52 protein-coding genes and 3 tRNA genes (1 of these 55 only partly in view) are annotated in these 57,671 nt (G+C 71.1%); 19 read left to right on the plus strand and 36 right to left on the minus strand.

From position 1 onward, the window contains the following. Positions 1-2,107: the 5' portion of a putative inorganic carbon transporter subunit DabA gene (locus VMI11_09710; protein ID HTY72684.1), read on the minus strand. The gene continues 1,841 nt to the left of window position 1, outside the view; 2,107 of the gene's 3,948 nt are visible here — the first part of the coding sequence; it begins with the start codon at positions 2,105-2,107; its stop codon lies beyond the left edge, outside the window. Positions 2,108-2,214: 107 nt separating this feature from the next. Here VMI11_09710 and VMI11_09715 point away from each other — a divergent pair, with 107 nt between their 5' ends. Further along, positions 2,215-2,529 (plus strand): winged helix-turn-helix transcriptional regulator, encoded by a 315-nt coding sequence (locus tag VMI11_09715; protein HTY72685.1) that lies wholly within the window; start codon positions 2,215-2,217, stop codon positions 2,527-2,529. 152 nt (positions 2,530-2,681) lie between these two features. Here VMI11_09715 and VMI11_09720 read toward each other — a convergent pair whose 3' ends face one another. After that, positions 2,682-3,146 (minus strand): hypothetical protein, encoded by a 465-nt coding sequence (locus VMI11_09720; protein HTY72686.1) that lies wholly within the window; start codon positions 3,144-3,146, stop codon positions 2,682-2,684. Between the two features lie 163 nt (positions 3,147-3,309). Between VMI11_09720 and VMI11_09725 the strand changes: the two genes are divergently transcribed. The 3 genes from VMI11_09725 (at position 3,310) to VMI11_09735 (ending at position 6,026) form a co-directional block, all read left to right on the plus strand. Continuing rightward, positions 3,310-4,482, plus strand: a complete 1,173-nt coding sequence (locus VMI11_09725) for a histidine kinase (protein ID HTY72687.1) — start codon at positions 3,310-3,312, stop codon at positions 4,480-4,482. A gap of 7 nt (positions 4,483-4,489) precedes the next feature. Then, positions 4,490-5,140, plus strand: a complete 651-nt coding sequence (locus VMI11_09730) for a response regulator transcription factor (protein ID HTY72688.1) — start codon at positions 4,490-4,492, stop codon at positions 5,138-5,140. Positions 5,141-5,282: 142 nt separating this feature from the next. Further along, positions 5,283-6,026 carry a class I SAM-dependent methyltransferase gene (locus VMI11_09735; protein HTY72689.1) on the plus strand — a complete coding sequence of 248 codons (744 nt, stop codon included), beginning with the start codon at positions 5,283-5,285 and terminating at the stop codon, positions 6,024-6,026. A 6-nt stretch (positions 6,027-6,032) separates the two neighbouring features. Here VMI11_09735 and VMI11_09740 read toward each other — a convergent pair whose 3' ends face one another. Beyond that, positions 6,033-6,437, minus strand: a complete 405-nt coding sequence (locus tag VMI11_09740) for an EamA family transporter (GenBank protein HTY72690.1) — start codon at positions 6,435-6,437, stop codon at positions 6,033-6,035. Next, complete coding sequence (locus VMI11_09745; GenBank protein ID HTY72691.1) at positions 6,427-7,407, minus strand: glycosyltransferase family 2 protein; 981 nt, start codon at positions 7,405-7,407, stop codon at positions 6,427-6,429. Before VMI11_09745 ends, VMI11_09740 begins: the two co-directional genes overlap by 11 nt. Before the next feature lie 127 nt (positions 7,408-7,534). On the opposite strand from VMI11_09745, the gene VMI11_09750 reads away from it, so the two are divergent. Further along, positions 7,535-8,272: a sugar phosphate nucleotidyltransferase gene (locus VMI11_09750; GenBank protein HTY72692.1), complete on the plus strand. Its 738-nt coding sequence runs from the start codon at positions 7,535-7,537 to the stop codon at positions 8,270-8,272. Next, positions 8,269-9,486: a polysaccharide biosynthesis protein gene (locus VMI11_09755; protein ID HTY72693.1), complete on the plus strand. Its 1,218-nt coding sequence runs from the start codon at positions 8,269-8,271 to the stop codon at positions 9,484-9,486. The genes VMI11_09750 and VMI11_09755 overlap by 4 nt, the downstream gene beginning before the upstream one ends. Position 9,487: 1 nt before the next feature. On the opposite strand, the gene VMI11_09760 is transcribed toward VMI11_09755, so the two are convergent. The 3 genes from VMI11_09760 to VMI11_09770 form a co-directional block, all read right to left on the minus strand. Beyond that, on the minus strand, positions 9,488-10,357 hold the full coding sequence (locus VMI11_09760) for an NAD-dependent epimerase/dehydratase family protein (protein ID HTY72694.1): 870 nt from the start codon (positions 10,355-10,357) through the stop codon (positions 9,488-9,490). Between the two features lie 23 nt (positions 10,358-10,380). Then, positions 10,381-12,024, minus strand: a complete 1,644-nt coding sequence (locus VMI11_09765; GenBank protein HTY72695.1) for a hypothetical protein — start codon at positions 12,022-12,024, stop codon at positions 10,381-10,383. A gap of 80 nt (positions 12,025-12,104) precedes the next feature. Beyond that, positions 12,105-12,188 (minus strand) — tRNA-Leu (locus tag VMI11_09770). Between the two features lie 159 nt (positions 12,189-12,347). Here VMI11_09770 and VMI11_09775 point away from each other — a divergent pair. From VMI11_09775 to pknB, 6 genes are all read left to right on the plus strand, one after another. Next, complete coding sequence (locus VMI11_09775; GenBank protein ID HTY72696.1) at positions 12,348-13,106, plus strand: DUF3662 and FHA domain-containing protein; 759 nt, start codon at positions 12,348-12,350, stop codon at positions 13,104-13,106. Positions 13,107-13,118: 12 nt separating this feature from the next. Beyond that, on the plus strand, positions 13,119-13,598 hold the full coding sequence (locus VMI11_09780; GenBank protein HTY72697.1) for an FHA domain-containing protein: 480 nt from the start codon (positions 13,119-13,121) through the stop codon (positions 13,596-13,598). A 6-nt stretch (positions 13,599-13,604) separates the two neighbouring features. Then, positions 13,605-14,831: a PP2C family serine/threonine-protein phosphatase gene (locus VMI11_09785; protein HTY72698.1), complete on the plus strand. Its 1,227-nt coding sequence runs from the start codon at positions 13,605-13,607 to the stop codon at positions 14,829-14,831. Continuing rightward, a complete protein-coding gene (locus VMI11_09790) occupies positions 14,828-16,315 on the plus strand; it encodes an FtsW/RodA/SpoVE family cell cycle protein (GenBank protein HTY72699.1) in 1,488 nt (495 codons plus the stop codon). The genes VMI11_09785 and VMI11_09790 overlap by 4 nt, the downstream gene beginning before the upstream one ends. Beyond that, positions 16,312-17,760 (plus strand): penicillin-binding protein 2, encoded by a 1,449-nt coding sequence (locus VMI11_09795; GenBank protein HTY72700.1) that lies wholly within the window; start codon positions 16,312-16,314, stop codon positions 17,758-17,760. Before VMI11_09790 ends, VMI11_09795 begins: the two co-directional genes overlap by 4 nt. Positions 17,761-17,842: 82 nt before the next feature. Further along, entirely contained in the window at positions 17,843-19,624 is a 1,782-nt protein-coding gene (gene pknB, locus VMI11_09800; protein ID HTY72701.1) for a Stk1 family PASTA domain-containing Ser/Thr kinase, read from the plus strand. 156 nt (positions 19,625-19,780) lie between these two features. Here the strand turns inward: pknB and VMI11_09805 are convergent, their stop codons facing one another. The 3 genes from VMI11_09805 to VMI11_09815 are packed head-to-tail and all read right to left on the minus strand — an operon-like array spanning position 19,781 to position 21,439. After that, complete coding sequence (locus VMI11_09805) at positions 19,781-20,422, minus strand: aminodeoxychorismate/anthranilate synthase component II (GenBank protein ID HTY72702.1); 642 nt, start codon at positions 20,420-20,422, stop codon at positions 19,781-19,783. After that, positions 20,419-20,613, minus strand: coding sequence for a hypothetical protein (locus VMI11_09810; protein ID HTY72703.1), 195 nt, complete (start codon positions 20,611-20,613; stop codon positions 20,419-20,421). Before VMI11_09810 ends, VMI11_09805 begins: the two co-directional genes overlap by 4 nt. 7 nt (positions 20,614-20,620) lie before the next feature. Next, on the minus strand, positions 20,621-21,439 hold the full coding sequence (locus VMI11_09815; GenBank protein ID HTY72704.1) for a class E sortase: 819 nt from the start codon (positions 21,437-21,439) through the stop codon (positions 20,621-20,623). A gap of 100 nt (positions 21,440-21,539) precedes the next feature. Between VMI11_09815 and crgA the strand changes: the two genes are divergently transcribed. Next, positions 21,540-21,794 carry a cell division protein CrgA gene (gene crgA, locus VMI11_09820; GenBank protein ID HTY72705.1) on the plus strand — a complete coding sequence of 85 codons (255 nt, stop codon included), beginning with the start codon at positions 21,540-21,542 and terminating at the stop codon, positions 21,792-21,794. Between the two features lie 71 nt (positions 21,795-21,865). On the opposite strand, the gene VMI11_09825 is transcribed toward crgA, so the two are convergent. The 3 genes from VMI11_09825 to VMI11_09835 form a co-directional block, all read right to left on the minus strand. Beyond that, positions 21,866-22,792 (minus strand): rhomboid family intramembrane serine protease, encoded by a 927-nt coding sequence (locus VMI11_09825; protein ID HTY72706.1) that lies wholly within the window; start codon positions 22,790-22,792, stop codon positions 21,866-21,868. 5 nt (positions 22,793-22,797) lie between these two features. Beyond that, positions 22,798-23,325, minus strand: coding sequence for a peptidylprolyl isomerase (locus VMI11_09830; protein ID HTY72707.1), 528 nt, complete (start codon positions 23,323-23,325; stop codon positions 22,798-22,800). 61 nt (positions 23,326-23,386) lie between these two features. Continuing rightward, complete coding sequence (locus tag VMI11_09835; GenBank protein ID HTY72708.1) at positions 23,387-23,884, minus strand: hypothetical protein; 498 nt, start codon at positions 23,882-23,884, stop codon at positions 23,387-23,389. Positions 23,885-24,029: 145 nt separating this feature from the next. Here VMI11_09835 and VMI11_09840 point away from each other — a divergent pair, with 145 nt between their 5' ends. Next, on the plus strand, positions 24,030-24,290 hold the full coding sequence (locus VMI11_09840) for a hypothetical protein (GenBank protein HTY72709.1): 261 nt from the start codon (positions 24,030-24,032) through the stop codon (positions 24,288-24,290). Between the two features lie 41 nt (positions 24,291-24,331). Then, the gene (locus tag VMI11_09845; protein ID HTY72710.1) at positions 24,332-25,435 is read left to right on the plus strand and encodes a mannosyltransferase family protein; all 1,104 of its coding nucleotides are present in this window, start codon (positions 24,332-24,334) and stop codon (positions 25,433-25,435) included. A gap of 84 nt (positions 25,436-25,519) precedes the next feature. Here the strand turns inward: VMI11_09845 and VMI11_09850 are convergent, their stop codons facing one another. Next, positions 25,520-26,416, minus strand: coding sequence for an undecaprenyl-diphosphate phosphatase (locus VMI11_09850; GenBank protein ID HTY72711.1), 897 nt, complete (start codon positions 26,414-26,416; stop codon positions 25,520-25,522). A gap of 297 nt (positions 26,417-26,713) precedes the next feature. Here VMI11_09850 and VMI11_09855 point away from each other — a divergent pair, with 297 nt between their 5' ends. After that, on the plus strand, positions 26,714-28,228 hold the full coding sequence (locus VMI11_09855; protein ID HTY72712.1) for a glycosyl hydrolase: 1,515 nt from the start codon (positions 26,714-26,716) through the stop codon (positions 28,226-28,228). A 216-nt stretch (positions 28,229-28,444) separates the two neighbouring features. On the opposite strand, the gene VMI11_09860 is transcribed toward VMI11_09855, so the two are convergent. The 14 genes from VMI11_09860 to VMI11_09925 form a co-directional block, all read right to left on the minus strand. Further along, positions 28,445-28,517, minus strand: a tRNA-Ala gene (locus VMI11_09860). 235 nt (positions 28,518-28,752) lie between these two features. Beyond that, complete coding sequence (locus VMI11_09865) at positions 28,753-30,132, minus strand: hypothetical protein (protein ID HTY72713.1); 1,380 nt, start codon at positions 30,130-30,132, stop codon at positions 28,753-28,755. A gap of 70 nt (positions 30,133-30,202) precedes the next feature. Beyond that, on the minus strand, positions 30,203-31,354 hold the full coding sequence (locus tag VMI11_09870; protein HTY72714.1) for an Ig-like domain-containing protein: 1,152 nt from the start codon (positions 31,352-31,354) through the stop codon (positions 30,203-30,205). A gap of 134 nt (positions 31,355-31,488) precedes the next feature. Next, positions 31,489-32,397, minus strand: coding sequence for a hypothetical protein (locus VMI11_09875; GenBank protein ID HTY72715.1), 909 nt, complete (start codon positions 32,395-32,397; stop codon positions 31,489-31,491). Further along, the gene (locus VMI11_09880) at positions 32,394-33,536 is read right to left on the minus strand and encodes a DUF916 domain-containing protein (protein ID HTY72716.1); all 1,143 of its coding nucleotides are present in this window, start codon (positions 33,534-33,536) and stop codon (positions 32,394-32,396) included. Before VMI11_09880 ends, VMI11_09875 begins: the two co-directional genes overlap by 4 nt. A 112-nt stretch (positions 33,537-33,648) precedes the next feature. Continuing rightward, positions 33,649-35,457 carry a hypothetical protein gene (locus tag VMI11_09885; protein ID HTY72717.1) on the minus strand — a complete coding sequence of 603 codons (1,809 nt, stop codon included), beginning with the start codon at positions 35,455-35,457 and terminating at the stop codon, positions 33,649-33,651. 102 nt (positions 35,458-35,559) lie between these two features. After that, complete coding sequence (locus VMI11_09890; protein ID HTY72718.1) at positions 35,560-36,867, minus strand: substrate-binding domain-containing protein; 1,308 nt, start codon at positions 36,865-36,867, stop codon at positions 35,560-35,562. 175 nt (positions 36,868-37,042) lie between these two features. After that, positions 37,043-37,987, minus strand: a complete 945-nt coding sequence (locus tag VMI11_09895) for a class E sortase (GenBank protein ID HTY72719.1) — start codon at positions 37,985-37,987, stop codon at positions 37,043-37,045. Further along, the gene (locus VMI11_09900) at positions 37,984-40,713 is read right to left on the minus strand and encodes a hypothetical protein (GenBank protein HTY72720.1); all 2,730 of its coding nucleotides are present in this window, start codon (positions 40,711-40,713) and stop codon (positions 37,984-37,986) included. Before VMI11_09900 ends, VMI11_09895 begins: the two co-directional genes overlap by 4 nt. Beyond that, positions 40,710-42,419 carry a substrate-binding domain-containing protein gene (locus VMI11_09905; protein ID HTY72721.1) on the minus strand — a complete coding sequence of 570 codons (1,710 nt, stop codon included), beginning with the start codon at positions 42,417-42,419 and terminating at the stop codon, positions 40,710-40,712. Before VMI11_09905 ends, VMI11_09900 begins: the two co-directional genes overlap by 4 nt. Then, complete coding sequence (gene pstA / locus VMI11_09910; GenBank protein HTY72722.1) at positions 42,416-43,504, minus strand: phosphate ABC transporter permease PstA; 1,089 nt, start codon at positions 43,502-43,504, stop codon at positions 42,416-42,418. Before pstA ends, VMI11_09905 begins: the two co-directional genes overlap by 4 nt. An 11-nt stretch (positions 43,505-43,515) precedes the next feature. Beyond that, entirely contained in the window at positions 43,516-44,532 is a 1,017-nt protein-coding gene (pstC, locus tag VMI11_09915) for a phosphate ABC transporter permease subunit PstC (protein HTY72723.1), read from the minus strand. Further along, positions 44,516-45,346 carry a phosphate ABC transporter ATP-binding protein gene (locus tag VMI11_09920; GenBank protein ID HTY72724.1) on the minus strand — a complete coding sequence of 277 codons (831 nt, stop codon included), beginning with the start codon at positions 45,344-45,346 and terminating at the stop codon, positions 44,516-44,518. Before VMI11_09920 ends, pstC begins: the two co-directional genes overlap by 17 nt. Positions 45,347-45,380: 34 nt before the next feature. After that, a complete protein-coding gene (locus tag VMI11_09925) occupies positions 45,381-45,851 on the minus strand; it encodes a hypothetical protein (protein HTY72725.1) in 471 nt (156 codons plus the stop codon). A gap of 196 nt (positions 45,852-46,047) precedes the next feature. Here VMI11_09925 and VMI11_09930 point away from each other — a divergent pair, with 196 nt between their 5' ends. Both VMI11_09930 and VMI11_09935 read left to right on the plus strand, forming a co-directional pair. After that, on the plus strand, positions 46,048-46,977 hold the full coding sequence (locus tag VMI11_09930) for an ABC transporter ATP-binding protein (GenBank protein HTY72726.1): 930 nt from the start codon (positions 46,048-46,050) through the stop codon (positions 46,975-46,977). Continuing rightward, a complete protein-coding gene (locus tag VMI11_09935; GenBank protein HTY72727.1) occupies positions 46,974-47,795 on the plus strand; it encodes an ABC transporter permease in 822 nt (273 codons plus the stop codon). The genes VMI11_09930 and VMI11_09935 overlap by 4 nt, the downstream gene beginning before the upstream one ends. A 3-nt stretch (positions 47,796-47,798) precedes the next feature. Here the strand turns inward: VMI11_09935 and VMI11_09940 are convergent, their stop codons facing one another. The 5 genes from VMI11_09940 to gyrB all read right to left on the minus strand — a co-directional run bounded on the left by VMI11_09940 (position 47,799) and on the right by gyrB (position 53,454). After that, positions 47,799-47,930 (minus strand): DLW-39 family protein, encoded by a 132-nt coding sequence (locus VMI11_09940; protein HTY72728.1) that lies wholly within the window; start codon positions 47,928-47,930, stop codon positions 47,799-47,801. 100 nt (positions 47,931-48,030) lie between these two features. Next, positions 48,031-48,104, minus strand: a tRNA-Ile gene (locus tag VMI11_09945). A 71-nt stretch (positions 48,105-48,175) separates the two neighbouring features. Then, positions 48,176-48,790: a DUF3566 domain-containing protein gene (locus tag VMI11_09950; GenBank protein ID HTY72729.1), complete on the minus strand. Its 615-nt coding sequence runs from the start codon at positions 48,788-48,790 to the stop codon at positions 48,176-48,178. Further along, positions 48,787-51,423 carry a DNA gyrase subunit A gene (gene gyrA / locus VMI11_09955; GenBank protein HTY72730.1) on the minus strand — a complete coding sequence of 879 codons (2,637 nt, stop codon included), beginning with the start codon at positions 51,421-51,423 and terminating at the stop codon, positions 48,787-48,789. Before gyrA ends, VMI11_09950 begins: the two co-directional genes overlap by 4 nt. Before the next feature lie 42 nt (positions 51,424-51,465). Continuing rightward, entirely contained in the window at positions 51,466-53,454 is a 1,989-nt protein-coding gene (gyrB, locus tag VMI11_09960) for a DNA topoisomerase (ATP-hydrolyzing) subunit B (protein ID HTY72731.1), read from the minus strand. Positions 53,455-53,832: 378 nt separating this feature from the next. On the opposite strand from gyrB, the gene VMI11_09965 reads away from it, so the two are divergent. After that, entirely contained in the window at positions 53,833-54,495 is a 663-nt protein-coding gene (locus VMI11_09965) for an FMN-binding negative transcriptional regulator (protein ID HTY72732.1), read from the plus strand. Here the strand turns inward: VMI11_09965 and VMI11_09970 are convergent. The 3 genes from VMI11_09970 to dnaN form a co-directional block, all read right to left on the minus strand. Continuing rightward, positions 54,486-54,863, minus strand: coding sequence for a DciA family protein (locus tag VMI11_09970; GenBank protein ID HTY72733.1), 378 nt, complete (start codon positions 54,861-54,863; stop codon positions 54,486-54,488). The two genes, VMI11_09965 and VMI11_09970, sit on opposite strands and share 10 nt — an antisense overlap. Before the next feature lie 241 nt (positions 54,864-55,104). Then, entirely contained in the window at positions 55,105-56,226 is a 1,122-nt protein-coding gene (gene recF, locus VMI11_09975) for a DNA replication/repair protein RecF (GenBank protein HTY72734.1), read from the minus strand. 38 nt (positions 56,227-56,264) lie between these two features. Next, positions 56,265-57,407, minus strand: a complete 1,143-nt coding sequence (gene dnaN / locus VMI11_09980) for a DNA polymerase III subunit beta (GenBank protein HTY72735.1) — start codon at positions 57,405-57,407, stop codon at positions 56,265-56,267. Positions 57,408-57,671 lie beyond the last annotated feature (264 nt).

Below are 57,671 nucleotides of genomic sequence, written 5' to 3' on the forward strand. Positions count from 1 at the left end.
GCAACCGGGTCAGGTACTCGACGATCATCGTTTCGTCGATGCCGGCGCGGCTGCACAGGAGGGCAAGCGCCTCGGCGGGATCCTCGGGGAGGCCCTCGATGAGGCGACTGGCCCCGCGCAGGCCCAGAGCCCCGTCGTACGCGCTGTGCACGCACGTCTGGCGGAGCCGCACCCACGGGCCCGAGCCGTTCGACGCGGTCCCCGACCACGCGCGCTGGCACCACCAGGCGGCGTGCTCGTCGGATGTCTCGGAGGAATCGGGTCGGCGCTTCGCGTCCGCGGGAGCGGGCTCGCGGGACGCGGCGCAGCGAGCGGTGCGGACGAGCGACTCGACCATGGCGTCGAGGTTGGCCCCTGGGGCCGGGATCCCTCGGTCCACGAACTGCTCGACCAGCGCCTCTCTCAGGTCGGCGCGGGTGATCCTCCCGGCGTCGAACATCGTGATGAAGTCGCTCTCGCCGAGGTACCCCCGCACTCCCAACACCCTTGATGCGACGTGAGCGGCGTCGGTGACGTCGAAGTTCTCGAGAAGGGCGAGCGGGTTCGACGCCACGATCTCCCGCAGCGGCCACGCCGGGCCGATCAGCCGGGCGGCGGTCGTCACGGCGTCGGTTGCCAGCTCCGGGGTGATGACGGGCCTCGGGGCGGGGACGGTGGGCCATCCCGCATCGCGCGTCCTGGCGCGGGCCCACGGTGGCAAGGCGGTGGCAGCGAGCCTGACCGCGAAGGGCCCACTGGCTCGACGGGGCAGCGCAACCGCGGTGATCGCCAGCACCGCGCCGCCCACGATGGTCGCGGCGACGAGCGCCACGGCGACCTCGCTGCTCCAGACCGGGGCGAGCGGCAGGGTGGTGGCCAGCAGCCGCTCCCAGGCGGCCAGGCCCGTCGCGTACGCGCCGGCCAGCAGGGCGCCACCAGCGGCGACGAGAGCGATACCGGTGCGGGACGCGAGGCGAGAGAGCGAGGCGAGGACCGTGGCCACAACCGCGGTGATGATCGCGAAGACAGCCGGGATGACGGCGACTGGGCCGAGACCACCGACCGAACGCACCAGCGATGGTGCCGCCAGCATCGATGCTCCGACGATGCAGCCGACCGCCGCCACAGTGCCGGTCGTCACTGCTCTCCGTGAGGTCCGGAGCGGGGTTCCGCGCCATCGGCTGCGAGTCACCGCACCACCCGCCCGCAGGAACAACCAGGCCTTGTAGAAGCCATGGCCGATGAGGTGCAGGACGGCGGCAGCCGGGAGCCCAAGGCCGACCTGCAGCGTCATGTAGCCCATCTGCGCGATCGTCGAGCAGGCCAGCCGACCCTTCACGTCGGCCCGCAGCCGCCCGGCCAGTGTCCCGAACACGACGGATGCTGCGCCGACACCCATGAGGACGAGAAGCGACACGCGGCTGGCGCGAAACAGCGGCCAGAACAACGCCGCCAGGATGCCTGTGCCGTTGACCAGTCCGGCATGCAGCAACGCCGACACGGGGGATGGGGCCTCGGCTGTCTCGGGCAGCCAGCGCCAGACTGGGAACAGTGCGGAGCGGATCACGCACGCCCCGACCAGAAGGAGAACGACGACGTCCGTGCCTCGTCCACCGGCGATGTCGCCCACCTCGGCTCGGTCGAGGCTGGGAAGGACCACCAGCCCGAGGAGGACGGCCGTCCACATGAGAAGGTCCCCGAGCAGAAGACGCCGGCGGACGTACCCAGCGGCTCGGATGGCGCGCGGCGTACCCGCGTGGGCAACCAGCGCCGCCATGCCGAGTCCGCTGACCGTCCACCCAAGGGCGAAGACCGGCAGGCTCGCGGCGCTCACCATGACCGCCAGCGCGCCCAACGTGCCCATCAGCAGGGCACCGAAGCGACCCGTTCCAGACTGGCCACGCAGGTTCCTGCCGGCGTAGGACGAGACCACCCACCCGATGCAGCCGACGAAGCAGAGCAGGACCGCGCTGAGCACGTCGATGCGCAGCCCGAGGGCCGAGGCGCCGACGTGTACCGGCGTGGCTTCGAGCGGGGCGACGCCGGCGCCGAGCGCGACCAGACCGGCTCCACCGGCGATCAGGAGGGCCAGGGCGAGACGGGCGGCGCCGGTCATCCGGAAGGTCATAGGAAGCATATTACCGGAAGTTGGATTCGTGTCTACTGAGACCTGCTTCGGGCTGCCGATACCATCGGCTCGCCCGGGAGAGCCGGGCTCGGGTGCGGGAGGCGGTCATGACGGCGACGTCGGGGCTCGGCGCGGACACGGGGACCCCAGCGGCGCGAGCGTGGACCTTCCTGACCAACCACGGGCACGTCATGGTGTTCCTGAGCCGACAACCGGACGCGCGCATCCGCGACGTGGCGGCCGCGGTGGGCATCACGGAGCGCGCGACGCAGGCGATCCTCAGCGAGTTGGAGGCCGACGGCTACCTCACGAGGGTGAAGGCGGGGCGCCGCAACCGTTACGAGCTGCACCCAGACCTCACCTTCCGCCACCCCATCGAGGCCAGCCGACCGATCGGTGAGCTGCTGCGCATCTTCGGCTAGACCCGTCGGTGGGAGTTGTCAGACGCAACGGGCGGCCGAGCGCCCGAACCGCCTGACAACACGTCCGTGGACGCCGTCATCACGTTGCGCCGGCGGAGCTGTCATGCGTTTCGACAAGGCCCCTTGCCGAAACGCATGACAGCCCGAGGCGGTCAGGACACGAAGTAGTGGATGACCGAGGCAAGGCTGAAGACGACGCCCACCAGCAGGCCGAGCCCGCCGAGGACGAGAGCGCTCATGGTCATGCGTGGACGTACGTGTGCGTCGCGCGCCCGGAGCGCGAGCGCGATGGCTCCGATACCGAGCACGGGCTGGCTCAGGCTGAACCACACCGGCGTGGCGAGCACCAGCAGGATGCCGAGGGCGAGACCGGCTTTGGCGCACCGATCGGGGTTGCCCCAGACCGCGCGGGCGACCGCGTACACGATGGCGGCCATGCCCACGATGAACGCGCCGACGTAGAGGTCGGTGCTGGCGATGTCATCGTGGTTGGGCCGGTTCATGGACAGGTTGATGATCACCATGCAGGCGCCGCCGAACACGAGCGACGTTGCGGCGACGGTGCCGGGCGTCCAGCGCGAGGTTCGACCCGGGGCGGTGGTGGTGAGTGCGGTCATGTCAGTTCCTCCGGTTGATGGTGGGCGGGACTCGCCCAACCGTGGCCGGTGAGGAGTGGGCACGTCGTCCGTGCTGCGGCCGATCCGGATCCTCCGTGAGGCAGATTTCGGGGTCCCTCTCAAGGGGGAGGACTGGCGCCGGTCCCGCGCATACAGTTCCCGCGTGAGCGATCGACTGGAGGCCCGGTGGGCGCGGCTCACCGTGCGCTCGCAACGGTTCAAGACCTATCCCGGCGACGTCCTCCTTGCCCTGGTCCTGGGCGTCCTGGTGCAGTTCGACATCCACGGCGATCCCCAGTGGCGGGGGCCGATCTGGGTGAACTCCCTGTGCATGCTGTTCGCCGCGCTCGCTCTGGTCTGGCGGCGCGCGTACCCGACCGTGACCTGCGCCGTCGTCGTCGGTGCCGTGGCGATCCCGGCCGCCCTCTACGGGGCCTCTGACTCGCCGGTCGCGCTGTTCATGATCCTCGTCGTGGCCTACACCTCTGCGGCCCGCTCCAGGTCGCCCCTGCTGGCTTCGTTGATCCTCGCGTCGGGCATCGCCCTGCACGACGTCAGGGACCCACAGATCAAGTCCATCGGCGACTGGACGTATGACTCGACGATCCTCGGTCTGACCTTCCTCGTCGGGCTCACGAGCCGTTGGCGGCAGCGCCGGCTCGAGAAGGCGGAGCACGCCATCGGCGAACGCGCGCTCGAGCTCGAGGCGCTGGCAGCCGAAGCCAGCGCAGAGGAACGTCGCCGGATGGCCCGCGAACTCCACGACATCGTGTCGCACAGCCTGGGCATCGTGGTCCTGCAGGCCGGCGCGGCGGAAGCGGTGCTCGACACCGATCCCGCACAGGCCCGTCAGGCGATGGAACTCATCCGTCGTACCGGACTCGAGGCCATCAACGAGATGAGCCGCCTGCTGGGCCTCCTGCGTGGGGAGCCGGAGGCGTCACGAAGCCCCCAGCCGTGCCTGTCCGATGTGGCCGGTCTCGTCGAGCGCACCCGCGTCGCCGGGCTCGACGTACGGCTCGACATCGAGGGGACGCCCGTGGAGCTGCCGGCCGCCATCGAGCTCTCGGCCTATCGCGTGGTGCAGGAGGGTTTGACGAACGTGCTCAAGCACGCGGCCGGCTCACCGACTCGGGTCGTGCTCCGCTACACCGAGGACGAGCTCGAGGTCAGCGTCCGCAATGAGTCGCACGGACAGTCGGCCGGAGCAGCGCCCAGCGGAGGGCGCGGACTCCCCGGCCTGCGCGAACGCGTCGCCGTCTTCGGAGGCCGCTTCGACGCCGGACCGGTCGACGGCGGCTGCTGGCGCCTGCAGGCCGCACTTCCAGTCACATGAGTGGACGATGAGCGTTCGCGTCGTCCTGGTCGACGACCAGCCGGTCGTCCGCAGCGGGCTGCGGATGATCCTGCAGGCCCAACCAGACCTCGAGGTCATAGGGGAGGCCGCCGACGGTGTCGAGGCGATCGAGGTCATCGCGGCGTCGGACCCCGACGTGGTGCTCATGGACATCCAGATGCCGACGCTGGACGGCATCGAGACCACCCGACGACTCCGGGCCTCGGGCTCGCGGGCTCGCGTTCTCGTCCTGACGACGTACGCGCTCGACGCCTACGTCTTCGACGCGCTTCAGGCCGGCGCTGCTGGCTTCCTGCTCAAGACCGACCCACCGCAGACGATCGTGGACGGCGTCCGTACCGTCGCCGCAGGGGACGCGCTTCTCGCGCCGCAGGTGACTCGGAGGATCATCGACACCTTCGTGGCCCGGGCTCCGGCAGCACCGCAGGAACCGCCCGAGCTGAGCCGCCTGACGGAACGGGAGCGCGACGTGCTCAAGGAGCTCGCGCGCGGACTCTCCAACGCCGAGATCGGGCAGGCCTTGTTCATCAGCGAGGGAACGGTCAAGACGCACGTCGCGCGGATCCTCGACAAGCTCGGCCTGCGCGATCGCGTCCAGGCGGTCGTGTACGCCTACCAGCACGGTCTCAGCGGCTGAGACCACGGTCACGCCCCGTCCGATCTGGTGCGCGAACCGGGTCGACACCGCCATCGTGACCGTCGAGGAGGCCGGCCACACCCCGTCCGGTCGGCAATACAGTGGGGATAGTGATCCGGCGTCATCAGGCGCCGCGGACACGATGACCGACAGCCACGCGGGAGCGATCGTCATGACCGTGGGCGGGACCCCACCCGGAGGCGACGTCGAGGATCCGGATGCCGTCGTCCGGGAGTGGTACGACCAGCACTACTCGCTGATCTCCGCCTCCGCAGACGGATCGTTCTTCTCCCGGTACATGCACCGCACGATGGAGCGGCGATACGGCATCGCGAGCTCCTTCGATCGAGTGCTCGAGGTGGGCGGCAACCGAGCAGAGCACCTTCCATTCGTGCGGCACGGCTATCGCGAGTACGTCGTCAGCGACCTGTTCCCCCCGATCCTGGACGGCGCCGCCGCTGCCGACCCGCGGGTGAGCGCCGTGTCGTGCGACGTCGCTCGACTGCCCTTCCGCGACACCGCCTTCGACCGCCTGATCGCGACCTGCCTGCTCCACCATGTCGACAGCCCGATGCGGGCCGCGCAGGAGATGCGTCGCGTCACCCGGGTGGGAGGAGTCATGACCATCCTGGTGCCGACCGATCCCGGACTGGCCTACCGGTTCGGCAAGGCGGTGACCTCGGGCCGGGCGGCCCGGCGCGCCGGGTTGGCGGAACGGCATCGCCTGGTGGCGGCGCTCGATCATCCGAATCACTTCGGCTCGATCAAGGAGCAGCTGCGTCACGTTTTCCGCAACGACGCGCTGACGATCGACTGGTGGCCCTGGCGGATGCCGAGCATGAGCCTCGAGGCCTTCGCGGTGTTCACGGTGGTGCGGTCCTGCTGAGTCGGGTCAACGTCTCAATCCGCTGCCGATCAGGGCGATGCCGAGCAGGACGAAGGCACTGCCGAGGAGCTGGACGGCGGTGGGACGCTCCTTGAACAGCCAGAGGCTGGCCACCAGCGTGAGGCACAGCGTCGCCCCCACCGCCACGGGATAGGCGACGCTCAGCGGTGCACGCGTCAGCAGCACCATCCAGAGCAGGAAGCTCGAGACGTACGCCGTCGCGCCCACGGCCGACCACCACACGGGCGCCGTGTTCCACCGCCCGGCTCCGACGTCGGTCTGCGCCTCCGGGAGCCACTTCTTGACCAGCACGATCCCCGCCACGCTGAGCAGGGTGTAGCCGACGAACAGGATCGCCACCAGGGCGACCGGGCCACGCAGCGCGTTCGCGCTCGTCTGCTCAGCCAACATGCTCGCCCTGTGCGCCGCCGGCCGGGCCGGGGTCGCCGATCGTCCTCGCGATGAGGTACCGAGGCCGGCCCTTCACCTCATCGAAGATCTGGCCCACGTACTCGGCGATGACGCCGAGGAAGAGAAGCTGCAGGCCACCGATGAAGGAGATCACGGCTAGCAGGCTCGTCCACCCGGGTGCGACGTAGTTCTGGGTGAAGTACGCGGCGATGGCGATGCACCCGTAGACGACGCTGAGCGTCGACATCACGACACCGATCCCGGCCGCGGCCCGCAGCGGGAACTTCGAGAAGGAGGTCACCCCGGTCGCCGCGAACTCGATCAGCAGTCGCAGCGAGTACTTGCTCGTGCCGGACTCGCGATCCCTGGACGTGAAGCCGACGTAGGCGACGGTGAAGCCGACCCAGCTCGTCAGCCCGCGGATGAAGGGGTTCCGCTCGGGGAGCTGGTCGCGGAAGACGTCCACCACGCGCCGGGACAGCAGCCGGAAGTCGGCCGAGCCGACTCGCAGATCGATGGAGGCGAGCCGGGACATGAGCCGGTAGAAGAGCTCGCTGGTCTTGCGCTTGAACCACCCGGTCCTCGGCGCATCCTGTCGGACCGCCTGCACGACATCGGCCCCGCGTTCGAACGCCTCCAGCAGATCGAGGATGACCTCCGGCGGATGCTGGCCGTCCGAGTCCAGCATCACCGCGGCGTCCCCATGGCAGTGCTCGAGCCCGGCGACGAGCGCCGCCTGGTGGCCGAAGCGCCTCGAGAGCACGAGAGTTCTCACTCGCGGATCGCTCGCGCAGATCTCCTCGAGGCGCCGCTCGGTCTCATCCGACGAGGGGTCCATGACGTACAGCACCCGGCTCGTGTACCGATCAGCGATCTTGTCCAGCACGCCCGAGAGCTCGGCGTGAAAGGCCTGGATCCCTTCCGCCTCCCGGTAGACCGGGCAGATGACCTCGATGTGACGCTCGCTCACGTCTGACGGCACCTCGATCCGTCGTCTCCGAGCCGCGCGTGACGACTCGAGGGTGAGGCGCAGCCGGCGCTTCATACTAGGCTGCAGGAGCGAGTTCCTCTCTCGACGTCCCGGAGGCGCTGGACAGATGATGGCGGTCCTCCTCGCCGGAGGGCTCGGTACGCGGCTGCGCCCGTACACGATGAACATCCCCAAGCCGCTGCTCCCGCTGGGGGACGTACCGACCATCGAGATCGTGGTCCGTCAGCTCGCCGAGCAGGGCTTCGACCGCGTCGTCGTGACCCTGGGGCACCTCCCCCAGCTGCTCATGGCCTTCCTGGAGGACGGCTCTCGCTTCGGTGTGGCTGTCGAGTACGAGGTCGAGAACCAACCGCTCGGCACCGCCGGGTCGCTGCGCCTGGTGCACGGACTCGATGAGTCGTTCATCGTGATGAACGGCGATCTCCTGACGACGGTCGACTTCGCCTCGCTGCTGACGCAGCACGAGCAATCGGGCGCTGCGGCGACCGTGGTCCTCACGCCTCGGCAGGTGCACATCGACTACGGCGTCGTGCACGTCACGACCGACCGGCGACTGGTCCGCTACGAGGAGAAGCCGACACTGGACTACCTGGTCAGCACCGGGATCTACGCCTTGAGCAGGAGCGTCGTGGGACACGTTCCCGAGGGACGCTTCGACATGCCCGACCTGGTGACGGCGCTGCACGAGTCCGGCGCGGACGTCCGTTGTCAGGTCAGCGACGCGTACTGGCAGGACATCGGGCGCTTCGACGACTACCAGCAGGCGAGCGCCGACTTCGTCGCCGACCCCGGCCGGTTCCTGGCCCCTCAGTCACTGGCCAGCATCCACGCGGGCCAAGCATGAGTTCGCTGCCACCCTCTCGTGCCAGTCTCGCTGCCCTCGTCGCACAGCGAGAGCGTTCGCTGTTCGCCCACGACGTCCTCGCCCATGCCGACGCGCTCCGCGAAGCGCTGCACGGGCGGCGGGTCCTGGTCATCGGCGGCGCGGGCAGCATCGGCTCGGCCACGGTCCACGAGATCGCGCGGGTCGGTCCCGCCGCGCTGCACGTGGTGGATGTCGACGAGAACGGCTTGGCCGAGGTCGCGCGCGACCTGCACAGCTCCGGCACCCTCGATGAGGACACCGCGTTCCGCACGACGCCACTCGACTTCGGCGGCCGCACGATGCGACGCCTGCTGGACGGGGACGAACGCTACGACCTGGTGTTGAACTTCGCGGCGATCAAGCATGTGCGCTCCGAGAAGGACGTGCTCTCTCTGCTGCGCATGCTCGAGATCAACGTGGTGGCCGCACGACGCTTGTTGGAACGGCTCGCGGAGCTCGGGGTGCCTCGATACTTCGCGGTGTCGACCGACAAGGCCGCCAACCCGGTCAACCTGATGGGGGCCAGCAAGCGGGCGATGGAGCTGGTCATGCTCGACGACCGCCTTCCCCAGGAGGTCACCTCTGCACGGTTCGCCAACGTCGCGTTCTCCAATGGCTCGCTCCTCGACGGCTGGTTGAGACGGCTCGACAAGCGGCAGCCCTGGGCGGTCCCGGTCGACACGCGGCGGTACTTCGTCACCCCTGAGGAGGCCGGGCAGCTGTGCTGCCTGGCGGCATCAGTGACGACCGACCGGCGCGTCGTCATCCCGGCCCTCGACCCCGACCGGCACTTGCGCGACCTGGTCGAGGTCGCGGTCGAGGTCATGGGCGCGCTGGGCCTGGAGCCGGACTTCTGCGACACCGAGGAGCAGGCTCGTGACCACATGCAGCGCGTCGGGGGAACCAAGCGCTGGCCGCTGCTTCTCACGCCGCTCGACACGGCCGGCGAGAAGGCGTTCGAGGAGTTCGTCGGGACGCATGACACCGTCCACGACGGGGAGTTCAGCGAGCTGAGAACGTTGACCACGACCTTGCGGGATGCGCGAGCGGTCGATGACTTCCTGGGCCGAGCGAACGACTTCCTGGACGGCGCTGCCGAGGCCACCGCCGAGGCCATCGGCGCCGCCCTTCAGGAATTCGTGCCTGAGCTTCAGCACAGACGCAGTGACAACAGCCTCGACCAGCGGATGTGAGTCACCGAGAGCCCAACATCTGCTCCGCCAGGTCCTCGAGTGACTCTGCGGGCAGGCCCGCAACCAGTCGACGCAACAACGAGGGATCGCCGACCACCCGAGGGATCCCCCCGGGCGAGGTGCTCTGGATCGTCACGGGGACACCGCGGTGATCGGCAAGGGCGGTGATGACGTCGTGGAAGCTGTGGCCGACGCCGGAGCACACGTTGACGACGTGGGGAGGGTCCTCGACCTCGCCCAGGGCCAGCAGGGCGTGCGCGACCCATCGGAGACCGACGAAGTCGCGCACCAGGCTGGCGTCCCGGACGGTGACGACGCCGTCGGCGTCGGGCAGGGCGCGTACCGCCTCGACGAACTCCCCCGTCGGTGTGGTTCGGGGCTGGTCGGGTCCCACCACGTTGAAGACTCGCGCGACGACGACGTCGAGTCCCCGCTCCGACAGGTCGAGCAGTGCCTGAGTGCCCGCGAGCTTCGACGTCCCGTACGAGGAGACCGGGCTGGTCGGGTCCGTCTCGGCCACGAGAGTCCGTACGGGCACGCCGTACTCCGCGGCGGAACCGACGTGCACCAGCGGCACCGACCGGGCGAGGCAGGCTCTGCCCACCAGGTCGGGCAAGGCTGAGTTCGCCGCGTGCAGGGCGGCCTCGTCTCCGGCGATCAGGCCGGCGCAGCTGACGACCAGGCGTACGTCATGGTCGTGAAGCGTGCGCTCCAGCTGGTCCTGGCTCGTGACACGCACAGTGCCCGGTGACGCGGGCCGCCGGGACCCGATGACGACCGGACCGCGTCGGGCGGCCTGGGCGGCAAGCTCACGCCCGATCCAGCCGGTCCCCCCGATCACCATGGTCGCGCCGGGCCGGGGCGTGCTCACCGCAGCAGTCTCGCACCGGCCAGCTAGCTGCTGCTGTAGGTGTAGGGCAGGTCCGCCGGGATCGGCACCGTCGAGCAGAACGGTCGACCGAAGCGGTGCTGGTACACGAGATACGCGCCACGGATGATCTGGTTGCGTGTGTACGCCGAGCCGCCCACCCCCTTGTTCACGAGGGCCACGGCCGCGCACCGCCGCCGATCACCCGCGGCTGTCGGGTCCCCGAGGAGGATCTCCCGATAGACCGAGTCCACGATCTGGTCGGAGGGGCTGACCCGTTCAGCCCGCGTGGCCTCGAAGTTCACCGTCAGCAGGCTCGCGCCGAGGATCGCGATGAGCAGCGAGGCGACCGCCCAGAGCCCGATGCCGCCCCGTTCGGTGAGCCACAGGTCCGCGGCGACGAGCAACGACACGACGGCGACCGCGAACCCGACCCACGTCACGACCGTGTGGCGATAGGGCAGGCCGATCCCCGCGATGACCTGCTGTGCCTGGACCGAGACCGACATCACCGCCGCGCTGCCCAGGGCGAGCGTGGCCGCGAGCCCGGCCGCCTGCAGGAGCGCCACGGTCTGAGCGCGACGCGCATCGGCGCCGGTGGCGACCCGGGGCAGCAGGAGCCGGATCGCCAGCAAGCCCACCCCGCCGACGAAGCACCAGAGGACGAGCGGTGAGGCGAACGGGCCCGGCAGACCCCCCAGCCCGGCGTGGGACACGTCCCGTGCGGCCTGCGCGCGACCCGTCCCGGGGATGCTCGAGGCGACGTTGTTCCACCATGTGCGCAGCAGCCCGACCCCGAAGGAGGGCTTGATGCCGACGTACTGCTGGGTCGTCTCCGCCGACACCAGGGCGTGGACCAGGACGTAGGACACCGCGAACGCAGCGAGCAGGCTGCCGCCCACGACCAGCTTTGCCCGTCGGCCCGCAGCCGAGCGGGCGCTGGCCGAGACCGGCTGGAGGACCAGGGCGAGGAGAGCAACCGGGACCGCGACGTAGAACAGCTCGTACGCCGTGTTGAGGGCGACGCCGACAGCCACCATCGTCCCCACGGCCAGCACGACCGAGGACCTCCGAGGAACCCGTACGAGCCGCTGGGACAGCCAGAGAGCGAGGGCCGGGACCCCGAGACCCACGACGACGGCCCCGTAGGTCAGGACCGCATACGAGGTCCAGCCGTTACGGAACTGGGCCTGTGCCTGCACCCCGGCCGCACCGAGCAGCAGCGCACCGGCGCTGATCAGCCCGAGGGCGCGCGGGTCGAGGCTCACGAGAGCGCCCGCAGACGTACGTCCGCGCAGGCAGGCGGCGAACAGCACGACCGCGAGGACGGCGAGGGCAACCAGAACTACCTTCTGCATGCCCTGGACGACGGCCTCCGGCGTCCCCGTCGCGAGACTGGTGTTGGTCACGCCCGTGTAGGAGAGGAACTGCACGAACTCGGAGAGCGGGTCGAAGCGGCCCTCGTGCAGACGCGTCGGGATGTTGTGCCACGGGATCGTGACCAGCCGCAGCCAGTGGCTGCCGGTGCGCCCGGGCGCGGTCAGGTAGAGGTAGCGCTGATCGGCGTTCACGGGCGCGACGAGGACCGGCCACAGCATCACCAGGGCACCACTGATGAGGGCGAACAGTGCCGCCGCCCAGGCCAGACGACGTCGAAGCGAGGTCGTCACCTGGTCGCTGCTCCTTGGGGTTCAGTGCTCCTCGGGCTCAACGCTGATCGGGAGTCGGACCAGCCGGGGGGAACGGGGGGTGCGCGAGGGGGGAGTTGAACCCCCACACCCTTCCGGGCACACGGACCTGAACCGTGCGCGTCTGCCTATTCCGCCACTCGCGCGAGTGAGTCCCCCAGGGTACACGTGCCGGCGTGGCCCGAGCGTCGCGACCACGGGTCCCGGGGCCGCCGCGGTCTACGATCGAGGCCAGGCACGACCGGCGCGGCTCCTGCCCGGCCGACGTCGCCGTGGACTCGACGAGCGCCGGGAGGAGGACCGCCATGGGTGTGCTCGACCGCTTCGAGAAGCGGCTCGACCGCCTGGTCAACGGCGCCTTCGCCCGCACCTTCAAGGCCGAGGTCGAACCGGTCGAGGTGGCCGCGGCGCTGCAGCGCGAGTGCGACGACCGAGCCGCCATCGTCGACCGCAACCGCCGGGTCGTCCCCAATGTCTTCACCGTCGAGCTCGGCCCGCACGACTACGAGCGTCTCCAGCCCTACGCCGCCCCGCTGGGGGCGGAGTTCGCCACGATGGTGCGCGAGCACGCCGAGGAGGCCGGCTACACCTTCTTCGGCCCGGTGGACATCGAGCTGTCCCGCGCGGAGGACCTCGACACCGGCTTGTTCCGTATCCGCAGCGACGTACGTGCCTCCGCCGATGCCTACCCGCCCGCGCCGGCCGCGCCGGCCACTCCCCTCGCTCCGGTGGCCGCGACGGCGCGCCAGCCCCAGGCGCCGACCGCCCAGCCGACGGGGGCCCGCGAAGGAACCCCATCGCTCGAGCACGACGGGCAGCGATGGGCCCTGCGCTCCCCGGCGACCACGATCGGCCGGGCGCCGGAGTGCGACATCCAGATCGACGACCCGGGGATCTCCCGTTCCCACGCCCGCATCGAGCTGGACCCCGACCCGGTCGTCATCGACCTCGGCTCCACCAACGGGACCTGGGTCGATGGTCGCCGGGTCCAGCGGGCCCCGCTGCGGGACGGGTCATCCCTCGCCCTGGGCTCCACGACCTTCCTCGTGCGGCTCGGGCGCTAGGAGCCACCGACGGTGTCGGACTTCTCGCTGCTGCTGGTCAAGGTCAGCTACCTGGCCCTGCTGTGGCTGTTCGTCCTCGTCGTCGCCTCCGTCATGCGCCGCGATCTGTTCCCGCGTCGGCGCGCCGCGACCACGAAGACCGCGACCGCACCGCCGGCGCGGACGACGAAGGCCCCCAAGCCGGGGAAGGCCGCCCGGGGCGCCCCGCGCACCCTGGTGGTCACCAGCGGGGCGCTCACCGGGACCACGCTGCCGCTGGCCGACCAGCCCATCACGCTCGGCCGGGCGCCGGACAACACGATCGTGCTCGACGACGACTACGCCTCCGGCTATCACGCCTGCCTTCGCCCCTACGAGGGCCGGTGGCTGGTCGAGGACCTCGGGTCCACGAACGGGACCTACCTGGCCAAGCAGAAGGTCACCAGTCCGACCGTGGTCCCGCCCGGCGTACCGGTCAAGGTCGGCAAGACCTTGCTCGAGCTGCGGAAGTAGCCGGCGGTGACGCTGACCCTGCGCACGGCCGCCCGCTCAGACGTGGGCCTGGTCCGCACCAACAACGAGGACGCGGCGTACGTCGGCCCGCACCTGCTCGCCGTCGCCGACGGGATGGGCGGGCACGCGGCGGGGGAGATCGCGAGCAGCACGGTGGTGGCCGCCCTGCTGCCCCTCGACGAGCAGGAGCCCGGTCCGGACCTCGACGTCACCCTGCGGCGAGGCATCGACGCGGCCAACGAACGGCTGCGGATCGCGGTGGAGAGCAGCGAGGCGTACGAGGGGATGGGCACGACGCTGACCGCGATGCTGTGGGACGGCACCCGGCTCGGGGTCGCCCAGGTCGGTGACTCGCGTGCGTACTTGCTGCGCGACGGGGAGCTGCGCCAGATCACCTCCGACCAGACCTTCGTCCAGCGCCTGGTCGAGGAGGGCCGCCTCACCCCCGAGGAGGCCGAGCACCATCCCCAACGCTCGTTGCTTCTGCAGGCCCTCGACGGGCGCAGCGACGTCGAGCCGGCCGTGCAGGTGACCGTGCCGCAGGTGGGGGACCGCTTCCTGCTCTGCAGCGACGGGCTGTCGGACTACGTCGACTTCGAGGCCATCGCCGGGTCCCTGTCACTGGACTCACCGGACCTGGCCGCCGACGCGCTCGTCGCGCGGGCCCTGGACAACGGGGCACCGGACAACGTCACGGTGATCGTGGCCGACGTGGTGGAGGACGGCACGGTCGACGTCGGCCGGCGCCTGCTCGGCGCCGCGGCGCGCGAGACCCCGGCCGGCCCGCCCGGCAGCCCTGTCGAGGAGGAGGCGGCCGCGGCGGAGCGGGAGGGGGCGGAGCCCGTACCGGGCCGGACCACCGGCGCCCACGCGGGCGATCTGACCCGCAGCCGTTGGGTGTGGCTGGCGACCCTGGGGGTCGTCGTGGTCATGGCCGTCGGCGGCATCGTCGTCTTCTGGCACTGGACGCAGAAGCAGTGGTTCGTGGGGATCACCGACGGGGTGGTCACGGTGTCCCGAGGGATCGACGTCGACCTCCCCGTGCTCCGCCTGCACCACGTGGTCGAGCGCACCGACCTCACCGCCGCGAGCCTGCCCCAGTACGAGCTCGAGCAGGTGAGCAGCGGGATCCCCGCCCGCGACCGGGCCGCCGCCGACCAGACGGTGGAACGCCTGCGGGAGGCGGCGCAACACTGCCTGCAGTCTCCGACCACCCAGGGCTGCCCATCGTGAGCACCACCGCCACCGCGACGAGGACACCCCCGTCGGCCCCGCCCGCGGGTGTGGGTGGCGCCGGCCGGCTCGCCGAGCTCGTCCTGCTCGTGCTGGCCGTGGCCGTCGGCGCAGGCGCCTACGCCCAGGTCCGGCTCGCCGACACCGGCCGCCTGCCGGTCGGCTTCTGGGTCTGGGTGGCGGTCGGCGCGGCGATCGCGCTCGCCGCGCACGTCGCGGTACGTCTGCTCGCACCGTACTCCGACCCGGTCATCCTCCCCGTCGTCGTGGCCCTCAACGGGCTCGGTCTCGCGCTGATCTATCGCCTCGACATCGCCGCGCAGGACCGGGCCACCAGCCGCGGCGGTGCCCCGCCCACCAGCTATGCCGAGCACCAGGTCGTGTGGACGCTGCTCGGGGTCGGCCTGTTCGTCCTCGTCCTGCTCCTCGTTCGCGAGCTTCGGGTCCTGTCGCGACTCACCTACACGGCGATGCTCGTCGGCCTGGTGCTCCTCGTCCTCCCGTTGCTGCCGCACGTCGGCGTGACCATCAACGGCGCCCGCATCTGGATCCGCGTCGGCGGCCTGTCCTTCCAGCCCGGCGAGGTCGCCAAGCTCGCCCTCATCGTCTTCTTCGCCGGCTACCTGGTGGTCAAGCGCGACGTCCTCTCCCTCGCCCGCAGCCGGGTCCTCGGCATCGACCTGCCCCGCGGACGTGATCTCGGCCCCATCGTGGTCGCCTGGCTGGCCAGCCTCGCCATCCTCGTGTTCCAGAAGGACCTCGGCACCTCGCTGCTGTTCTTCGGGCTGTTCGTAGCGATGCTCTACGTCGCCACCGAGCGAGTTGGCTGGCTGGTCATCGGTGCCGTGCTGTTCCTGCTCGGGTCGACCGCCGCCTACCTGCTGTTCGCGCACGTCCACGACCGCGTCCAGGTGTGGCTGCACCCCTTCGCCGACCCGAACACGAAGGGCTACCAGATCGTCCAGGCTCTGTACGGCCTCGCGGACGGCTCCATCCTCGGGTCGGGGATCGCGCAGGGCCACCCAGACCTCGTGCCCTTCGCCAACTCCGACTTCATCGTCTCGACCGCGGGTGAGCTGCTGGGGCTCACCGGGCTCATGGCGCTGATCACGCTGTACGCGATCCTCGTCGAGCGCGGCCTGAAGGCGGCCGTCCAGGTACGCGACCCCTTCGGGCGCCTGCTCGCGTTCGGACTGGCGTTCGCCGTGGGGCTGCAGGTCTTCGTGGTCGTCGGCGGGGTCACCCAGCTGATCCCGCTGACCGGGCTCACCACACCGTTCATGTCGCAGGGCGGCTCGTCCCTCGTGGCCAACTGGGTGCTCGCCGGGCTGTTGCTGCGGGTCAGTGACACCGCTCGCCGGCCCCCGCCGTACGTCGCTCCGCTGGAACACGTACCGCCGGCCCCGCCGCCCGGCGTCACCGCGCAGCCCACCCCGCGCGACGGGGGCGACCCGCTGGTGGACACCCAGGTGGTGGGGTCGTGATCCGCCCGCTGCGCCGGATGACGCTGCTGCTCGGTCTGCTGTTCTTCTCGCTGCTCGTGCAGGCGACCAGGGTGCAGGTCATCGAGGCCCGGCACCTGCAGACCGACACCGGCAACATCCGGCCGATCATCGCCCAGTACGGACGCGAGCGCGGCGCGATCCTCGTCGGTCCGGCACCGGTCGCGCGATCGGTGGACACCGGCGACGCGCGCCTGCGCTACGAGCGGCGCTACCCGATGGGTCCGTTGTACTCCGCCGCGACCGGCTTCTACTCCCTGGTGTACGGCGCCACCGGCATCGAGCGGGCGGAGGACCCGATCCTGTCCGGGACCGACCCCCGGCTGCTCGGCAGCCAGTTCAGCGACCTCATCCAGGGGCAGGCCCGCAAGGGCGGGTCGGTCCTCCTGACGCTGAACGCGGCCGCCCAGCAGGCCGCCTACGACGGGCTGCGCAAGTACCGCGGCGCGGTCGTCGCCATCGAGCCCTCGACCGGGCGCATCCTCGCCCTGGTGTCGAGCCCCTCCTTCGACCCCAACCCCTTGTCGGCGAACAACGCCAAGACCGAGACCACCGCCTGGAACGCCTACACCAAGGACTCCAACCAGCCGCTGCTGAACCGCCCGCTCGCGAAGACGTACCCCCCCGGCTCGTCCTTCAAGATCGTTACCGCCGCCGCCGCGCTGTCCAGCGGCAAGTACACGATGACGACGGAGATCCCCGCGCCCGCCGCCCTGCAGCTGCCGCAGTCGACCAAGAAGCTGCCGAACTACGACAACCGCCCATGCTTCGGCGGCAAGGTGACTCTCGAGCAGGCGTTGCAGATCTCGTGCAACACCGCGATGGCCAACGTCGGCCTGACGCTGGGCGACCAGACACTGCGCGAGCAGGCCGAGAAGTTCGGCTTCAACCACACCTTCCAGGTCCCCATGACCGCGGCCCAGTCGGTGTTCCCGGCCGACCTCAACGCGCCGCAGACGGCACTCGCCGCGATCGGCCAGTACGACGTCCGGGCCACCGCCCTGCAGATGGCGATGGTCGCCGCCGGGGTGGCCAACCACGGACTGGTCATGAAGCCGTACCTCGTCGAGCAGGTCAACGGGCCCGACCTCGCGCCCCTGTCGCGGACCGAGCCCCAGGAGTTCGACCAGGCGGTCACCCCCCTGGTCGCCAGCGAGCTGACCGCGATGCTGGTCAACGTGGTCGACAACGGGACCGGTCGCCCCGCGAGGATCCCGGGGGTGCAGGTGGCCGGCAAGACCGGGACCGCGCAGACCAGCCCGGGCCACCCGCCGCACGCGTGGTTCGTCGCCTTCGCCCCGGCGCAGGACCCCAAGGTCGCGGTGGCGGTCGTCGTGGAGGACGGCGGGAACCTGGGGTCCGAGGCGACCGGCGGCAAGCTGTCGGCCCCGATCGCGAAGGCCGTGATCCAGGCGGTGCTCAAGTGACCCGCTGGACCGAGCCACCCGAGGTCGGACCCGCTGTCCCGGTTGGGCCGAGGGGCGCGCGCTGCTCTGGGAGGATGCCGGGATGACCGACGGGACGATCAGCGGCGGGCCACGGGTCCTCGGCGGTCGCTACGAGCTCGGGGAGCTCCTCGGGCGGGGCGGGATGGCCGAGGTCCACGTGGGCCGCGACACCCGGCTCGGACGTACCGTGGCCATCAAGCTGCTGCGCAGCGACCTCGCTCGTGACCCCTCGTTCCAGTCGCGGTTCCGCCGCGAGGCCCAGTCTGCCGCGTCGCTGAACCACCCGAACATCGTCGCGGTCTACGACACCGGCGAGGAGCCGCTGCCGGACGGCGCCGGCGTGGGTCCGTACATCGTCATGGAGTACGTCCACGGGGAGACGCTGCGCGACGTCCTGCGCTCGGGCCGTCGCCTGCTGCCGGAGCGGGCGCTGGAGATCACCGAGGGACTGCTCGCCGCGTTGGACTACAGCCACCGGCACGGGATCATCCACCGAGATGTCAAGCCGGGCAACGTCATGCTCACCACGTCCGGCCAGGTCAAGGTGATGGACTTCGGCATCGCCCGCGCCGTGGCTGACAGCGCGGCGACGATGACCGCCACGTCCGGCGTGCTGGGCACCGCGCAGTACCTCTCGCCCGAGCAGGCGCGGGGGGAGACCGTGGACTCACGCAGCGACGTGTACTCCGCGGGCTGCCTGCTCTACGAGCTGCTGACCGGGCGCCCCCCGTTCACCGGCGACTCGCCGGTGTCGGTGGCCTACCAGCACGTCCGCGAGTACGCCGTCCCGCCCTCCCAGCTCGACGCCGACATCCCGCCCTCCTACGACGCGGTGGTCATGAAGGCGCTGGCCAAGGATCCCGCCGAACGCTACGCGACCGCCGCCGACATGGCCGCGGACCTGGAGCGGGCCAGGACGGGACAGCCGGTGCACGCCGCCGCGACCGGCGCCGCCGCGACGGCCACCACCGCTCCGGTCCCCGGGCTGGGCGTGGAGACCACCCAGCGGCTGCCACCGGTGGCCCCGGTCGCCGTCACCCCCCAGGAGGGGCCGCCCCCGCGGCGGCGAGTCGGCTGGTACGTCGTGCTGGGCATCGCGACCCTCGCCGTGCTGGTCGGCGCCGCCTGGCTGGCCGCGACCTTCTTCGGCGGGGGCAACGGCAACAAGGTCACCGTGCCGGACCTCTCGGGCCTGACGAAGGCGAGCGCCCAGTCAGCGCTGGAGAAGGCCGGGCTGACCCTCGACCCCAACATCGCCACCAAGACGAGCGACAAGCCCAAGGGGACCGTCATCGACCAGGACCCGGCGGCGGGTGACGAAGCGGCGAAGGCCTCCGCCGTCAGCATCACCGTCTCGGGCGGCCCGGCGAACGTCGCGGTCCCGGTGCTCGTCGGTCTCACGCAGCCGCAGGCGGAGCAGGCCCTGCTCGACGTCGGGCTCAAGCGCGGCAAGGTGACGCTGGTCAACGACAGCACCCAGCCCCAGGGCGTGGTCATCGACTCGAACCCGACGACCGGGACGTCAGTGGCGCCGGGCACCCCGGTCGACCTGAAGGTCTCCTCGGGCCTGATCACCGTGCCGGACGACCTCGTCGGCCAGACGGTGGACGCGGCGATCGTCGAGCTGACCAATGCCGGCTTCCAGACCAAGCGCCAGCCCCAGGTGAACGGCAGCGTGCCCGCCGGACAGGTGCTCGCGACCAACCCGGCGGGCGGGACCGAGCTCGCCAAGGGGAAGACCGTCCAGGTGATCTACGCCGTGGCCCCGTCGAGCAGCCCGCCGCCGGCCTCCTCCAGCCCACCACCGAGCGGGAGCGCCAGCCCGAGCCCCACCAAGTCCTGACCCAGCTCCGGCCCGGCCTCTGACGCAATGAACGCGGCGTTCAGTCGCACCTAGCGCACCAACGCCGCGTTCATTGCATCGCTGGGGGCACCCGGCGTGGGGCGAGCACCAGGGCGGGCGAGGGCCCCGGGGGTCAGCCCTGGACGAGGGCCGGGGTCAGCCGGCGTGGGCGACGACCGGGGCCAGGCCGACCGAACGTGCGATCGCGTCCGGGTCGCCGCAGACGGTCAGCCAGTTGGCGAGCAGCCGGTGCCCGCCCTCGGTGAGCACCGACTCCGGATGGAACTGGACCCCCTCGACGGCCAGGCTGCGGTGACGCAGGGCCATGATCACCCCACCCGGGGTCCGCGCGGTCACCTCGAGCTCGGCCGGCACCGTGGCCGGGTCCACCGCCAGGGAGTGGTAGCGCGTCGCGGTGAACGGGCTCGGCAGCCCCGCCAGGACGCCGGCCCCGGAGTGCTCGACCCGGCTGGTCTTGCCGTGCAGCAGCTCCGGGGCGCGCCCGACCGTGCCGCCGTACGCGACGGCGATGGCCTGGTGCCCGAGGCAGACGCCGAGGACGGGTACGCGCCCCGCCGCCGCCCGCACCATGTCGACACAGACCCCGGCCTGCTCCGGCGTGCCCGGTCCCGGGGACAGCAGCACCCCGTCGAAGCCGAGCGCCGCGGCGGCATCGACCTCGTCGTTGCGATGCACGACCGGTTCGGCGCCGAGTTGTGCGAGGTACTGCACGAGGTTGAACACGAAGCTGTCGTAGTTGTCGACCACGAGGATCCGCAGGGGCTGAGCCCGGCTCACTGCTGCCACCCCCTCACGACGTCCGCGGTCGAGGAGTGTGTCACGGTGACGTCGTTGAACGGCAGCCGCGGCTGGACCCAGGGGAAGACCACCCCGAAGAGCAGCGCCACGACGAGCCCGAGCAGCACCGCGCAGGCGAGGACCCGGGCCGGCCACGGACCGGGCAGGTGCCGCCACAACCACGGGTACACCCGCTCATCACCCCGTCACGTCGAGGCCGGGGGGCGGACCCTGGTCGGCCGGTCTGGTGGACACGAGGGTCCCGAAGACGATCCAGCGTTGGAAGGAGGCCCACCGGGGGTTGCACGTCGTGATCGTGAGCCGGGCCACGGTGGGGGTGACGCCCGGCCGGTCGGGCACGGGGAGCAGCACGGACAGGTCGTCGGGCGCGACGATCCGGTGCGAGGTGACCCGGTAGACGTACCAGGCCTGGACGGTCCGGACGTAGACGTAGCTGCCCACCGTGACCCGCGGGATGTTGGCCAGCGGCTGGCCGTTGGTCGCCCGGTGGCCGGCCACGGCGAAGTTGCCCACCTCGCCGGGGAGCTGGGTCTTCGGGTAGTGCCCGACCGTGCCCTTGAGGTCCGACAGCGCCACACCCTCCACGACCGCGCGGGCCCAGTGCCGACCGAGCGCGGGGATGTACATGATCGCGAACGGCTGCCCGCGCTTGACGGTCAACGAGACCGGACCCGCTGAGGGGCCGGACGAGGCGGGGCCGGTCGGGCCGCCGGCGCCTTCGGCGCCCGACACGCCTTGGCCGAAGCTGTGCTCGAGGCCCCGGCGAAGCGCGCTCTCGTGCCGGTCGGCGGTGACGTTGGTCCAGAACAGCTCGTAGACGGCGAACAGCAGCAGGACGCAGCCGAGGGTCACCAGCAGCTCGCCCAGCCCCCGGACCAGCGACCACCGGTCGAGCCGGGGCCCATCAGGGGCCGTCACCGGCGGCTCCGGCGTCGCCGCGGTGCCCACTGGCGGCTCCGGCGTCGCCGCGGTGCCCACCGGCGGCTCAGCAGCCACCCCCACCTCCGAGACGCCGAGCGACCGGGTCGCGCCGGTCGTCGCTTACGCTAACCGACGTCGTCCCGCGTGATCGCGGCCGCCACCGCCAGGAGTCCCCGTGCCCAAGTCGCGTACCCGCCGCAAGCAGGCCTACACGCCGCCGCCCCCGCCGAGCGCCGAGACCGCCCCGAAGGTCCGCCGCTGGATCGCGCCCTTCATGGTGACGATGTTCCTCATCGGCCTGGTCTACCTGGTCGTCTGGTACCTGAGCCAGGGGAACCTGCCGATCATGGACGCCCTCGGGCCCTGGAACGTCGCCGTGGGCTTCGGCTTCATCCTCGTGGGGTTCGTGGCGTCCACCCAGTGGCGCTGACCACGTTCCCGGGGCCCGCCCTCCACAGTGGGGACAACCCCTGTGGAGGAATCCCAACCGTGTAACTTCGCTCAGAGCCCCGACACGTCGGTCTGGAGCAGCTTGAGGCAGGTCGACACCTGCTGGATGCACGCCTGCTGGCGGGGGTCCTGGCGCAGCGTCGCGGTGCGCCCCGCCACCAGGCCGAGGGAGACCACGACGAGGACCGCGGTCGTCGCGACAGCGACCTGGGTGCGCCAGCGGCGCGGCGCGTAGGCGAAGGCGAGGGTCAGCAGCACGCCGGCGACCAGCCCGCCGACATGGGCGTGCCAATCGATGGTGGGGATGGCGAAGGTCAGGGCGAGGTTGATGACGATGAGGGCCAACGCCGGCCGGGGGTCGTACCCGAGCCGCCGGTAGAGGACAGCGAGGGCGCCGAAGACGCCGAAGATCGCCCCGCTGGCGCCGACCGAGTAGCCGCCACCGAAGGCATACGACAGCGAGCTGCCGGCCAGCGCCGACACGAGGTAGAGGGTCAGGAAGCGCCAGCGGCCGAGCCAGACCTCCACCTGCTGGCCCACCAGCCACAGGGCGTACATGTTGAAAGCGACGTGCAGGATCGAGCCGTGGACGAGCGTGACCGTGATGAGCCGGTACCACTCCCCGGCGGCGACCGCGAAGTTCACCAGGGCGAGCTGCCGGGTCACCTCACCGCTGAGCACCTGCAGCACGAAGACGCCGACGGTGACGTAGACGATGGTCCGAGTGACCACGCCCGGCCGCGACCCGACCCGACCGCCGGCCAGGGTACGGGCCTCGCGCACGCTCGCCCGCCCGTCGCGGATGCACTCGGGGCACTGGAAGCCGACCGCCGCCGAGGTCATGCAGTCCGGGCAGATCGGCCGGTCGCATCGGGCACAGCGGACGTAGGTCTCGCGCCCGGGGTGCCGGTAGCAGGTCGGGACGCCCGCCTGCGGACCGTCCCGGGCCGGGCCGTCTGGTCCGAGGGGCTGGGTCATCGACCTCAGGCGCGTCGCTCGACCGTCACCGACTCCAGGACGACGTCCTGGGCCGGGCGGTCCCCGCGGCTCGTCGGGGTCTTGGCGATGCCGTCGACGACCGACCGGCCGGCCGCGTCCGTGACCTCACCGAAGATCGTGTGCTTGCGGTTGAGCCACGGCGTCGGCGCCACCGTGATGAAGAACTGAGAGCCGTTGGTACCGGGGCCGGCGTTGGCCATGGCCAGCAGGTAGGGGCGGTCGAAGACCAGCTCCGGGTGGATCTCGTCGGCGAAGCGGTACCCCGGGCCGCCCGTACCCGTCCCCAGCGGGTCGCCGCCCTGGATCATGAAGCCGTCGATGACCCGGTGGAAGACCGTCCCGTCGTAGAGGCGCGCGTGGGTCTTCTGGCCGGTCCTCGGGTCGGTCCACTCCCGCTCCCCGGTAGCCAGCTCCACGAAGTTGCGCACCGTCTTGGGTGCCTGGTTCTCGAACAGCTCGACCTCGATCGGGCCGTGGTTGGTCTGCAGGGTGGCGATGAGGCGCTCGGCCATGCCAGGGCTCGCTTCCGAGAGTGAGGTCTCGACGGGCGGGCCCGCCGAAGGGCGTGGCCTCCTAGCCTAAATCCCCCGGAAGGGCCGCTCGCGCGCGGCGCAGGGCCACAGCGGTCGCCGCCAGGGCCGCGGCGCACAGGACGACGACGGTGCCGGCCTCCCGCGCCTGTCCCGAGTAGTCGGTCCCGATGCCGGAGGAGTCGTCGGCCGCGGTCAGGCGCAGCCCCATGAGCCGCCACTCCAGGACGCACGCCACGAGGATCAGCACCCACACGACGGGCGTCCAGCGCGTGCCGCGGCCCCGCTCGGCGAAGACGGCCAGCAGCACCAGCGTGGCGACGGCGAGCACGGCGAGGTCGATGAGGGCGAGCAGCCCGCCCACGTACGACACCGGCTGCGTGTCGGTGAGCCGTCCCGCCTGCAGCGCCCGCAGCTTGGTGGCATCGCGGGTGAGGAGTACGGCCTGGGTCGCCGAGACGGCGGCGGCCGCGCCGAGGAAGGCGAAGGCCGCCACGTCGATGCCGACCCCGTGGACGGTGTGGTGTCGCCGCTGGTGCACGTCCCCACCCCCTGCCGTGCCCCCGCCGGTGCCATCCTGCCGTAACCATCCCGTGATGTGCACGCCCGCGGGCGCCCCGGAAGATCGCCCACTCGCAACCTGGTGGTCACCGGGTCGTCGCACGCCGCGGCTAGCGTCCGCGGTGATGCACCACGCCGTCGCCGCCGAGGCCGAGCTCGGCCTTCGCCCGGGCGTGCGCGGGGGCCGGATCGCCGATGTTGGGGACCTCGTCCCCATCGGGGTCCAGCACGCCGTCGCGCTGGCCGACCTGGACCGGACGCTGTGCGGGCGCGACGTCGAACGGCCCCTCTCGAGGTTCGTCGAGCTCCGCTTCGCGGACGTCCCGGATGGCCAGCGCTGCCCGACCTGCGTGGCGACGATCACCGGAGCGGGTTCCCCCTCCTGAGCCGTACCCATGGGTAGGCATGGCATCGTTCGCGCGTGCGGATGATCAGAGGCGTCGAGGAGTGGCGGTCGGTCGCCCTGGTGCTGTGCAGCAGGGTCATCGTCCTGGGCTTCCTGCTCCTGTCCGCGTTCACCGACGTCCGCGGCACCCGGCACTACGTGCCGTTCCTGCCGCGCCTGGTCCACTGGGACGCGTTCCACTACCTCGGGATCGCCAAGTTCGGGTACGGCCTCGCGATGGCGAGCGACCACCCGAGCGCCGCGTTCTTCCCCGGCTTCCCGGCGACCATCCGGGTCGTTCACTTCCTGGGCGTCGACTACGTCATCTCGGGCGTGATCATCAGCCTCGTCGGGACGCTGGTCGCCGCGGTGGCCCTGGCCCGCATCGCCGCCCTGGACGGCCACCCCGAGGACGGGCCCTGGGCCGTCGCGTTCCTGCTGCTCGCCCCCGCCGCGGTCTTCCTCGCCGTCCCCTACACCGAGGGGCTGTTCCTCGGACTGGCGCTGCCGGCATGGCTGTTCGCCCGGCGGCGGGAGTGGTGGTGGGCCGGGATCTTGTGCGGGGTGTCGATGTTCGTCCGCGTCGACGGGCTGTTCCTGCTGACCGCCCTGGTCGTGGAGTGGCTGACCAAGGACCGGCCGCGCCGGTTGGCCGACGCGGCGTGGCTGTCCATCCCGATCGGGGCGGCGGTGGCCCTCGAGGTCTTCTACGTATGGCTCACTGGCGAGGTGCTGGGCTGGCTGCACGCCGAGCAGATCGGTTGGCACCGCTCCTTCGCCTGGCCGTGGCGCACCGCCCACAACACCATCCCGCTGGTCTTCCCCAGGCACGGCTTCGTCTGGACCCAGCTGTCCTCGGGTCTCGACCTGATCGCGCTGGTGGTCGCCGTGGTCGTCACGGTCGTGCTGTGCCGCGAGCGCCGCTGGGGTGAGGCGGTGCTGGTCGGGCTGCCCTTCGTCATGCTGTCGACCTCGACCCGGCTGTGGTCGCTGGACCGCGCGACGCTGCTCGCCTGGCCGATCTTCCTGCTCCTCGCCCGTCTCGCCCGCCGGCACGAGTGGATCACGTGGAGCTATGTGACGGTGGGCCTGTGCCTGGGCGCGGTCGTCATGATGGGCTACGCCTCGGGTGCCTGGGTCGGCTGAGCCCGTCGCACCGCGACCGAGCCGACGTGTGAGGCGTACGTGGGTCCAACGACCGATGAGCGCCTAACACATCGCGGAACTGCATCAGGCGAAGTGGATGATCGAGATCCCGCCGAAGACCAGTGAGTAGACGGCGAAGGGGATCAGCGTCCCGGTCTTGAAGAAGCGCACCAGCCACGACGCGGCGAGGTAGGCGGCGGCGAAGGCGGCGATGCTGCCGGCGAGCACCTCGCCGCGGATGCCGTTCCCGAGCGGACCGAACAGGTCCGGGATCTTCACCACGCCGGCGGCCAGGATGACCGGGGTCGCGAGCAGGAAGGCGAAGCGCACCGCCTGCTCGTGGTCGAGCCCGCGGAACAGCCCGCCCACCATCGAGATGCCGGAGCGGCTGATCCCCGCGAGCAGCGCCCCCGCCTGGGCGAAGCCGATGACCGTCGCGTCGAGCGGCCTGATCTGCGTCGCGATGTCGACGTCGACCTCGGCGCCGGGTTCGGCGCCGGGTCCCTCGTAGGGCCTGGCCACCTTGCGCCGCATGCGCTCCCCGAGCAGCAGGATCAGGCCGTTGAGGACGAGGAAGCAGGCGGCTGCCAGCGGCTTGGCGAACAGCACGCGCAGCGGGTGCTCGAGCAGGATGCCGAGGGCTCCGACGGGGACCGTCGCGATGACGATGAGCCACGACAGCCGTTCGTAGGGCTCGGCCATGCTGCGGCGACGCAGGGAGGACACGAACCCGCGCACGATGGCGTACCAGTCGCGGCGGAACAGGACCAGCAGCGCGAGCGCAGTCGCCACGTGCAGGCCGACGATGAAGGCCAGGTACGGCGACTCGGCGCTCGACTGCTCGGTGACCAACGACTTCCAGCTGCCGCCGAGCCAGGCCGGGACGAGCACGGAGTGTCCGAGGCTCGAGATCGGGAAGAGCTCGGTGACACCTTGCAGTAGCCCGATGACGATCGCCTGCAGGTAGGTCAGGGACATCAGGTGGGTGCTCGACCTTCCGTTCGACCTGCACGTATCTGCGCGGGCCAGCATGCACCTGGATGAACCTGCTGGACCTGCCCGGCGAAGGGGCCAACGAAGGTTAGGGCCTGCCGCTGTGGGGTTTCTGGGAAACGGGGGGCGCGTCACCCATCCGGTGGCTGCACGCCCGATGACGCTCGGGTGAACACCCTTGACCCGCCCTGGCGAGCCCGCGAGCCGCCGCTCTTTGATGACCGTGCGGTCCGGATTCGACCGCCTGACCAGCACGTTTCGCCCGGGTCGCCAGTCGGAGGGGTCGTGGAACGAGCCGACGTACGTCGGCGCCGCCTGTGGTCGGCCCTCGCGGTGGCGTCGGTCGCCGCCGGCCTGGCGGTCGGCACGTCCGCGGCCTCCTGGGCCCTCCCCGCTGGCGGCGTACCGGCCACAACGCCATCGGCAACGGGCACCGTCGTCGCCTCGGACTCACCCGGGGTGAGCTGGCCGAGCGGGGCGTACTGCGGCTCACCGGACCCGGGCTGCGTCGACTCCTTCGCCACTTGGCGGGGCCGTCCGGTGACGGCGACGACGACCTTCAGCGGCGTCACGACCTGGGCAGCCCTGGAGGGACCCAACTCCTGGCTCGCCAGCTGGTCGCGAAACCCCTACCGCTCGGCGCTCGACGTGACGGTGCCGATGCTGCCGAACGCGGGCGATGCCTCCGACCCGACACCGACGCTGGCCGAGGAGGCGAGCGGGGACTACGACGTCTACTTCGAGGTCCTCGCACGAAGGCTCCTCGGTGCGGGCATGGGCTCGGTGACGATCCGGCTCGGCCACGAGCTCAACGGGACCTGGTACTCCTGGACGGCCCGACCCGATCCCGGGCTGTACGCCGCGGCGTTCCGCGACGTGGTCACGGCGATGCGGTCCGTCCCCGGGACGCACTTCACCTTCGACTGGAACATCGCGGTCGGCGCCAGTCCCGGGTTCGACGCCACAGCCGCCTATCCGGGGGACGCCTACGTCGACACGATCGGGCAGGACGTCTACGACGACTCGTGGGGACAGGCACTCACCCCGCAAGCGCGCTGGGCCAAGCTGGTCAACCCGGGCGGAGCCGTGTCCCAGGGTCTGGCGTTCTGGGCCGACTTCGCGGCCAAGCACGGCAAGCCGCTCTCCTTCGCCGAGTGGGGCCTGGTCGGCGACGGCTCGCCGATGGCCGGCGGCGGTGCCGGCGGCGACGACCCCTACTTCATCGCCCAGATGCACGCGTGGTTCGCCTCGCACGACGTGGCGTACGAGGTGTACTTCAACCGCAACCCGACCGACGGCACGCACCGCATCGACAGCGGCCAGTTCCCCCAGGCGGGGGCCACCTACCAGCAGCTGTTCGGCGGATCCGCCACCGCGTCGCCCACGCCGTCCACCACCACCCCACCGTCGGCCACCGCCTCACCAGCCGCATCCAGCGCAGCTTCCGCGGCGACATCCGACGACCCGTCGTGCGCACCGGACCTGCTGGTCGCGACCAGCCCGTCTCGCTCAGGGGGCGTTCCGCTGTGCGGCAGTACCGTGCACGGCACGGTGTACGTCTTCGCCACCGACGCGACAGCCACTGCAGCCAGCTTCTTCGTCGACAACCCCAACCGCGCTGCCGCGCCGACCACCCTCGACCTGAACGCGCCCTACGACCTCATGGGGACGGCCGCCGACGGCAGCGCCAAGCCCTGGGACCTCTCCGCTCTTCCGGCCGGGACGCACACCGTGACCGTGCTCCTCGCGTCGGGATCGGGCACGAGCGTCCAGACCGCGACCTTCACGGTCACGCCGTGACACCCCGCTACATGTGGCGTCGCGGCCGGCGACCGGCGTCCTGGCACCGGACTCGTGCGGCGCGACGCTCAGTCGAGGACCGGTCGATGGGTCCTGGCTGGCGAGCGCCGGTCAACCAGCTGGCGACCGACGCGAGCACTGGTACGCCGACGCCGATCGTTTGCGAGGGTCCGGAGCGAGACCACGCGCTCGGCCCCCTCGCCGCGCGATCGCTCGTGGAGCCAGGGAGACTCGAACTCCCGACATCTGCCTTGCAAAGGCAGCGCTCTACCAACTGAGCTATGGCCCCGACTCCGGCACGGGTGGCGTCGTGCCCGCACAGTCTAGGCGACGCACTCTCGGACCCTGCCGACCTACCACCAGGACCTGTTGTTAGGCGTTGGTCGGTCGATAGGCCGACCAACGCCTAACAAGTCGGCGCACTCCGGGCAACGCGCCTCGGGGTCCGCGGGCTCACCGCACCGTGCGGGCCCAGCCCACCCTGCAGAATCACCGCACCCTGCAGGCTCAGGTCACCTGAAGGCTCAGCTCACGGTGAAGACGATGGTCCCGTCGTAGGTCCCCTCGACGGTGTTCGTGGGTGCGTCGACCGTCAGCGTGCCGACCGCCTGGACGGTTCCGTCGCCGCCGCCGGCCGTGGCGGCGAACACGTGCGTGCCCTTGGCTCCTGACGTGCCGCTGCCCGCTCCGGGCTGGATCCCCGACAGCGCCGGGGTGTCGGTGAACGTGACGTGGCTGGCCGGGTTGGACGACGACAGCTCCGTCCAACCGGTGAAGCCGACGTTCTGGCCGTCGATGACGTTCACCGTGCCCGCAGGGGCAGGGGTCGAGGTCACCAGGTCAGAGGCGTCGAGGGTCGCGGTCCAGTCCGGGTCGCCCGCCAGCGTGCTCGTGATGGTCAACGGCGCGTCACCGAGCGCCGGGAAGCGGGCCGAGCTCGACAGCCTTGTCGCGTCGGCGTCGAGCTGCATCGGCGGCAGCACGTACGGGTGGGTCGACGTGTACGGCGTCGTGATCGTCAGGAACCCCGGGTCGACCGCGACCTGGATGCTCTGCGTGTCGGAGCACGAGCCGCCGTCCGGATAGGTCCACATGTCGCCCGGGCAGCTGGCCTCGTCGAGGTGGAACGACACGGGGGCGCTCTCGGCATCCCCTGATCCGAACGATCCCGTACCTGTGAAGTACGCCCACACGGTGTGGTCGCCGGCGGCCCCCGAACCGCCGCCCAGCACGCTGGTCATCAGCGTGTACGTGCCCGAGCCGTCGGAGGTCACCTCGCCGGGGATCGGCGTCGACGACCCGTTGTCATAGAAGGTGATGCTGCCCTGCGCGTCGGCCGGGGTGACGGTCGCGCGCAGGATCTGGCTGCTGTAGGCCGCGTTTCCGCTCGTCGGGTCGCGCGCGAGAGAGATGGACACGTTGGTCGAGAAGCCGTTGTCGGCCGCGGCCGAGCTCCAGTGGGTCGAGCTCGAGAAGGTCAGCCTCGTGGTGAACGAGGCGACCGTGACCAGGCTGGCGGAGACCGTGCACGCGACGCTCACCTGGTAGGCCCCGCGCTGGAAGGTGGTCCCGAGTGAGGTGGCGAACGCCGCGAACGACATCCCCGCGGCGACGTCGAACCCAGCCGTTGCCGACAGCCCGGCATCCGACGCCGACCACACCGAGCCGGCGGACGGCAAGCCCGGACCAGTGAGGCTCAGCACCCAGGAGTCGGCCGGGGCCGGACAGCCCGCGGAGGTCAGGAACGTCGGGACCGCCGTCACGTCGCCCGCCGACGGGGTCACGCTCAGCGTGCCGGGCTTCGGGTCCGCGTTGGCACGCACTGGGCCGCCGACGAGGAGACCTAGCATGGTCGCGAGGGCCAGCACGAGGCTCGGCACCCCGCGTCGCAGGCGTCGGTCCATGCTGGGTCTCACTGGAGAAGGCCCCCGTCGTGCCGACCTCGCATCGACACGACGGGGAGTCCGGGAGCGATCACGTCGCCGTGACGGTGATCGTCTTCTTGGCGGTCTTCACCGTCGTCGAGCCGGCGTAGGTGGCCGTGATCGAGTGCTTGCCCTTCTTGAGCTTGGACAGGGTGTAGGTCGCCTTGCCCTTGCTCAGCGTCAGCGTCTTCAGCGTCTTCGTGCCGTCCTTGATCGTCACGCGACCCGTGGGCACAACGCCGGTCGCGGTCACGGTGATCGTGAGCTTGTCCTTGGCCGTGTGGCTCACGCTGCTGTGCGCCGCCTTGAGGCTCACCTTGCCGGTCGCCTTGACCACGGTCAGCGTGTACGTGGCCGTGCCCGCGAGGACCAAGCTGTCACCGCCGTAGCTGACCGTCAGGCTGTGCTTCTTGACGCTCAGCGTCTTGGGCAGCGACACCTTCGCGCTGCCCTTCGACAGCGTCGCGCTGCCGAGACTCTTGGTGCCCTCCTTGACCGTCACCGTTCCCGTCGGCGTCGTCCCGGTGGCGGTGACCTTGACCGACAGAGCACGCGCAGAGCCGTACGCCGGCTTCGTCGGCGATGCGCTCACCGTGAGCTTCGGCGCCACCAGGGTGGTCGTGGGGTAGATCTGCGTCCACGTGCCCGCCGTGGTGTCGACCTGGATGTCGGCGGTGAAGTACGAGCCCGACGGCGGCTGGCCGATCCCTGACGTCCACACCCGCAGCTGATAGACGTTCGCGTAGCCCGCAGTGGTGTCGGTGTTCGGCTGTGCGCCGATGACCGACTGCAGGCTGCCGTCGGTCGGACCCAAGGTCACCACCGGGTTGGTGAAGCTGTTGATCGGCGCCGGCGCGGAGGCGTTGGGGTACTTGGTGGACGCCGACAGGGACGAGACCAGCCACTGGCCGGTGGGCTTCGCGTGGTCCGGCGTCGCCATGGCCAGCGTCGCCTTGATGTCGCCCTTGCGCCCCGGTGCCGACGCGCTCACGTAGGAGACGAACGGGACGTCGCTCAGCTTGCCGGACGTCACCTGCGCACCGGTGGAGTCGAACAGCGTCAGGGTGCCGAGCCCCTGCACGTCCGGCTCCCACGGGGGAGAGGAGTCGGCGACTGCGGGCGAGAACGTCAGGCCGGCGAGGCACAGCGCCGCGGCCAGCACCGCGATCGAGCCGGTGAGCACCCATCGAAGAAGCTTCACGACGTCTCCTCGTCGCCAGCCACGGTCACCCGTGGTCGTCGCTGTCGGTCCAGTCGCGCGCAGCCTCACGGCCACGGGCGAATGCCCGCCCTGCGCGAGGTTGCGGCCGGATGAACGCCCGACGTCCATCCGCGTCATGGGACGCGTTCCCTGTCCTGCTTGGCCGCTCTGGCCGTTCGCAGCCGCTGGACACCGAACACCAGCGCGCCTCCGACGATGGCTGCGGCGAGAGCGATCGCGACCCGGTTCTGGCTCGAGTCGGTCGGCGAGCCGGACGCGGTGTTCGAGTCGTTCCCGGCTGCGACCGCCGCGGACCCAGCCCCGCCGGAGGCGGCGGCAGCCGAGTGGCTCACGGCACTGTGTGAAGACGCGGTCACCGACGTCTTCGAGGTCTTGGCCTGAGCGCCTTCGCCCTTGACGGACACCGACGGGGCGGCGGACGGCAGCTTCGAGGAACCCAGCACCGCGGTCTCCAGGGAGACGCCCTTGCCGACGTTGCAGGCGACGCTCGCGCCCTTGACCACGTGCCAGGTGTTGCCGGTGACCTGGATGACCGTCGCCGGATAGGGAGTGGTGAGCGGTGGGGTGTTGGCGTTCGAGAAGTACATCCGCACCTGGAGCAACCCGTCCCACTGTGGTGGCGCCTGGCTGGTCAACGAGACGAGCGGCGCATCCCCGTAGGTCGCTTGGGCGATCGGGTGCTTGTTGTTGGTGTACGTCGACGCCGCGGTGAACTGCTTGCCGAACCACTCGCCGGGATCGACGTCCTTTCGTGGCACGAAGACCCCGAGCGTCGCCTTCCCGAACTTTCCGGTGTATCCGGCGGGCGTCGCCACGCTGGAGATGGCCGTCCACACGAAGGGCACCGCGGTCAACGACCCGGAGGTGACGGCGTGGCCCTTCGCGTCGCAGAAGGCGATGCCGCCCTGCCAGTTCGGGTCCTTGAAGGGGATGTTGTCGGCCGCCGCGGAGCCGACCGAGAGCCAGGCACTGATCAGCGAAGTGATGCCAAGGACGCCGAGCACGGCGAGCGAGCGCTTCACGGCCGGCCTCCCGGAGTGAGGACGGGCTCGCGCGACGCCGAGCCTCCCGTCGGGGGGCTGAAGTCGCCGGGGAGGTGCCTGCGCCGGCGTCTCCAGAACCAGCCGAGGCCGATCACCACGAACAGCCCGACCACCAGCACCCATGGGATGGCCCAGAAAGTCACCGCCGCGGTCACCGGCTCGAGCCCGGGATCGACGTCACCGGGTGCCGCGGCCGCGTCGACACGGACGTGCGCGGTGAGGCGGCCCTGCGGCCGTACGCCGTGCACGTACGCCACCTCCGGGTAGGAGGCCCCGGGCAGGAGCAGGGGCAGGTCCGGCAGTTTGACCAGCAGCGCTTTGCCGAACGGGCCCTTCACCCACACTTGCTGGGATCCGCCGAGCTTGACGTTTCCCCCGTTGTGGACGACGAAGTGGACGGTGACGGTGCCTCGGGTGACGGGGTTGAGCGATCCGCCGTACGTCGCGCGCAGGCCGTGGATGGACAGGTTCGGGTGCAGCGGGCCGGACACGCGGAGGAACACCCGGGAGGCGGTCCGCTGGAGCAGCGTCTCGCGCTGACCGGACTTCGAGATCGCGATCGAGGACAGCGACGCGATGATGCCTCCTGCGTAGTCACCCGGAGGTGCGCCGGCGGGGACGCGCAGGGTCAGCGGGATGATGACCGCGCTGGGCCCCTTGACGGTGCGCGCCGGCACGCGGACGGTCGACGGACCGCTGAGAGTGATCCACCTCCCGAGGTCCTTGGGTGGGTCCGTCGGGGAGGCGAGCGCGAAGCCCCCGCTGGCGTCCGCGAAGGCTTGCACCGGATAGACGCTCAGGAGCAGCGGCCGGGTCGAGGCGTTGAGCACCGCCACTTCGTCGGTGAGCCGGGCGCCAGGTGTCGCCTGGTAGGTGAACGTCGGGCGACCGTCCTGCTTGTGGTGAGAGGCCGGCGCGACGCCGAAGGTGGCGACGAACTGGCCCTTGCCGGGAGCCGGTGACCCGACCGCGCCTTGCGAGGAGGCAGGGGAGGGACTCGACGAGGGGCCCGAATCCGTGGCGACGGCATCAGCCATCGGCGAGGCCACGGCCGTGAGGAGACAGAGCGGGAGCGACAGGAGCAGCACGCGTCGGGCGCGTGCCCGGAGAGCGGACATGGTCTTGGTGGTTTCCGTTCGCGAGGTGGCGGCCCGCGGACCGCCGGAGCGGGGCCGAGCTAGCGCCCGGCCCCGCCCGGTGGCCTCAGCCGCCGAACGTGGTGTTCGGAGTTCAGCCGACGGTGAAGACGATGGTTCCGTTGTAGGTGCCGTTGATGGTGTTGGTCGGGGCGTTGATGGTCAGGACCCCGTGCGCCTGCAGGGTTCCGTTGCCGCCACCGGTGGTGGTGGCGAAGGTGTGCACGCCCTTGGCCCCGCCGGTTCCCGTGCCCGTTCCGGGCTGGACACCGGCCAGTGCCGCGTTGTCGGTGTAGCGGACAACAGTTGCGGAGTTGCTCTTCGCGTCGGTGGCCCACCCGGTGAGGCCCACGTTCTGGCCGTCGATGACGTTGTTCGTCCCGGCCGGGCCGGCCGCCGGGCCGGTCAGGTCGGAGGCGTTCAGCGTCGCCGTCCAGTTCGGGTCACCGGCCAGCGTGCTGGTGATGGTGAGGTCCGGACCGCTTGCGGCCGGGAACTGGGCCGACGTGGTCAGCAGCGAGCCGTCCGCCGCGAGCTGCATCGCGGGCAGGACGAACGGGTTCGTCGCGGTGTACGGCGTGGTGATGGTGATGTAACCGGCGCTCACCGCCACCTGGATGCTCTGGGTGTCGGAGCAGGACTGCCCGGCCGGGTAGGCGGTCGGGTCACCCGGGCAGGTCTGGGCACCGAGGTGGAAGGTCACCGCGGCGCTGGTACCGGTCCCGAAGCTTCCCGTCCCGATGTAGCTCGCCACCACCGAGTGGTCGCCGACGGGGCTGGTGCCGCCGTTCAGCGCGGTCGTAGTGAAGGAGAAGTTGCCCGAGGAGTCCGGCCCGGTGAGAGTGCCGGCGAGCGGGGTGGTCGACCCGTCCGCGAACAGCGACAGGGTGCCGGTCAGGGCCGGCGAGCCGGCAGCGGCGCTCACCTGACCGGTGAAGGTCTGGGTCGTGAACGCGGTCGTGCCGCTCGTGCTGGCGCGTGCCAGCGTGACCGTCGGGATGATCAGTGGCGGACCGACGTGCACCGTCACCGTGCCCTGCGAACCCTGGACCAGCGTGCCCGCGGTCGGAGTGAACACCGCCTTGTAAGCGTGGTCCGTACCATTGGTCACCGCAGGAGGCGTGGTCGTCGTCGTGTAGGTGCCTGTCCCGGAGGTGACCGCCTGCGAGCTGCCGATCGGTGTGGTTCCGTCATAGAACTGCAGCGTTCCGTTGCTCGCCGGGGCGATCGTGGCCGTGAGCGTCACCGTCGGCGGCGTCCCGGTGAACGGACCGGGCGGGTTCGCGGTCAGCGTGGTCGTCGTGGTGGTGATGGACGGGTAGACGAGCGACCACGTGCCGGCCGAGGTGTTCACCGAGATGTCCGCCGCCCAGAACTGCCCCGTGGAGACGCCCGGGCCGGAGTCGTACAGCCGCAGCTGGTAGATCCCTGCGTATCCCGCAGTGGTGTCGCTAGTTGCACCGCCGATGAAGCTGGCGATGTTCCCGTCGGTCGCGCCGAGGGTCACCACCGGGAACTGGAAGCCGGTGCTCGACGTGCCGGTCAGCGGCGCCGGGGCGGTGCTCGACGGGAAGTTGGTCGAGGCCGAGGCGCTGCCGGTGTACCAGGCCGTCGAGTCCGGCTTGGTGTGGTCGGGCGCCGCGAAGACGAGGCTGGCCTTGGTGGCGCCGGCCTGCTTCGCCGACGTCGCTGCCGCGTAGTCCGCGATGTGGTTGAGGTTGGTCCCGCCGGTGAGGACGTTGCCGGCGGAGTCGTACAGGACGAGGCTGCCCTGGGAGTTCGGGTCCGGCTCCCACGGCGGGGTGGTGGCCGCGTTCGCGGCACCGGCTCCCGCGGCGAGCGTCGCGCCGATGATCGCGACGGCGGCAGCCCCCGCGATCAAGGGCCTGATCGTGCGCTTCATCAGGTACCTTTCTGGTCGTACCAGTGGGATAGCGGCGGGGCGGGCGGACAGGCCCGCCCCGCCGTCGTGCTCCTGGCTTGTCTGCTCGGGGGGACTAGTGCGTCACGGCCCGAACTGGGTGAAGGCGTACGTCGGGACGACGCCCGCGGCGGAGATGAGCGACTGCGCGGAGCTGGTGGCGAAGTACGGCGCCCCGCCGGGCCCGTACGTCGTCCCGCCGATCGTCACGCAGCCCGTGGTGTGGCCCGCACCGGAGCACGGGTTGTAGAACAGCGTGCGCACCCAGTTGAGCGTGCCGCCGGGCTGGAACACCTTGGTGCTGTTGATGTCAGCGTCCCGGAAGTACAGGTAGAGGCTGCGGTTGATGTTGAACAGCGAGCCCGACTTCGGGGTCCCGGTCGTCCAGTACTTGACGTTCGGGGTCAACGTGGTGTTGCCGGTGCACACGCTGGAGTAGCCGACGCAGCTCGGGTCCTTGAAGTAGCCGATCCCCGACCCGCCGTCGTTAGCGGTGCCGTCGCTGAGCTTGCCGAGGTAGAGGTTGAGCCGCCCGCTGGACATCGGCTCGATGGCGTCCGTCGGAGCGCCGGACGCGTCGATCGCCTCGGGGTCGTTCTCCTCGACGTTGGTGACGCAGCTGCCGGGTGTCGTCACACCGATCGCCGACAGGAACGACGTGCGAGTGCCGGAGCCGATCTGCGGCAGCAGCGGCTTGATCGTGTCACTCGAGGTCCCACCGAGGGTGGGGTCGTTCCACGTCGTGACCGAGCAGTTGTAGATGGCCTGAAGCTGTGTCGTGGACAGCGCCACCGCGTTGGTCGTCGACGAGCTCAGCATCGCCAGGCCGTCCGTGCCGACCGTGATGCTGTCCATCGTGTTGCCGCCCGACCCTCGGGCCGAGGACGCGCGGGAGAAGTCCGCCAGGTGCTTGGTGTCGGCGACCAGGAAGTTGAACCCCGCACCGGAACCGTTCGGTCGCTGCACCGGCTGGGTACCGGCGCGCAGGACGATCGTCGGGTTCAGCGTGCAGGGGACGTCGCCCGTGTGGGTCGTGTTCTGGTTGCCGGTCCCCTGGGTGGCTCCGGTGCCGGGTGCGCAGTTGTTCGTCGCGCTGTTGCCCGGCGTGTTGCCCACGCCCTGGGGGCTGTAGGCCAACCGCGCGTTCGCGTCGGCGGTGGCGTCGAAGCTCACCAGTTTGTTGGCGTTGCCGAGGGTGTTGTAACCGGTGTCGCCGAGGTGGTCCCCGTCGGCGACGAAGTCGACGAGATTCTGCAGCGTGTCGGATCCGACCCCGACGACGTCCTTGCTTGACGGTGCGTAGTCGGCCTGTGCGGCCGTGGTCGTCAGAGCGAGCGACGCGGTGATCACACCGACCGTCGCCGCGCCGAGCAAGACCTTCTTGCGTCGCATGTGCAGGTCCCTTCCCGAAGTGGCAGGTGGAGCGCCCGTAGGCTCTCGGGTCCAGGTCGACGCGCACAGGCGTCCTGCGCTAACGCGAGATGAACCTCGGGCTGCCATCGGCTCGCATTCGGGCACAAGGGATCGCCGGTCCAACAACGGGTGAACGAGGCCTCACGTGCGGGCGTCACATGAGGTTCGGCATCAGCTGGACGGCCACCGAGGTGACCCCCCAGAGGCAGGCCAGCAGGGCGGGGACACCCACCACCCAGGTCTGCCAGGTGCCCCAGTAGACCCACGAGACGACGTACGTCGATGCCACGGCGACCAGGAGGAACAGCCACAGCACCAGCTGCACGAGGACGCTGGTGTCGATGCTCATCGCCTGTTCTGCTGCCGGGACCGCGGCCGGACGACCGGGTGGTGCCGGGACGGACGTGCCGGCCAGGTCGGCGTCGACGTAGACGACGCCGGTCGGGGCCCACACCGAGCGCCAACTCGCACCCTCGGCGCTGACCAGGGTCAACCGCCCATGCCCCGGCTGCACCGGCTGGGGAAAGCGGTCCCCGGCCCGCCTGATGTCGATGACGCGGTAGGTGAAGCGGCCCTGCCCCGTGACGACCGCGATCGCGTCCCCGCGGGCGAGGGTGCCGACGTTCTCGAACGGTCCCCCGAAGGTGCTCTCCCGGCCGTAGACGACACTGACGCCGGCCTGGCCCGGCAGCGGGGTGTCGCGACGGTGCCCGGGGCCGGCGATCAGGTCGCCGGACGTGGTGCCCTCGACGACGACCAGGTCGTGCAGCTCCAGGGCGGGGATGCTCAACAGGGCCACCGGCGCACCCGGGCGGATCAGTCCGCCCAGCGGCGCGGTCTCCTCGGCCAGCTGCTCGCGCAGTGTGTCGTAGCCAACGTGCTGGTCACGCCACTCCTGGAAGGAGCTCAGGACGACCCCGTAGATCACCGCCCAGGCTGCGACCACCGCGGTGCACACGATCACGCCGGTGACGACCCGGCGGCGTGGAGTCGGTCGCGGACGGGCGGGCAGCCGCAGCCTCTTCGGCAGGCGCACGTGGACGCGCCGCCGCCGCCTGGCCTCGGGGACGACGTCGGGGGGATCCTCGACGACGGTCACCGGCGACCGAGCCCGCTGTTCCACACCGCCGCGACCAGCGCAAGCACCACGAGGACCAGCAGCGCCGGGAACGCCAGCGCGGCCGGCCCCGGCCGCACGCCGACCGTCTTGCCGGTGAGGACCACCGCGATCTTCGACGGACTCGGCGACGACGACGGCGACGGCTTCGGTCTGGCGGAGGAGGAGCTCGTCGAGGGCGCGGCTGCGGTTGAAGGGCTCCCCGCGGCCGACGGCTCACCGCCGGTTGTGCCGGTCCCCGCCTCGCTCGTGGTGGAGGGCGTGGGACTGACGGATGGCGTCGGCGTCGGCGTCGGGGCCGGGTCGCCGTTGACGTAGGGCACCACGCCCTGCTGCTGCTCGACGGCCTGTGCGGCCGTCCGGGTGTAGGCCGCGAGACCGGCCAGATGGTTGGCCGCGGTCATCGGCAGGTAGCCGACGGGCAGCTGCCCTTGGTCGAGACCCGGCTGCTGACCTACCCCCGCCGCGAAGCGCAGTAAGTCGGCGTAGTGCGCGGCGTCGGCGGCGGGGAGCCCCTGCGTCGGGACGTCGAGGGACAGCACGAGGATGCCCGGGTACGCCTGCTCGCCGGCCGCGCGCGTGCGCAGCGCGGCGTACGGGACCGGCCACGTCCCGAGCTGCTTGTCTGGCTCGAGCATCGCCGCGGCGGCCCGCAGCCCGTCGTCGCTTGGTCCGACGAACGTGCGGCCGGTCGCGTCGGTGAGCGCCGTCCCGCTCCCGCTGCTGACGTGGGTCTGCAGCTGGGCGACGTTGAGCTGGTAGCGCTCCGCGTCCGCCAGAGACACCAGCCCGAGGATGAAGCGGTACCCCGGGTTCTCCCGGCCGAGCGCGACCAGCTTCTGGTTCTGCTGGCCGGCGTTCTGGCAGTTGATCTGGGAGTTGGCGATGTCGAACTGCATGTTCAGGCTGATCGTGGCCGGGTTCGACACCGGTGCGGCGACGAGCGGCAGCCAGGGGGTCGGGCTGAGCGCGAGGCACGGGTTTCCAGCCTGCAGACCCTTGGGGATGAACGTGTCCCGTAGCGGCCACGTCGAGACCGGGAGCTTGATCCCCTTGTACGCGGGGTTGACGACCATCCCCCATGGGTCGGGGCGCCCGTCGAGCCACGCACGCGCCTCCGGGTCGGCGTTGATGTAGCTGGTCAGCGCGGTCAGCACGTCGGAGTCGCTCGACATGATCGCCAGCGTCGCGGCCGGCTCGAGGTTGTAGCCGAGGCTCACGACTCCGGGGTTGAGCGCGCGGAACTCTGGGTCGTGGCCGATGTCGATCGGGTTCCCCGACAGCGCCTTGTCCTCGCTCTTCATCGTCGGGTTCGAGGGATAGGACTCGGTGAGCAGCTTGGCGAGCAGCCGCGGAGTCAGCTTGAGGTCTGGATGGACCCCGCCGCTCTGGTCGTCCACCGAATAGGCGATCGCGAACCCGCTGACGGCGACTGGCGCCTGCACCACCGGCTGGGGGAAAGGTTCGTCCGGCGGCCCGGCCTGGACGGCTGCTTCGACACTGCCCGCGCGCAGCAGGTTCTTCGCCTGCGGCTCGCTGGTCTGCACGTGCTGGAACTTGAACAGCTTGGGGTCGAGACAGAACCTCGGCGCCCACTGCTCCGTGGCCTGCGCGAGCGCCTCGGAGCCGTACAGGTAGATCGGCTGTCCGTTGCTGACCAGGTTGCAGACCCCCGCGGACGGGGCGAAGGTCAGCGGGACCGAGATCCGGTTGCGCCAGTTGGACGCGCTCCACCACAGCTCACCGCTGACCGACAGGTCCTCGCTCTCCCAGGTCCCGTAGTTGTAGTCGCCCGGTGCGTACTTGCCGGTCGCCGCGCACTCCGACTCGATGGTCGGGACCAGCGAGGGGTCGGGCGCCTCCGAGGCCGGTAGCTGCGCACCCGCGGCGTCACAGCTGATGCCCATGATCGGGATGATCACCAGCGAGCAGGTGACCGTGTCCGAGCAGCCCATGGACGCGTTGGAGTCCACCGTCTGCACCACGAACTTGATCGAGCCCGCCCCGGTCTTGTCGCTCGCGCCGTACGTCGTGTTCCCCGGCTGCAGCGACTCGTCCGCGTTGGCCGCCTCGGGGGCCATGCCGGCGCAGCCGAGGGAGCCGCCCGGGTAGACGGTGCCGTTGGCGGCCACGAAGGGGATCCAGTGCTGCACGCCGGCGTCCGAGCCGGCGCACGCCTTCGGCAGCGGGCTGGGCTCGCCGACCTTCTCGGCGCGGTCGGCCGTCGTGGCGTAGCGATCCATCCGGTACGGGGGGTAGTTGAACACGTAGTCGGACTGGAAGCGTTCGGCGGGCGTCTGGGTCCAGCAGGTCTGCGGTGACAGCCGCTTCGAGGCCGGCACCGACGTGCTGTCGATGCCGCGGCACTCCATGACGACGACGGGGTACTCCTGCTGCGCGGCGAGCGCGGAGTTCTGGTCGCCCACCAGCCCGCCGGTCGGGTGCGCGCCCGACCAGCTCACGTTGATCGTCTGCCGGTCGCGAAGCTGCTCGGTGTCGTCGACGTGAACGGTGACGCTACGGCTGTCGACCGGCACGTCCTGGCCCGCCACGAGGTTCACCCGGTCGATGGTCTTGGTCTTGGCGAAGCCGGTGTCGGCGGAACCGGCCGCCCGGGCCGTACCGGCCGACGCCGGCAACGCCAGCCCCGCGGCCGCGAGGAGCGCGACCAGCGCGAGGCCGAGCCTTGACGGCAGCTTCCGCGTCATGACTGCCTCCTGCGTCGACGGGAGAGGTAGACCGCGAGGATCGGCGGAAGGACGATCAGCGCGAGGATCTCCAGTGCCGCGACCGATCCGAGCACCGACGTGAGGTTCTGCTGGCGGTAGCCGGCGAGCTGGGTGGGAACGCCGGTCACTGGGTCCGCCGCGGCCGCCACCTGGGTGTCGACCACCTGACCGGTGTCCGGGTTCACCGACGGGCTGGCGCCCGTCGAGCCGGTCACCGCCGTCGTCCCGCTCTGGCCGGTGCCCGTGGACGACGACGCGGCCGTCTTCGCCCCGCCAGACGTCGCAGTGCTGGACCCCTTCGTGGCCGTCGACCCGCTCGACGTGGTGGAGCCCTGTCCCGGGGAGGAGGTCTGCGGGGCCTTGCCGTTCCTGGGGTTGCCGTTGGCGATGCCCGCGTTGGCGTCGCAGGGCCCGGCGCCCGACTTGTCGCACGCGGGTGGCTTGGGGGCGATCTCGGCCAGGTAGTTGCGGTTCGGCTGGCCGGCGATGAACGTCGGGTTGTGGCAGGTCGACACGTTGCGTTGCGTGAGGTCCACGCCCGGGTCGGCCGTCTTGAGCTTGGCCGTCTGCGCGAAAGAGGCCTGGACGAGGTTGATCGGCAAGGGCGAGTAGCCGATCGGGCCCATTTCCGCCTGGCCCTGGCATACGGAGTAGTAGAGGAAGTCGGCGAGCGTCTGCCGTTTCGCGGTCGTCATGCGCGGGTCGGTCGGTGACGTTGGAATGATCATGTACGAGTACGACGAGATGGCGTACGTCCTGGGGTCGGGGTTCGTGTAGACCTGGTCGAGGTTCTGCAGCAGGTAGTCCTTCGACGACTTGTCCATGTTGATCTGCGCCTTGGTGAGTGCGACCGCGACGTTGTACTGCGTGGGCGCCGTGAAGTAGCCCGCGGCGTTCTCGACCTTGGCCACTGGGAAGTTCTTCGCGAGGGCATAGGAGTACTCGTCGTAGCCGATCGCCCCGTTGGCGGCGCCCGAGGAGATGAAGTTCATGACCCCGTCGGAGCCGTTCTGGGCGATCTGCCCGCCCTTGCGCGGGAAGTACTCGGTCAGACCGGACGTGCCGAGGAACGGCCGCCAGATCGAGGGGTACTGCTTGTCCAGGTAGCGGGTGAACTGCGCGGTCGAGCCGGAGCCCTCGGAGTGGACGACCGGGATGATGGGCAGGGACGGCAGCGCATGGCCGTTGTTGTCCGCCGTGATCTCGGGGTCGTCCCAGTTGGTGATCTTGTTCGTGAAGATCTTGGCCAGCGTCTGGCCAGACAGCCGGAGGTTGCGCACCAGCTGACCGGCCACCTTGATCTGGTACGGGAACGCCGTCCCGCCCGCCACGATCGGCAGGTAGGCGTACGGCCGGCACTGCGGCGTGCAGGGCGTGTCCGCCTCGCCGGTCACCGGGTCCTTGCCCTGGTAGCCGATGTCACTGACCGCGAAGTCCGTCGTGCGGTAGGCGAAGTCCTTGCGCCCGATCGCCGAGCCGCTCGCGGTGAAGACGACCTGCAGGCCGTTGGCCTGGACGTCGGCGATCCACTGGTTGACGGCGTTGGCGCTCCAGGACGAGCCCGACCCTTGGATGAGGGCGTGGCTCGCCGCCGCGTCCGCCGGAGCGGACCCGAAGAGCAGGCTCACCAGCACGCTCACCACCGCTGCCGCGACGGTGAGCAGGGGGTATCGGCGTCGGTTCACTTGGCACGGTCCCTGGCGAGGAAACGGGTGATGGCGAACAGGACGAGGACGAGCAGCAGCAGGAGCGCCGCCGCGCCGTAGCCCCTCGCGATGTACAGCGGCTCACCGCTGCGCACCGCGGAGAAGATGAACAGCGGGAGGGAGTTCATCGGCTCGCTGAAGGGGTTGGCGTTGAAGAAGGTCGACGCGCCCGAGACGATGAGCAGCGGGGCCGTCTCCCCGGCGATGCGGGCGATGCCGAGGATCAGCGACGTCGCCATCCCGGCCTTGGCGGTCGGGAGGACGACGCGTCGTACGGTGTCCCACTGCGACGCGCCCAGCGCCAGGCCGGCCTCGCGCAAGCCTCCCGGCACCACGCGCAGCACCACCTCGGCGGAGCGGGCGATGATCGGCAGCATGGTGACGGTGAGGGCGACCGACACCGCGAAGCCCGTCCGGGGAAAGCCGAACCCGATCACGAGGGTGACGTAGACGAACAGGCCGGCGAGAACGTCGGGCAGCGCCGTCATCGCCTCGACCACGGTCCGGACCGTGCGCGAGAGCCGGCCCCCCACCTCGGTCATGAACACGGCGGTGCCGATCCCCAGCGGCAGCGCGAACAGGGTCGCGATCCCGACCTGGATCGCGGTGCCCACGATGGCGTGCAGCACCCCGCCCTGCGTCAACGGTGAGGTCGGCCGCACGCCCGACATGTCGTCACGGAAGAAGTTGAGGTGGTGCAGGGCCGGCCAGCCCTTGACGAAGACGAACACCACCGTGCTGGTCAGCGCCAGACCAACGGTGACGGCCGCGCCGGTGACCACAGCGGCCGCCAGTCGGTCCCGCACGGTCGGCCACGGGTTGGAGATCCGGGACACGAGGGTGTACATGAGCAGGAAGACCAGGTACCAGCTCACGACGAACCCGACGACGCCGCTGAACGGCAGCACCCGCTCGAACAGGAGCCAGACGAGGGAACCCGAGCCGACGATGCTGCCGGCGACCGACGCCCGGTCGTCGAGCGTGCGGGCACGCAGCGGTCGTGGGATCTCGACGGGGGCCTCCGTGTCGACCTCGGCGGCCTCCTGGTCCACCATCGCCGTCATCTCGGATCTCCTCAGATCTCCGTCGCCGCGCCGCTGCGGCTTCGGTTGACGAAGATGGCAGCGACCGTGTTCACGCCCAGGGTGATGACGAACAGCACGAAGCCGGCCGTGAGGAGTGCGGAGAGCTGGGCGCTCGTGGCCTCCCCGAAGCGACCGGCGATGAGCGCCGAGGTCGTCTCCGTGCCGACCGTGAGAATCTTGATCTTGATGTCGAACGCCGGCGAGATGATGAGCAGGACGGCGATGGTCTCCCCGAGCGCGCGCCCGAGCGCCAGCATGGTGCCGCCGATCACCCCTCCACGTCCGAAGGGCAGCACGACCGCTCGGATCACGCCCCACCGCGTCGCGCCGAGCGCGTACGCCGCCTCGCGCTCGCCGACCGGCGCCTGCGCGAAGACGCCTCGCATGACGGCGCACGCGAGCGGGATCACCATCATCGACACCGCCAGGCCCGCGATGAACGCGGAGGCGGTGTACTGCGACTGCGCCCACGAGGCCGCCCGCGGGTCGGTGTCCACGGCGAAGACCGGGATCCAGCCGAGGTACTCCGACAGCCACCGCGCGACCGTGATGGCGTGCGGTTGCAGGAGGAAGAAGCCCCAGAGCCCGAAGATGATGCTCGGGACGGCAGCCATCAGGTCGATGAGCGAGGTCAGGGTGGCCTGCAGCCGCGGCGGCGCGTACTCGCTGATGTACAGCGCCGTCAGCAGCGCCAACGGGAAGCCGACGGCGAGGGCGACCAGGGCCACCTCGACGGTCCCCACGAGCACCGCGGAGATGCCGACGATGTCCCGCTCGGGCTGCCACTGGCTCTGGGTGAAGAAGTGGATGCCGTACCGGCGAAGCGTGGGGATCGCCTGGTAGCCGAGGAACAGCCCGATGGCGCCGGTGAGGACCAGCACGAAGGAGCCGATCGCCCGTACGGTCCCCCGGAAGACGCTGTCCTTCGCCGGCCGCGCCGGGTCGATGTCCCGGGGGACGTCCGGGCCCTCGGCCGACGGCCAGAGGTGCTCAGCCGAAGCGACCATGGACGTAATCGCTGGTTCGGGGGTCGCGGGGGTTGCCGAAGATCTGCTCGGTGGAGCCGGCCTCGACGATCCCGCCCGGCGTGCCCTGCTCGGCGAGGAAGAACGCGCACTGCTGGGAGACGCGCGCGGCCTGTTGCATGTTGTGGGTGACGATGACGATCGTCACGTCGCGCCGCAGCTCGGCGATGGTCTCCTCGATCCGGCGGGTCGACGTCGGGTCCAGGGCGGAGCACGGCTCGTCCATGAGCAGCACGTCCGGCTCGACCGCGAGCGAGCGGGCGATGCACAGCCGTTGCTGCTGCCCTCCGGAGAGCGCACCGCCGGCGGAACCCAGCCGGTCCTTCGCCTCGGTCCACAACCCCGCCCGGCTCAGGCAGCGCTCGACGAGGTCGTCCTTGTCGTGCCTGGCGATCTTGGTTCCGGTCAGCTTGAGACCCGCCAGGACGTTCTCGGCGATCGACATGGTCGGGAACGGGTTCGGCTTCTGGAAGACCATCCCGATGCGCTTGCGGGTCTCGGTGATACGACGTCCGGCGTCATAGATGTCGACCCCGTCGAGCAGCACCTGACCGGCCAGCTGCGCCGAGGGCACCAGCTCGTGCATCCGGTTGAGGGTGCGCAGGAACGTGGACTTCCCGCACCCCGAGGGTCCGATGAGGGCGGTGACCGTCCCCGGGGGCATGGACAGGGACACCCGTTCCAGCACCTTGTGGCTGCCGAACCACGCCGAGACCGCCACCGCGTCGAGGTGGGCGCCCCGGATCTGGCCGGTCACGTCGGGCAGGCGGATGGTCGTGTCGCTGACCGAGCTCATCCGCCCACCTCGCGCTCGTCAGGCCAGGGCGACCTCACGCCGCGCCCGTCCCGCCGAGCACGCCGACGCGTCCGCGACGGCTCGTACGGGGATGGGCGTGCACGTCCGGTGCGGCGGCGTCGGGCACCGCGGCGAGGAATCGCGAGAGGCTGTACTCGCACTCGCGTCGCCGCTGATGGCCGCGGGCCGCCACCGCCACCGGGCGCTCGTCCAGGTCGAGTCGCCATACCCACAGCCCCGTCACGTGGTTGAGCGCCAGCAGGGCCTGCGTACGCGCGATGCCCGCGATGACCGCCACCGCGTCCTCCACGCAGCGCAGCAGGTCGGGGTAGACCTGGGCGCTTCGCCCGAGCTCTCTGTTGTTGGCACCGGCCAGTCGCCACGACACCCAGGAACCGTCCTCAGCAGTCAGACCTCGTAGGGCGGAGCTTCGGTCCGGCCAGGCGGGAGAGGGGGATCCCTCCCGCAGCGTCCCCGTGACGAACAGGAACCGAGGCCTGGACACCGAACCTCCTCGTGCCGGCCGCGAGGACTCCACCGCCCCTGGCGGGCGGCGGCCCCCGTACGGCCGAACCGCGGCTGATCGTGCTGAGGCTGCGCGACGGCCCGTCCACCGCGACCTGAACGCCGAACGTTGCCTCGGTGAACGGGCGGTGCCCACGTCCCAGCGGAGCGCGGCCCGCCCGTGGGAGGGTGGCGACGTGAACGTCATCGAGGTGCGCGGCGGGCGCAAGACGTACCGGCGCTGGCGCAAGCCGCCGGAACGCGCCTTGGACGGCCTCGACCTCACCGTCGAGGAGGGTGGGGTGCACGGCTTCCTCGGCCCGAACGGTTCGGGCAAGACGACCACGATCCGGGCCCTGCTGGGCCTGGTCCGGGCCGACGCCGGCGAGTTCCGGCTGCTCGGGCAGCAGGTCCCCCAGACGTTGCCCGCCGTCGTCGCCGAGGTGGGGGCGCTCGTCGAGACGCCGCTGTTCTTCCCGAGCTTCTCGGGCCGGCTCAACCTGCAGCTGCTCGCGCAGGTCGCCGGCGTGCCCAGAGAGCGCGTGGAGGAGTGCCTCGAGACCGTCGACCTGAGCGAGCGCGCGGAGGACCGGTTCAAGGGCTACTCCCTGGGGATGAAGCAGCGCCTCGGGATCGCCGCGGCACTGCTCAAGCGCCCGCGGCTGCTCGTCCTCGACGAACCGTCGAACGGCCTCGACCCCGCCGGCATCCGCGACGTCCGGGAGCTGCTGCGCCGCCTGGGCGCCGACGGTCGGACCACCGTCTTCTTGTCCTCCCACCTGCTGGGCGAGGTCCAGCAGGTGTGCGACCACGTCACGATCCTCGCCCGGGGACGATGCGTGACCACGGGCCGCACGAGCGAGGTGCTGCGGGCGAACACCACCGACGACGTCCGGCTCTGCGTGCCCGACCCGATGGGCGCCCACGACGTGCTCACCGCCGCCGGCTACCGCCTGAGCAGCCTCGGTGACGCGTGGCGGGTCCACGACGTCCACGACCGCTCGGCGCTGACGCGCACGCTCGCCGACCGAGGCCACTACCTCACCGAGCTGTCCCCGATCGCGGCCGACCTCGAGGACGTCTTCCTGCAGCTCACCGGGGACGCCGAGCCGGAGGTCCAGCCGTGAGCACGGCCGTGGACGTACCGCGCGCGACGTACGGCGGGCTGCTCGGCTCGGAGATCCGCCGCCTGCTGCATCGCCGCGTGGTCCGCTGGCTCGCGGTGTTCGCGGTGGCCCAATACCTGCTGGTGAACGTGATCGTGTGGCTCAACCACGACAAGGCGGGGAGCGGCCACCCCGCCTACCGGCTGGGGGACGCCGGCGGCGGGGCCGTCGGCGTCGGCGTGGGGGTGGCCATCCTCATGTTCGTGGTCGGGACGACGTACGCCGGCGCGGAGTGGTCGCAGCGGACCATCGTGGCCCTGCTGTTCTGGGAGCCGCGCCGCGGACGGGTCATCTCGGCGAAGGTCCTGGTCGCGGCAGCCGCCGCCGTGACGGTCACCGTGGTGAGTCAGGTGGTCTGGCTGGCGACGGCGTACGTCCTGGCGGCGACCAAGGGCGTCACCACGCTGCCGTCGGGCTTCTGGGCCAACCTGCTGGACCGTCAGCTCAGGGTCCTGATCTTCACCGTGCTCGTGACCTGGCTCGGTTTCGGCATCGCCAACCTGGTCCGCAACTCGGCGGCGTCCCTCGGCGTGGGGTTCGTCTACTTCGTCATCGTCGAGTCCGTCGTCCAGGCGTTCTGGACCTGGGCGACCCCGTACCTGCTCACCCACAACGCGATCGCGCTGTTGTCCCCGGGCGGCTGGGACATCCCGGCGCGCGATCCCAGCCGTTCCCCGGTCCACCTGAGCTCGCTGCACGGCGGCCTGGTGTGGGGGACCGCCTCACTGGCGATCCTCGCGGTCGGAACCGTCGTCTTCAGCCGCAGCGACGCCGCGTAGGCCTCACCGCAGGTCGAGCGTCTCGTCGCGCGTGGCCTCGATCCAGAGATCCTCCTCGGCGCGGCTGCTCTGGTACTTGCGCCACGCCCCGAAGGCGACCCCCGCGAGGGCCACCAGCACGAGCAGCTTCTTCACGTCGCACCCTCTCCCGGCACTCCTTCGCGTGCCCTCGGCCACGGTAGCCGAGGCCGTCGGCCCCCGACGCGGGGGGCACGCTGGCGAGTGATCCGGTGAGTGGGCCTAGGAGGACTTGAACCTCCGACCTCTTCCTTATCAGGGAAGCGCTCTAACCGTCTGAGCTATAGGCCCGAGTGCCGCGGCGGCTCAGCGCTCGAGGCCCCGGCAGCGTACCGGAGCCCCGCAGAGCGGCCCAACTTCGTTCAGGGCTCCTCGACGAGGGTGACGTCCAGCCCGCCGACCAGCCCCGCCGCGAGGTTGTAGAGGAACGCCGCGAGCGTCGCCAGCGCGGTGATCAGCACGACCTGCACCACCGCCAGCACCAGGGCGACCCCCATGACCCGGCGGAAGGCCAGCGCGCTCTGGACGGTGAAGTCGGTCTGGTCGTTCGCCACGTCGGCCACGACCTTGTTGATGGAGTCGAACACCCCTCCGGAGTCGAGCAGGGACCACAGCAGCCCGACGGCGACGACGAAGACGATGCCGAGGGCGAGGGAGAGCAGGAAGCCGAGCTTCATCACCGACCAGGGGTCCACCTGCCGGATCTGCAGGCGGGCCTTGCGCGGGCCCCGGACCGGGTGCGCGCCTGGCGCCGGCGCCATCACGGTCCCCGGTGCAGGGCTCGGCTCGAGCGGTGCGACCGGGGTCGGCACCGGGACCGACGCGACGGCGGACGGGATCGTGACCACGCCCGGAGCGGCGGGCTCGTCGTCGTGGGCGCCGTTGGAGGCCGCCGAGGGTATCGGGACGGTGGGCGCCGACATGGTCCGCGCCTCGGGGCGAGCAGCCCCCCGGCCGCGGGTCGGGTCGGTCGTCACTCGTCGGTCTCCTCGTCCTCACCGCCGGGCGGTGGGTTCGCGACAGTCGTGGTCCCAGGATCCCTCAGGTCCGCCTCCGGCGCGGCTCCGGGCTGCCCCGGCGCGTCGCCCGTCGGCTCCCCACCCGAGCCGCCGGCCTCCTCGCCGTCGTTCTCCTCGTCCTCGTCGGTGTCGGCGTTGCGCGCCACACCGACGACCGCGTCGCCCTCGGAGAGCGCGATCAGGCGGACCCCCATGGTGTCGCGACCACGGCGCTGGAGCTCCTGCTCGGTGACCCTGGTGCGGATCACACCGCCCCCGGCGGTCATCGCGAGGACCTCGTCGCCCTCGTCGACCACGAGCGCCCCGACGAGCGACCCACGGTGCTCCGGCAGCTTCATGGCGACCACGCCGATGCCACCGCGCCCCTTCGGGGTCCACTCCTCGAGGGAGGTGCGCTTCCAGAACCCGCCGTCGGTGAAGGTGACCAGGTCGGCCCCGGCGCGGACGACCTCCATGCCGAGCAGCTCGTCACCGGCACGGAAGCGCATGCCGATGACCCCGCTGGTGGCGCGGCCCATGGCCCGCAGCGAGCGCTCGGTGGCCGGGAAGCGAACGGACTGGCCCTTGCGGGAGACCATGATCAGGTCGTCCTGCTCGCCGACCAGCCGGGCCGAGATCAGCTCGTCGTCGTCGCGCAGGTTGATCGCGACGATCCCACCCGTGCGGTTCGAGTCGTACTCGGCGAGCCGCGACTTCTTGACCAGCCCCTGCCGGGTCGCGAGGACCAGATAGGGCGCCACGGTGTAGTCGCGCAGGTCCAGGACCTGCGCGATGGTCTCCTCCGGCTGGAACGCGAGCAGGTTCGCCACGTGCTGCCCCCGCGCGTCGCGGCCGGCCTCGGGCAGCTCGTAGGCCTTCGCGCGGTACACCCGGCCCTTGTTGGTGAAGAAGAGGATCCAGTCGTGCGTCGTGGTCACGAAGAAGTGCTCCACGACGTCGTCGGCGCGAAGCGCTGCCCCGCGCACGCCCTTGCCGCCGCGCCGCTGCGAGCGGTAGAGGTCGACCTTGGTCCGTTTCGCGTAGCCGCCGCGCGTGATCGTGACGACCACGTCCTCCTCGGCGATGAGGTCCTCCATGGACATCTCGCCCTCGGCCGCCACGATCAGCGAGCGGCGCTCGTCGCCGAACTTGTCGACGATCTCGACGAGCTCCTCCTCGACGATGCTGCGCTGCCGCTCCTCCGAGGCGAGGATCGCCTCGAGGTCGGCGATCGCCCGCTCGATCTCCGCCAGCTCGTCGATGATGCGCTGGCGCTCCAGCGCGGCGAGGCGGCGCAGCTGGGTGTTGAGGATGTGGTTGGCCTGCAGCTCATCGACGTCGAGCAGCTCCATGAGGCCGGCGCGGGCCTGCTCGACGTCGGGGGAGCGGCGGATCAAGGCGATGACCTCGTCGAGCTGCTCGAGCGCCTTGACCAGGCCGCGCAGGAGGTGGGCCTGCTCCTCGGCACGGCGTAGGCGGTAGCGCGTACGGCGCTGGATGACCTCGATCTGGTGGGTGATCCAGTGGCGCACGAAGCCGTCGAGGGACAGCGTTCGGGGCACGTCGTCGACGAGGGCGACCATGTTGCAGCCGAAGGTGTCCTGCAGCTGCGTGTGCTTGAAGAGGTTGTTGCGCACCACGCTCGGGACCGCGTCGCGCTTGAGCACCACGACCAGCCGCATGCCGGTGCGCGCGGAGGAGTCGTCGCGCAGGTCTGCGATGCCGGGGACACGGCCGTTGTCGGCGAGCTCGGCGATCTTGCGTGCGAGGGCGTCCGGGTTGACCTGGTAGGGCAGCTCGCTGATGACCAGGCAGGTACGTCCGCGGGAGTCCTCCTCGACCTCCACGACGCCGCGCATCGTGACCGAGCCCCGCCCAGTCCGGTACGCCTGCTCGATCCCGGCGCGCCCGACGATGAGGCCGGCCGTGGGGAAGTCCGGTCCCTTGATGCGTTCGAGCAACGCCTCGAGCAGCTCCTCGCGCGTCGCGGTCGGGTGCTGCAGGGCCCAGCGCACGCCGTCGGCGACCTCGCGGAGGTTGTGCGGGGGGATGTTGGTGGCCATGCCGACCGCGATGCCGCCGGAGCCGTTGACCAGCAGGTTCGGGAACCGCGACGGGAGGACGCGCGGCTCCTCCTGACGCCCGTCGTAGTTGGGCTGGAAGTCGACGGTGTCCTCGTCGATGTCGCGGACCATCTCCATGGCCAGCGGCGCCAGCCGGCACTCGGTGTAGCGCATCGCGGCCTGTCGGTCGTCACCGCGTGAGCCGAAGTTGCCCTGTCCCTGGACGAGCGGGTAGCGCAGCGACCACTCCTGGCCGAGGCGCACCAACGTGTCGTAGATGGCCGTGTCGCCGTGCGGGTGGTACTGGCCCATCACGTCGCCGACCACACGGCTGGACTTCGAGAACGGCCGGTCGGGGCGGTACCCGCCGTCGAACATGGCGTACAGGACGCGGCGGTGCACCGGCTTGAGCCCGTCGCGCACGTCGGGGAGGGCCCGCTGCACGATGACGCTCATCGCGTAGTCGAGGTAGGAGCGGCTCATCTCGACCTGGAGGTCGACCGGCTCGATGCGCCCGCCCGGCGGCGGCGTGCTGGTGGTCTCGGTCACGGTGCGGGGTTCCTGTCGCGGCTCGGCGGCTCGGGAAGCGGCTCAGATGTCGAGGAAGCGGACGTCGCGGGCGTTGCGCTGGATGAAGCGGCGACGGCTGTCGACGTCCTCGCCCATCAGCGTGGTGAAGATCTCGTCGGCCTGGGCCGCGTCCTCGAGGGTGACCTGAAGCAGGATGCGCTGCGCCGGGTCCATCGTGGTGTCCCAGAGCTCGTCGTGGTTCATCTCGCCGAGCCCCTTGTAGCGCTGGATGCCGCCCTCCTTGGGCAGCCGGCGCCCCGCTGTCTGCCCGGCCGCGATGAGGGCGTCTCGCTCGCGGTCGGAGTAGGCGTACTCCGGCGCGGCGTCGCGCCCCGACCACTTGATCTTGTACAGCGGCGGCTGCGCGAGGTAGACGAAGCCGTTCTCGACGACCGGGCGCATGAAGCGGAAGAGCAGGGTCAGCAGCAAGGTCCTGATGTGCTGGCCGTCGACGTCGGCGTCGGCCATGAGCACGACCTTGTGGTAGCGCAGCCGGTTGAGGTCGAAGTCGTCGTGGATGCCCGTCCCGAGCGCCGAGATGATCGCCTGGACCTCCTGGTTCTGCAGGATCCGGTCCAGCCGCGCCTTCTCGACGTTGAGGATCTTGCCGCGGATGGGCAGGATCGCCTGCACGCGCGGATCACGCCCCTGCTTGGCCGGACCGCCCGCGGAGTCCCCCTCGACGATGAAGAGCTCGCACTCCTCGGGGTCGGTCGACTGGCAGTCGGTGAGCTTGCCCGGCAGCCCTCCGCCGCCCATCAGCCCCTTGCGGTTGCGGGCCAGGTCGCGGGCCTTGCGGGCGGCGATGCGCGCGGTCATCGCGGCCTGGCCCTTGCGGACGATCTCCTTGCCCTCACCGGGGTTCTTCTCGAACCACTCGCCGAGCCGGTCGTTGACCACGGTCTGCACAAAGGACTTGGCCTCGGTGTTGCCGAGCTTGGTCTTGGTCTGACCCTCGAACTGCGGTTCGGCCAGCTTGACCGAGATGATCGCGGTCAGCCCCTCGCGTACGTCGTCGCCGGAGAGACGGTCCTCCTTCTTCTTGATCAGCCCCCAGTCCTCCCCGAACTTGTTGACCAGAGTGGTGAGCGCGGCGCGGAAGCCCTCCTCGTGGGTGCCGCCCTCGTGGGTGTTGATCGTGTTGGCGAAGGTGTGCACCGACTCGGAGAACCCGGTGTTCCACTGCATCGCCACCTCGAGGCTCATCGAGCCGCCCTCGGACTGCTGGGCCTCGAAGTCGATGATGCTGCGGTGCGCGGGGTCCTTGCTCGCGTTGAGGTGCTTGACGTAGTCGACCAGGCCCCCGTCGTAGCGGTAGGTCACCTCGCGGGGCTGCACCTCCTCGGCGCCGAGGTTCGCCTCCTCGTCGGTGGGCTCGGGCACCCGCTCGTCGCTCATGTGGATGGTCAGACCCTTGTTCAGGAAGGCCATCTCACGAAGTCGCGTGGAGAGGGTCTGGAAGGAGTAGCGCGTCGTCTCGAAGATCTCCGGACTGGCCCAGAACGTCACCGTCGTCCCGGTGTCCGCGCTCGGCTCCTCGCGGCGAAGCGGCCCGTCGGGCTCGCCGAGGGTGTACGACTGGCGCCAGACGTTTCCGTCCCGACGTACCTCGACCTCCAACCTGCTCGACAGCGCGTTCACCACCGAGACGCCGACGCCGTGCAGGCCACCGGAGACCTTGTACCCCTCGCCCCCGAACTTGCCGCCGGCATGCAGCACCGTGAGTACCACCTCGACCGCGGGTCGTCCCTCGCTCTCGACCTCATCGACCGGGATGCCGCGGCCGTTGTCGACGACGCGCACGCCGCCGTCGGCGAGCAACGTGACATCGATGCGCGTCGCGTAGCCGGCGAGAGCCTCGTCGACCGCGTTGTCCACCACCTCGTAGACGAGGTGGTGGAGCCCACGCTCGCCGGTGGACCCGATGTACATGCCTGGCCGCTTGCGGACGGCCTCCAGGCCCTCGAGGACCTGGATCGACGTGGCGTCGTAGGACAAGCGAGACCTCATCTCGGCGATTGCGGCGCCCGCGGCACCGGTCGGGGTCCACCGCCTCGGCAGGCGGCGAGGGATGGATCAGGCCGCCCGGGAAAGCCGGCGGCGGCCTGTCTGACTGCCGCTCATCCTACCCTGTCGAGGCCCCCTCAGCGGCCTCCTGTGGACCCCTGAGGCCCGTCGTGGCGCGTCGGCAGCGTGTCGATGATTCCCCCTACCGACCCACTGCCTCCGCGGGGCGCAGCGGCGGCGCACGCGGCGCACACCCCATACTCGTGACAGGCTCGTGCTCGTCGCAGGCCCCTGCTCGTCGCGGCCCTGCTCGTCGCAGGCCCGTGCTCGTCGCAGGCCCGTCCTCGTCCATCGCGACCCGTCCCCGCCGAGGAGCCAGGCGTGTACATCCCCAGACACTTCGCCGCGGGTGCTGATGACGTCCGGGCCCTGCTCGCCGGGCTGGGCGCCGCCGACCTGGTCACCATGACCGACGGTGGTCTGGTGGCCAGCTTCCTGCCCCTGCTGCACGAGCCCGAGCCGGGGCCCTACGGACGTCTCCTCGGCCACCTGGCCCGGCCCAACGACCAGTGGTCGCGGACCCCGACGGGTGAGGCCCTGGTCATCGTGCACGGTCCGAACGGCTACGTCAGCCCCACCTGGTACGCCGCCAAGGCGGTCCACGGCCGCGTCGTCCCCACCTGGAACTACGTGACGGCCCACGTGTACGGCCGGCTGGTCGTCCACGACGACCCGGTCTGGCTGCAGAGCCTCGTGCGCCGGCTGACCGAGCGCCATGAGCGCGGCCGGGACCCGGTGTGGAGCGTGGATGACGCACCCGAGGAGCACATCGCCGGCCAGCTGCGCGCCATCGTCGGGATCGAGGTGCTGATCAGCCGGGTGGAGGCCAAGCTCAAGCTCAGCCAGAACCGTCCGGCGAGCGACCTGCCGGGCTTGGTGGCAGGGCTGCGCGCCGACGGCCAGGAGGAGCTGGCAGGGGCGGTCGCCGATGCCAACGCGTCACGCGCGGCTGGCGAGACCTCCGACGGGACGGGTCAGCCGTAGGTGTCGCGAGGGCCCCGCCCGCCCGCGGAGAGTGGACCCTTGCGCCAGCTCGGCCGTCCCGGCCCCCGGACGTCGACGCGCGTGACCACGTCGTGCCCGACCTCCTCGCCGAGGCGCCGCAGCAGCTGGGGGGCCAGCGCCCGCAGCTGAGTGGCCCAGGCGGTGGACTCGGCCCGCACGACGAGCACCCCGTCGGTGAAGGTCTCGGGGGCGCAGTGCTCGGCCAGATCCGCACCGACGATCTCGGCCCAGCGGCCCAGGACCGCGCCCGCGGCCACCTCCGTCTCCCAGCCCCGATCGGCCAGCAGCCGCCGCACCGCGTCCCCGAGCCGTTGCGGGTCACGGTCGTCGGGGCGGGAGCCGCTCACCGGCCCCGCCTCGCCGCGCCGAGCGGCCCGGCGGCGAAGCCGCGCCGCGCCGTTGGCTCGCGCGTCCGCCTTGGCGCGCGCGAGCATGGCCCGGGCCAGGTCCGGCCCGGCGGGTGGCGCCGCCGGCTCCGCCGCGCCCGGTCCGTCGGGTCCCGCCCGACCCGGATCAACCGGCCCGGGGCCCGCCCGACCCGACTCAGCCCGACCCGACCCAGCCCGACCCGACTCAGCCCGACCCGACTCAGCCGACACGGCGCACCCCGCTGTCCGCCACCTCGACCCGTGCCCCGTCCAGCACGGCGGGGACGTCGTCGGGCACCGCCGCGGTGACCAGGACCTGCTCGGCCGGAGCCACCAGTTCGGCCAGGCGAGCCCGCCGGCCGGTGTCGAGCTCGGCGAAGACGTCGTCGAGGACCAGCACCGGCTCGCCGCCGTCCGCGCGCAGCAGGTCGTAGGCCGCCAGACGCAGCGCGAGCGCGTACGACCAGGACTCACCGTGACTGGCGTAGCCGCGCGCCGGCAGCCCAGCGAGCTCGAGGGCCAGCTCGTCGCGGTGAGGCCCGACGCTGGACACTCCCCGCTCCAGGTCCGTCCGGCGCGCCATCCGCAGCGCGTCGAGCAGCACGTCCGTGAGCTCGCCACGACCGCCGGGCAGGTCCTCCCCGGCGCTGCAGACGTACCCGAGCTCCACCGTGCCGCTCTCGGGTGCGAGCGCGGCGTACGCCTTCGCCACGAGGGGCTGCAGCTGGGTGGTGAGGGACAGCCGCGCTGCCAGCAGCTGGGCGCCCGCCTCGGCCAGGTGGCTGTCCCACACGTCCAGGGTCGGCAGTTCGCCGGCCCCCCGGAGCCGGGCGGCGCCCGCGGACTTGAGGAGGGCGTTGCGCTGCTTGAGCACGCGCTCGTAGTCGGCCCGGACCGCGGCGAAGCGGGGAGTGCGAGCCACGAGCAGGTCGTCGAGGAAGCGACGCCGCTCGGATGGGTCCCCCTTGACCAGGGCCAGGTCCTCCGGAGCGAAGAGCACCGTGCGCAGGATGCCCAGGACGTCTCGGGCACGCGGGACCGGGCCTCGGTTGACGCGCGCGCGGTTGGACCGCCCCGGCGTGATCTCGATCTCGACGAGGGTGGGGCGATCGTCGCGCACCACGGCGACTCGGACCACGGCACGCTCCGCGCCCCGACGGACCAGGGGGGCGTCACCCGCGACCCGGTGGCTGCCGAGCGTGGCGACGTACCCGAGCGCCTCGACCAGGTTGGTCTTGCCACGCCCGTTGGGACCCAGCAGCACGCTCACCCCCGGGGCGAGCTCGAGCTCCACCTCGTGGTGGTTGCGGAAGTCGCGCAGTGAGAGGTGCGAGACGTACACGGGATCCGCCGGCCTCCCCTTCGGCCGCCGGCGAGCGCTCAGCCCGAGAGCCGCACCGGCATGAGCAGGTAACGGTAGTCGTCGGTGGCCACGGCCGCGTCACCGGAGCGTCCGGTCAGGACCGCCGGTTTGGTCGACGTGGTGAACGACAGCACGGCCGTAGGCGCGTCGATGGCCCCCAGGCCGTCGAGCAGGTACTGCGGGTTGAAGGCGATGGTGATCGCCTCGCCGCTCAGCGTGGCCTCGAGGGCCTCGCTCGCCTGCGCGTCGTCCCCCGCACCCGCGTCGAGCTGTACCTCCCCGTCGGTGAACGAGAGCCGGACCGGGGCGTTTCGCTCCGCGACGAGCGCGACCCGGCGCACCGCCTCGACGAAGGGCGCCGTCTCGATGGTCGCGACGCTCGCCGACTCACTCGGCAGCAGCGCCCGGTACTTGGGGAACTCGCCGTCGAGCAGCCGCGAGGTCGTGCGGCGCGAGCCCGACGCGTCCTCCGCCTCGAACCCGATCAGTCCCTCCCCGACCCCGCCGGAGCTCAGCGCGAGCGAGATGACATCGCCCGTCGCCAGGGCCTTCGCCGTGTCGGCCAACGTGCGGGCCGGGATCAGCGCCACCGCCTGGGCCTCGGCGGACCCGGGGTCCCAGCCGAGCTCGCGGACCGCGAGCCGGTAGCGGTCGGTCGCGGCGAGGGTCAGCTTGCCGCCGTCGATCTCGAGCCGGATGCCGGTCAGGACCGGCAGCGTGTCGTCTCGCCCGGCCGCCACGGCCACCTGGGAGACCGCCGCGGCGAAGCTCGACCCGCGGACGGTCCCGGACACCGCCGGCATGTCCGGCAAGGAGGGATAGTCCTCCACCGGCAGTGTGGGCAGCGAGAAGCGGGCGCTGCCGCACACGAGCAGCACCTTGGTGCCCTCCGTGGTCAGGGTCACCGGGCGTGCGGGCAGGCTGCGGCTGATCTCGGCCAGCAGGCGCCCGGACACCAGCGCGGTCCCGCTCTCCTCGACGCCCGCCTCGACCCGCACCCGCGCCGACACCTCGTAGTCGAAGGAGGAGAGGGTGAGGTGGGAGTCGGCCGCCTCGACCAGCAGGCCGGCCAGCACCGGGACCGGCGGGCGCGCCGGAAGGCTGCGCGCCGCCCACGCGACCGCGTCCGCGAGTACGTCGCGCTCGAGCCGGATCCTCACCGATCCTTCTCCTCCTCGTCCGGATGTCCTCGCCCGAACCCTAGAGCCTCGCGGTGATGCTCCGCCGGATCCGCCCGATGCCGGGGAACGCGTCGTCCCCAGGCCAGGCTTGCCTCACCTTGGGGGTTGATCTCCAGATGAAGTCTTGTGGTTCGTGGTCATAGGGGCGGTGGAAACTGGGGACGACGGGGGCCTTGATCTCCTCGCCTCGCCCTGTCCCCGCAGGTCAGAGCGCCGACGGCGACGTCGCGGCGGGCGACCGGA

The sequence above is a fragment of the Actinomycetes bacterium genome (assembly GCA_035506535.1).
GTDB lineage: Bacteria > Actinomycetota > Actinomycetes > DATJPE01 > DATJPE01 > DATJPE01.

Bases quoted from the DNA above. Each gene is read 5' to 3' on its own strand.
- pknB (HTY72701.1), top strand. From the start codon at position 17,843: ATGACCGACGGGACGATCAGCGGCGGGCCACGGGTCCTCGGCGGTCGC.
- VMI11_09755 (HTY72693.1), top strand. From the start codon at position 8,269: ATGAGTTCGCTGCCACCCTCTCGTGCCAGTCTCGCTGCCCTCGTCGCA.
- VMI11_09845 (HTY72710.1), top strand. From the start codon at position 24,332: ATGATCAGAGGCGTCGAGGAGTGGCGGTCGGTCGCCCTGGTGCTGTGC.
- VMI11_09890 (HTY72718.1), bottom strand. From the start codon at position 36,867: ATGCGACGCAAGAAGGTCTTGCTCGGCGCGGCGACGGTCGGTGTGATC.
- VMI11_09720 (HTY72686.1), bottom strand. From the start codon at position 3,146: ATGACCGCACTCACCACCACCGCCCCGGGTCGAACCTCGCGCTGGACG.
- VMI11_09715 (HTY72685.1), top strand. From the start codon at position 2,215: ATGACGGCGACGTCGGGGCTCGGCGCGGACACGGGGACCCCAGCGGCG.
- VMI11_09735 (HTY72689.1), top strand. From the start codon at position 5,283: ATGACCGACAGCCACGCGGGAGCGATCGTCATGACCGTGGGCGGGACC.
- VMI11_09885 (HTY72717.1), bottom strand. From the start codon at position 35,457: ATGAAGCGCACGATCAGGCCCTTGATCGCGGGGGCTGCCGCCGTCGCG.
- VMI11_09920 (HTY72724.1), bottom strand. From the start codon at position 45,346: ATGAGCTCGGTCAGCGACACGACCATCCGCCTGCCCGACGTGACCGGC.
- gyrB (HTY72731.1), bottom strand. From the start codon at position 53,454: ATGAGGTCTCGCTTGTCCTACGACGCCACGTCGATCCAGGTCCTCGAG.
- VMI11_09825 (HTY72706.1), bottom strand. From the start codon at position 22,792: ATGACCCAGCCCCTCGGACCAGACGGCCCGGCCCGGGACGGTCCGCAG.
- VMI11_09880 (HTY72716.1), bottom strand. From the start codon at position 33,536: ATGTCCGCTCTCCGGGCACGCGCCCGACGCGTGCTGCTCCTGTCGCTC.
- VMI11_09775 (HTY72696.1), top strand. From the start codon at position 12,348: ATGGGTGTGCTCGACCGCTTCGAGAAGCGGCTCGACCGCCTGGTCAAC.
- VMI11_09750 (HTY72692.1), top strand. From the start codon at position 7,535: ATGATGGCGGTCCTCCTCGCCGGAGGGCTCGGTACGCGGCTGCGCCCG.
- VMI11_09900 (HTY72720.1), bottom strand. From the start codon at position 40,713: ATGACGCGGAAGCTGCCGTCAAGGCTCGGCCTCGCGCTGGTCGCGCTC.
- VMI11_09830 (HTY72707.1), bottom strand. From the start codon at position 23,325: ATGGCCGAGCGCCTCATCGCCACCCTGCAGACCAACCACGGCCCGATC.
- pstA (HTY72722.1), bottom strand. From the start codon at position 43,504: ATGACGGCGATGGTGGACCAGGAGGCCGCCGAGGTCGACACGGAGGCC.
- VMI11_09730 (HTY72688.1), top strand. From the start codon at position 4,490: ATGAGCGTTCGCGTCGTCCTGGTCGACGACCAGCCGGTCGTCCGCAGC.
- pstC (HTY72723.1), bottom strand. From the start codon at position 44,532: ATGGTCGCTTCGGCTGAGCACCTCTGGCCGTCGGCCGAGGGCCCGGAC.
- VMI11_09740 (HTY72690.1), bottom strand. From the start codon at position 6,437: ATGTTGGCTGAGCAGACGAGCGCGAACGCGCTGCGTGGCCCGGTCGCC.
- VMI11_09840 (HTY72709.1), top strand. From the start codon at position 24,030: ATGCACCACGCCGTCGCCGCCGAGGCCGAGCTCGGCCTTCGCCCGGGC.
- VMI11_09865 (HTY72713.1), bottom strand. From the start codon at position 30,132: ATGGACCGACGCCTGCGACGCGGGGTGCCGAGCCTCGTGCTGGCCCTC.